The sequence below is a fragment of the Rhodococcus sp. C-2 genome, assembly GCF_027854095.1.
In the GTDB taxonomy this organism is placed as follows: Bacteria; Actinomycetota; Actinomycetes; order Mycobacteriales; family Mycobacteriaceae; genus Rhodococcus_F; species Rhodococcus_F qingshengii.
In genome coordinates this window covers 57,180-101,796 of sequence record NZ_JAQGFI010000005.1, presented here as the reverse complement: position 1 = coordinate 101,796, position 44,617 = coordinate 57,180, and the positions used below count along the sequence as shown (strand labels likewise).

Annotated in this window: 45 protein-coding genes (1 of these 45 running past the window's edge); 22 read left to right on the top strand and 23 right to left on the bottom strand. The window is 62.8% G+C overall.

Features of this window, described 5'->3' with window-relative positions; all coding sequences use genetic code 11:
* The 3 genes from PCS43_RS12070 to PCS43_RS12060 form a co-directional block, all read right to left on the bottom strand.
* Nucleotides 1-1,741, bottom strand: a 1,741-nt coding sequence (locus tag PCS43_RS12070) for an Ig-like domain-containing protein (RefSeq protein ID WP_270923037.1), incomplete at its 3' end; no start/stop codon positions are given.
* A gap of 657 nt (nucleotides 1,742-2,398) precedes the next feature.
* Nucleotides 2,399-3,652, bottom strand: a complete 1,254-nt coding sequence (serS, locus tag PCS43_RS12065; protein WP_007736032.1) for a serine--tRNA ligase — start codon at nucleotides 3,650-3,652, stop codon at nucleotides 2,399-2,401.
* 65 nt (nucleotides 3,653-3,717) lie between these two features.
* Entirely contained in the window at nucleotides 3,718-4,113 is a 396-nt protein-coding gene (locus PCS43_RS12060) for an ankyrin repeat domain-containing protein (protein ID WP_003945404.1), read from the bottom strand.
* A 70-nt stretch (nucleotides 4,114-4,183) separates the two neighbouring features.
* On the opposite strand from PCS43_RS12060, the gene PCS43_RS12055 reads away from it, so the two are divergent.
* The 6 genes from PCS43_RS12055 to PCS43_RS12030 all read left to right on the top strand — a co-directional run bounded on the left by PCS43_RS12055 (nucleotide 4,184) and on the right by PCS43_RS12030 (nucleotide 10,356).
* Complete coding sequence (locus PCS43_RS12055; protein WP_003945397.1) at nucleotides 4,184-5,290, top strand: septum formation family protein; 1,107 nt, start codon at nucleotides 4,184-4,186, stop codon at nucleotides 5,288-5,290.
* A gap of 3 nt (nucleotides 5,291-5,293) precedes the next feature.
* A complete protein-coding gene (locus tag PCS43_RS12050; RefSeq protein WP_007736028.1) occupies nucleotides 5,294-5,644 on the top strand; it encodes a metallopeptidase family protein in 351 nt (116 codons plus the stop codon).
* A 134-nt stretch (nucleotides 5,645-5,778) separates the two neighbouring features.
* A complete protein-coding gene (locus PCS43_RS12045; RefSeq protein WP_003945399.1) occupies nucleotides 5,779-6,078 on the top strand; it encodes a PE family protein in 300 nt (99 codons plus the stop codon).
* Between the two features lie 60 nt (nucleotides 6,079-6,138).
* Complete coding sequence (locus PCS43_RS12040; RefSeq protein ID WP_209910849.1) at nucleotides 6,139-7,395, top strand: PPE domain-containing protein; 1,257 nt, start codon at nucleotides 6,139-6,141, stop codon at nucleotides 7,393-7,395.
* Nucleotides 7,395-8,213, top strand: a complete 819-nt coding sequence (locus tag PCS43_RS12035) for an ESX secretion-associated protein EspG (protein ID WP_118604894.1) — start codon at nucleotides 7,395-7,397, stop codon at nucleotides 8,211-8,213. Before PCS43_RS12040 ends, PCS43_RS12035 begins: the two co-directional genes overlap by 1 nt.
* A gap of 40 nt (nucleotides 8,214-8,253) precedes the next feature.
* Nucleotides 8,254-10,356, top strand: a complete 2,103-nt coding sequence (locus PCS43_RS12030; protein ID WP_209910847.1) for an acyltransferase family protein — start codon at nucleotides 8,254-8,256, stop codon at nucleotides 10,354-10,356.
* 9 nt (nucleotides 10,357-10,365) lie between these two features.
* Here PCS43_RS12030 and PCS43_RS12025 read toward each other — a convergent pair whose 3' ends face one another.
* The 3 genes from PCS43_RS12025 to PCS43_RS12015 are packed head-to-tail and all read right to left on the bottom strand — an operon-like array spanning nucleotide 10,366 to nucleotide 12,615.
* A complete protein-coding gene (locus tag PCS43_RS12025; protein WP_007736019.1) occupies nucleotides 10,366-11,034 on the bottom strand; it encodes a histidine phosphatase family protein in 669 nt (222 codons plus the stop codon).
* On the bottom strand, nucleotides 11,031-11,945 hold the full coding sequence (pheA, locus tag PCS43_RS12020; RefSeq protein WP_065456352.1) for a prephenate dehydratase: 915 nt from the start codon (nucleotides 11,943-11,945) through the stop codon (nucleotides 11,031-11,033). Before pheA ends, PCS43_RS12025 begins: the two co-directional genes overlap by 4 nt.
* Nucleotides 11,946-11,976: 31 nt before the next feature.
* The gene (locus PCS43_RS12015; RefSeq protein ID WP_064073602.1) at nucleotides 11,977-12,615 is read right to left on the bottom strand and encodes a hypothetical protein; all 639 of its coding nucleotides are present in this window, start codon (nucleotides 12,613-12,615) and stop codon (nucleotides 11,977-11,979) included.
* Nucleotides 12,616-12,754: 139 nt separating this feature from the next.
* On the opposite strand from PCS43_RS12015, the gene PCS43_RS12010 reads away from it, so the two are divergent.
* The 5 genes from PCS43_RS12010 (at nucleotide 12,755) to PCS43_RS11990 (ending at nucleotide 16,915) form a co-directional block, all read left to right on the top strand.
* Nucleotides 12,755-13,534, top strand: a complete 780-nt coding sequence (locus PCS43_RS12010) for a DUF2470 domain-containing protein (RefSeq protein WP_007736014.1) — start codon at nucleotides 12,755-12,757, stop codon at nucleotides 13,532-13,534.
* 10 nt (nucleotides 13,535-13,544) lie between these two features.
* Nucleotides 13,545-14,366, top strand: a complete 822-nt coding sequence (locus PCS43_RS12005; RefSeq protein WP_030535834.1) for a CPBP family intramembrane glutamic endopeptidase — start codon at nucleotides 13,545-13,547, stop codon at nucleotides 14,364-14,366.
* Nucleotides 14,367-14,526: 160 nt separating this feature from the next.
* Nucleotides 14,527-15,762 carry an LCP family protein gene (locus PCS43_RS12000; protein WP_174519508.1) on the top strand — a complete coding sequence of 412 codons (1,236 nt, stop codon included), beginning with the start codon at nucleotides 14,527-14,529 and terminating at the stop codon, nucleotides 15,760-15,762.
* A gap of 99 nt (nucleotides 15,763-15,861) precedes the next feature.
* The gene (locus PCS43_RS11995) at nucleotides 15,862-16,332 is read left to right on the top strand and encodes a hypothetical protein (protein ID WP_075831784.1); all 471 of its coding nucleotides are present in this window, start codon (nucleotides 15,862-15,864) and stop codon (nucleotides 16,330-16,332) included.
* A 37-nt stretch (nucleotides 16,333-16,369) separates the two neighbouring features.
* Entirely contained in the window at nucleotides 16,370-16,915 is a 546-nt protein-coding gene (locus PCS43_RS11990; RefSeq protein ID WP_003944176.1) for a ferritin, read from the top strand.
* Between the two features lie 11 nt (nucleotides 16,916-16,926).
* Here PCS43_RS11990 and PCS43_RS11985 read toward each other — a convergent pair whose 3' ends face one another.
* On the bottom strand, nucleotides 16,927-17,868 hold the full coding sequence (locus tag PCS43_RS11985) for a cytochrome c oxidase assembly protein (protein WP_209910842.1): 942 nt from the start codon (nucleotides 17,866-17,868) through the stop codon (nucleotides 16,927-16,929).
* A 126-nt stretch (nucleotides 17,869-17,994) separates the two neighbouring features.
* Here PCS43_RS11985 and PCS43_RS11980 point away from each other — a divergent pair, with 126 nt between their 5' ends.
* Entirely contained in the window at nucleotides 17,995-18,639 is a 645-nt protein-coding gene (locus PCS43_RS11980) for a DsbA family protein (protein ID WP_209910839.1), read from the top strand.
* Here PCS43_RS11980 and PCS43_RS11975 read toward each other — a convergent pair whose 3' ends face one another.
* The 3 genes from PCS43_RS11975 to PCS43_RS11965 are packed head-to-tail and all read right to left on the bottom strand — an operon-like array spanning nucleotide 18,640 to nucleotide 20,601.
* Nucleotides 18,640-19,587 carry a M56 family metallopeptidase gene (locus PCS43_RS11975; protein WP_007736002.1) on the bottom strand — a complete coding sequence of 316 codons (948 nt, stop codon included), beginning with the start codon at nucleotides 19,585-19,587 and terminating at the stop codon, nucleotides 18,640-18,642. It abuts the gene before it with no gap.
* Nucleotides 19,584-19,943 (bottom strand): BlaI/MecI/CopY family transcriptional regulator, encoded by a 360-nt coding sequence (locus PCS43_RS11970; protein WP_063315268.1) that lies wholly within the window; start codon nucleotides 19,941-19,943, stop codon nucleotides 19,584-19,586. Before PCS43_RS11970 ends, PCS43_RS11975 begins: the two co-directional genes overlap by 4 nt.
* Before the next feature lie 28 nt (nucleotides 19,944-19,971).
* Nucleotides 19,972-20,601, bottom strand: coding sequence for a M23 family metallopeptidase (locus PCS43_RS11965; protein ID WP_209910836.1), 630 nt, complete (start codon nucleotides 20,599-20,601; stop codon nucleotides 19,972-19,974).
* A gap of 179 nt (nucleotides 20,602-20,780) precedes the next feature.
* Between PCS43_RS11965 and PCS43_RS11960 the strand changes: the two genes are divergently transcribed.
* Entirely contained in the window at nucleotides 20,781-21,707 is a 927-nt protein-coding gene (locus PCS43_RS11960; protein ID WP_007735998.1) for a cation diffusion facilitator family transporter, read from the top strand.
* Between the two features lie 154 nt (nucleotides 21,708-21,861).
* Entirely contained in the window at nucleotides 21,862-22,407 is a 546-nt protein-coding gene (locus PCS43_RS11955; RefSeq protein WP_030535839.1) for a ferritin, read from the top strand.
* Here PCS43_RS11955 and PCS43_RS11950 read toward each other — a convergent pair.
* Genes PCS43_RS11950 through PCS43_RS11935 form a run of 4 tightly spaced genes read right to left on the bottom strand, consistent with a single transcriptional unit; the run spans nucleotide 22,404 to nucleotide 25,922 of the window.
* Nucleotides 22,404-23,222, bottom strand: coding sequence for an alpha/beta fold hydrolase (locus PCS43_RS11950; protein WP_003944129.1), 819 nt, complete (start codon nucleotides 23,220-23,222; stop codon nucleotides 22,404-22,406). The genes PCS43_RS11955 and PCS43_RS11950 overlap by 4 nt on opposite strands.
* Before the next feature lie 53 nt (nucleotides 23,223-23,275).
* Nucleotides 23,276-24,190 carry a DUF5926 family protein gene (locus tag PCS43_RS11945; RefSeq protein ID WP_003944127.1) on the bottom strand — a complete coding sequence of 305 codons (915 nt, stop codon included), beginning with the start codon at nucleotides 24,188-24,190 and terminating at the stop codon, nucleotides 23,276-23,278.
* 11 nt (nucleotides 24,191-24,201) lie between these two features.
* Nucleotides 24,202-24,966: a glycerophosphodiester phosphodiesterase gene (locus PCS43_RS11940; RefSeq protein ID WP_064442952.1), complete on the bottom strand. Its 765-nt coding sequence runs from the start codon at nucleotides 24,964-24,966 to the stop codon at nucleotides 24,202-24,204.
* On the bottom strand, nucleotides 24,963-25,922 hold the full coding sequence (locus PCS43_RS11935) for a DUF4328 domain-containing protein (RefSeq protein WP_209910832.1): 960 nt from the start codon (nucleotides 25,920-25,922) through the stop codon (nucleotides 24,963-24,965). Before PCS43_RS11935 ends, PCS43_RS11940 begins: the two co-directional genes overlap by 4 nt.
* Before the next feature lie 415 nt (nucleotides 25,923-26,337).
* Here PCS43_RS11935 and PCS43_RS11930 point away from each other — a divergent pair, with 415 nt between their 5' ends.
* A complete protein-coding gene (locus PCS43_RS11930) occupies nucleotides 26,338-28,113 on the top strand; it encodes a hypothetical protein (protein ID WP_209910829.1) in 1,776 nt (591 codons plus the stop codon).
* A 21-nt stretch (nucleotides 28,114-28,134) separates the two neighbouring features.
* Entirely contained in the window at nucleotides 28,135-29,064 is a 930-nt protein-coding gene (locus PCS43_RS11925; RefSeq protein WP_003944174.1) for an LLM class F420-dependent oxidoreductase, read from the top strand.
* A 15-nt stretch (nucleotides 29,065-29,079) separates the two neighbouring features.
* Here the strand turns inward: PCS43_RS11925 and PCS43_RS11920 are convergent, their stop codons facing one another.
* From PCS43_RS11920 to PCS43_RS11910, 3 genes are all read right to left on the bottom strand, one after another.
* Nucleotides 29,080-29,676: an Rv1733c family protein gene (locus PCS43_RS11920; RefSeq protein WP_223304488.1), complete on the bottom strand. Its 597-nt coding sequence runs from the start codon at nucleotides 29,674-29,676 to the stop codon at nucleotides 29,080-29,082.
* Between the two features lie 111 nt (nucleotides 29,677-29,787).
* A complete protein-coding gene (msrA, locus tag PCS43_RS11915) occupies nucleotides 29,788-30,501 on the bottom strand; it encodes a peptide-methionine (S)-S-oxide reductase MsrA (protein WP_020905733.1) in 714 nt (237 codons plus the stop codon).
* Nucleotides 30,440-31,618 (bottom strand): acyltransferase family protein, encoded by a 1,179-nt coding sequence (locus PCS43_RS11910; RefSeq protein WP_047272742.1) that lies wholly within the window; start codon nucleotides 31,616-31,618, stop codon nucleotides 30,440-30,442. Before PCS43_RS11910 ends, msrA begins: the two co-directional genes overlap by 62 nt.
* Nucleotides 31,619-31,878: 260 nt before the next feature.
* On the opposite strand from PCS43_RS11910, the gene PCS43_RS11905 reads away from it, so the two are divergent.
* Entirely contained in the window at nucleotides 31,879-32,502 is a 624-nt protein-coding gene (locus PCS43_RS11905; protein WP_003944189.1) for a superoxide dismutase, read from the top strand.
* Here the strand turns inward: PCS43_RS11905 and PCS43_RS11900 are convergent.
* The 4 genes from PCS43_RS11900 to PCS43_RS11885 form a co-directional block, all read right to left on the bottom strand.
* Nucleotides 32,499-33,848, bottom strand: coding sequence for a hypothetical protein (locus tag PCS43_RS11900; protein ID WP_064688003.1), 1,350 nt, complete (start codon nucleotides 33,846-33,848; stop codon nucleotides 32,499-32,501). The genes PCS43_RS11905 and PCS43_RS11900 overlap by 4 nt on opposite strands.
* Before the next feature lie 43 nt (nucleotides 33,849-33,891).
* Nucleotides 33,892-35,040, bottom strand: a complete 1,149-nt coding sequence (locus PCS43_RS11895; protein WP_042920602.1) for an AI-2E family transporter — start codon at nucleotides 35,038-35,040, stop codon at nucleotides 33,892-33,894.
* Nucleotides 35,030-35,602 carry an HdeD family acid-resistance protein gene (locus tag PCS43_RS11890; protein ID WP_003944155.1) on the bottom strand — a complete coding sequence of 191 codons (573 nt, stop codon included), beginning with the start codon at nucleotides 35,600-35,602 and terminating at the stop codon, nucleotides 35,030-35,032. Before PCS43_RS11890 ends, PCS43_RS11895 begins: the two co-directional genes overlap by 11 nt.
* A gap of 156 nt (nucleotides 35,603-35,758) precedes the next feature.
* The gene (locus PCS43_RS11885) at nucleotides 35,759-37,108 is read right to left on the bottom strand and encodes a DUF1254 domain-containing protein (protein WP_209910826.1); all 1,350 of its coding nucleotides are present in this window, start codon (nucleotides 37,106-37,108) and stop codon (nucleotides 35,759-35,761) included.
* 165 nt (nucleotides 37,109-37,273) lie between these two features.
* On the opposite strand from PCS43_RS11885, the gene PCS43_RS11880 reads away from it, so the two are divergent.
* A complete protein-coding gene (locus tag PCS43_RS11880; protein ID WP_003944138.1) occupies nucleotides 37,274-37,801 on the top strand; it encodes a hypothetical protein in 528 nt (175 codons plus the stop codon).
* Nucleotides 37,802-38,095: 294 nt separating this feature from the next.
* Nucleotides 38,096-38,809, top strand: coding sequence for a TMEM165/GDT1 family protein (locus PCS43_RS11875; protein WP_019746358.1), 714 nt, complete (start codon nucleotides 38,096-38,098; stop codon nucleotides 38,807-38,809).
* Between the two features lie 3 nt (nucleotides 38,810-38,812).
* Here the strand turns inward: PCS43_RS11875 and PCS43_RS11870 are convergent, their stop codons facing one another.
* Nucleotides 38,813-39,847, bottom strand: a complete 1,035-nt coding sequence (locus PCS43_RS11870) for an Lrp/AsnC family transcriptional regulator (protein ID WP_081557189.1) — start codon at nucleotides 39,845-39,847, stop codon at nucleotides 38,813-38,815.
* A 99-nt stretch (nucleotides 39,848-39,946) separates the two neighbouring features.
* On the opposite strand from PCS43_RS11870, the gene PCS43_RS11865 reads away from it, so the two are divergent.
* The 3 genes from PCS43_RS11865 to PCS43_RS11855 are packed head-to-tail and all read left to right on the top strand — an operon-like array spanning nucleotide 39,947 to nucleotide 43,916.
* Complete coding sequence (locus PCS43_RS11865; protein ID WP_209910822.1) at nucleotides 39,947-41,155, top strand: MFS transporter; 1,209 nt, start codon at nucleotides 39,947-39,949, stop codon at nucleotides 41,153-41,155.
* Nucleotides 41,156-41,168: 13 nt separating this feature from the next.
* Nucleotides 41,169-42,431 (top strand): amidohydrolase, encoded by a 1,263-nt coding sequence (locus tag PCS43_RS11860; protein WP_054188675.1) that lies wholly within the window; start codon nucleotides 41,169-41,171, stop codon nucleotides 42,429-42,431.
* A gap of 33 nt (nucleotides 42,432-42,464) precedes the next feature.
* On the top strand, nucleotides 42,465-43,916 hold the full coding sequence (locus tag PCS43_RS11855) for an amidase (RefSeq protein ID WP_118604921.1): 1,452 nt from the start codon (nucleotides 42,465-42,467) through the stop codon (nucleotides 43,914-43,916).
* A gap of 12 nt (nucleotides 43,917-43,928) precedes the next feature.
* Here PCS43_RS11855 and PCS43_RS11850 read toward each other — a convergent pair whose 3' ends face one another.
* Nucleotides 43,929-44,617, bottom strand: the 3' portion of a protein-coding gene (locus PCS43_RS11850) for an ABC transporter substrate-binding protein (protein WP_209910818.1). Its footprint extends 325 nt past the window's final position; only the last 689 of its 1,014 coding nucleotides appear in the window; its start codon lies off the right edge, out of view; it ends in the stop codon at nucleotides 43,929-43,931.

Sequence of the window (44,617 nt, the reverse complement as noted above, 5' to 3'; positions counted from 1 at the left end):
CACCCGTGACGGCAGTCGCCGGAACCGAGAGTGACGTCGTGGTCTCGACATCCACTGGAGCCGGATCAGAAACGGTCACCGTCTGAGCCGACGCCGACGAGCTGACGAACCCTGCACCAGCGGTGAAGTCGGCCGTAACACTTTGCGCACCAGCAGCATCGAACGCGTGCGACAGAGTCGCAACACCGCCAGTCACCGTGACCGGGGAGCCGATGGCCGTGCCGTTCGACTTGAACTGCACCGTACCGACAGCAGTATTCGGAGCCACGGTAGCGGTCAGATCAACCGCCGCACCCGTGATCGCCGTCGCCGGAACCGAGAGTGACGTCGTGGTCTCCACATCCACCGGAGCCGGATCCGACACGGTCACCGTCTGAGCAGGCGCCGACGAACTCACAAACCCTGCACCAGCGGTGAAATCAGCCGTAACACTCTGCGCACCAGCAGCATCGAACGCGTGCGACAGAGTCGCGGTTCCACCGGAAACCGTGACCGGCGAACCGATCACCGTGCCGTTCGACTTGAACTGCACCGTACCGACAGCATTGTTCGGAGCAACCGTCGCGGTCAGGTCAACCGCCGTACCCGTGACGGCAGTCGCCGGAACCGAGAGTGACGTCGTGGTCTCGACATCCACCGGAGCCGGATCAGAAACGGTCACCGTCTGAGCAGGCGCCGACGAACTCACAAAGCCAGCACCAGCGGTGAAGTCAGCCGTAACACTTTGTGCACCAGCAGCATCGAACGCATGACTCAATGTCGCAACACCGCCAGTCACCGTGACCGGAGTGCCGATCGCAGTGCCGTTCGACTTGAACTGCACCGTACCGACAGCAGTATTCGGAGCAACCGTCGCGGTCAGATCAACCGCCGCACCCGTGACGGCAGTCGCCGGAACCGACAACGACGTCGTCGTCTCCACATCCACCGGAGCCGGATCCGACACGGTCACCGTCTGAGCAGGCGCCGACGAACTCACAAACCCTGCACCAGCAGTGAAGTCAGCCGTAACACTCTGCGCACCAGCAGCATCGAACGCGTGCGACAGAGTCGCAACACCGCCACTCACCGTGACCGGGGAACCGATTGCAGTGCCGTTCGACTTGAACTGCACCGAACCCACAGCGTTGCTCGGAGCAACCGTCGCGGTCAGGTCAACCGCAGTACCCGTGATTGCCGTAGCCGGAACCGAGAGTGACGTCGTGGTCTCGACATCCACCGGAGCCGAAGCAATGCTGATCGTCGCGAGTGGACCTGCACCAGCGTTGAGAGCGCTACCCTTCGCATCTCGAGGCGTGCATCTGGTCGGAGCCCATTGCGTGCCGAGGAGACTCGCTTTCGCAAGCTGTGTATTGAAATTTTTGTCGTTGCCGTATGTAGCAGCGTCACCGGCAGTTCTGACCTTCGGCTGAATCACACCGGATGCGCCGGCGATCATCGTAATATCGATTGCAGGCATCCTGAACCAACTGTCACCGTTGGTGTTGGTGCTCCCGTCGAGGTTCTTTTTCGTCTTGGGTGCGCGGATCCCACCCTCACTGTTCGTGCTGGTACTGGGACTGTTTCCGATCACCTCGTTGTTACCCGAGATTCGGAGATATGGACCCGCCGCGTCAGGGCTTCCAGCCTCGTTGATGCGGATGACACTGGGAGCGACGTTCTCCAAGTTGAACGAGGTTCCGGGCACGATCGCCGCACTGATGAAGGTGGCATTTGCCGGGACATCGAAATCGTTCTTCAAGCGCGACAAATTGGTTGTTGTGGCGCCCGAATCCGAGTTCGGAAAAGACTGTCCATTGGATTGCATTCGGATAGTGAAGGTTTCACCCGGAGCAACTGATGTGGGGGCATCCACGGTGACAAAACTCGTAGTCACTTTGTCGACAGTGATGAGTGCTTTCGCCTGGCATGAGGTAGAGAAGTTGAATTGGCTTTGAACTGCTGAGGCTGGGGACCCGACCAGCAGCATTCCGGCGACCATGGCGGTTCCGGTTATGGGCACGGCGAATCGCCGCAACTGAGAGATTTGGGGCATGGGCACTTCCTTCGGAAGGGCAAACATGAGCAGTGGATTCGGACAAAACGTGTGCGCGCCGTCACAACATAACGAAAAAACTAGTACGTGTACTACTTTTGGCAAGACACTTGTCCAATTCACCCCGGACTCACCCTCGTATCACCAGACGCGAGATGGAAAAGCAGGGTATGGAAACTCGATTGAACGCAAAACTATCGCCAAAGCGGCCCATCGACAACGCTTTTGGTGGTCACCGCGCCAATCGGCGGGAAAAATTTGATATTTCGTCAGTTCAGAAAAAGTTCCAAACCTACCAGTACGAAAGTACGAAAAGGGCCGCGACGGAGTCCGTCGCGGCCCTGATTGTGTTGGTTCAGCGTGTCAGCGAAGCACATCCGTGCCGACAAACGGCACCAATGCCTCGGGCACTCGCACCGAGCCGTCGGCCTGCTGATGGTTCTCGAGAATCGACACGATCCAGCGCGTCGTAGCCAAGGTGCCGTTGAGAGTGGCGGCCGTCTGCGGCTTGCCGTTCTCGTCGCGGTACCGAACTCCGAGGCGGCGGGCCTGGAACGTCGTGCAGTTGGACGTCGATGTCAGCTCGCGGTAGGTGCCCTGCGTCGGGACCCATGCCTCGCAGTCGAACTTACGCGCAGCCGAAGAACCGAGGTCTCCGCCGGCGACGTCGATCACGCGGTACGGAACGTCGATGGCCGCCAACATGTCTCGCTCCCACCCTAGGAGACGCTGGTGTTCGGCGTCGGCGTCCTCGGGACGGCAGTACGTGAACATCTCGACCTTGTCGAACTGATGGACACGGATGATGCCGCGGGTGTCCTTGCCGTAGCTTCCGGCCTCGCGGCGGAAGCACGAGGACCAACCGGCGTAGCGCTTCGGGCCTTCGTTCAGTTCGAGGATCTCGCCCGAGTGGTAGCCGGCCATGGGTACCTCGGAAGTTCCGACGAGGTACAGGTCGTCATCCTGCAAGTGGTAGATCTCGTCCGAGTGAGCACCGAGGAAGCCGGTACCGGCCATGATTTCCGGGCGTACGAGCACCGGCGGAATCATCATCGTGAATCCGTTGGCGATCGCCTTCTGCGCAGCCAACTGCAGCAGTCCGAGCTGGAGCATGGCCCCGTAGCCGGTCATGAAGTAGAAGCGCGAACCCGAAACCTTGGCGCCGCGTTCCATGTCGATCAGGCCGAGCGACTCGCCCAGCTCGAGGTGATCCTTCGGCTCGAAGTCGAACTTCGGAATCTCACCGACGTGTTCGAGAACGATGTAATCGTCCTCGCCGCCGGCCGGCGCACCTTCTTGTACGACGTTGGAAATCGCGCGGTGTGCGGCGTCGAGCGCGGCCTGCGCCTCGTGCTGCGCGGCCTCGGCTTCCTTGACCTTGGCTGCCAGTTCCTTGGAACCTTCGAGCAGTGCGGGACGCTCCTCCGGAGATGCCTGTCCGACCTTCTTGCCGAAGGCCTTCTGCTCTGCACGGAGGTTGTCTCCGGTCAGAACGGCAGCGCGTCGGGACGCGTCGGCTTCGAGCAGAGCGTCGACCAGTCCTGGATCTTCTCCACGGGTGCGCTGCGACTCGCGGACGATTTCGGGGTTCTCACGGAGAAACTTGAGGTCAATCACGACTTCGAACTTTACCCACTCACTGCAGCTCTCCGACGGTCACGTCCACGTCGGAGAGGGGGAGATCACGATTCGAGCAGACTCAGGTAGTCCTCGCGTCCGAACATCCGAGCCGCGTCGACCGCCGTCGGGTGTCCACCTTTCGGGTCGGCTCCCCCGCTCACCAGCGCTTTCACCACCGCATCCTCACCCTTGAAGACGGCTCCGGCGAGTGGAGTCTGGTTCTTGTCGTTGGGTCGGTTGACGTCGGCACCGCGCTCGATCAGGGCAACGACGGCGTCAGCGTGACCGTGGTACGCCGCCAACATGACGAGCGTGTCGCCACTCTCGTTGGTCAGATTGACGGGAACTCCGGCATCGACGTACGACGCCAGCCCGGCTGCGTCACCGGTTCGCGCCATGTCGAAGAGCCGGCCCGCCAGCTCGACAGCCTCGGGATCGAGTGGGGTGTTTTCGCTCATGACTACAAAATACTCACAGACGCGATTGTGAGTTTTGTAGTGAAGGTTCGATATCGCCACGGCAACAGGCATGATGGAATCGATGTCCGAAGACAAGATCGAGAAGTCGCCAGATCCGGCCGATCCCCAGGGGACGCCGGCGAAGAAAACTGTCTCCGCGAGTCGCACCCGTCGGGTCCTGGCTGCTGTGGCGGTAGGTGCGGTGGTCGCCGCGATCGCAACGATCGCGATTTCCGGTGGATTGAACAAGGACGACTCGTCCTCGGTCAGTGTCAGTGGCGGCGGTCCCGCAGCGACGGGATCGACTCGCGACGACGCCTTCACCGCGGCTGCGGCCGGCGACTGCCTCAACTGGACGCCTGCGACCGAGTCGGGCGGAGACCGCACGGACATGTCGAAGGTTCAGTGCGGAACTGAACACCGCTTCGAGGTAGCCGGACCACTCGACCTCTCGGTGTTCCCGGGCGCCGAGTTCGGCCCCGGTTCCCGGTACCCGGGCGCCCTTCGATTCGCCGAACTACGCGACGAGCACTGCACACCCATCGTCATGTCCTACCTCGATTCGAAGTTCGATCCCAAGGGCAAGTTCAGCGTCGGCTTGATGTTCCCGAGCGAATCGGGTTGGGCTTCGGGCGAGCGCGCACTGCGTTGCGGGTTGCAGTTCTCGACCACGACCGGCGAGCTACAACCGTTCGTTGGCCGCGTGGCGGACCAGGACCAGTCGAACGTGTGGGACGTCGGCACTTGCATCGGCATCAACCAGAACCTCCCGACCGATCCGGTCGATTGCGCGAAACCGCATGCATACGAGGTTATCTCGGTGATAGACCTCGGCACTCAATTCCCGGGCGCAATGCCGTCGGTCGAAGATCAGGACCGCTATCTCGAGGGCGTCTGCACTCAGGCGTCCAACGAGTACCTTGGTTCCGCAGACGCGCTTCGCGACAAGACGCTGACACTGTTCTGGGACAACATTTCACTGGAAAGCTGGTTGGCCGGCAGCCGCCGAGTCAATTGTTCGATCGGCAAAGAGGTCGAAACCGGCGGGTTTGCCGCGATCACCGGAAGCGCCAAGGGCGACATCCTGATCAACGGCGCCGCTCCGGTCCCGCCACCCGCTGCACCGGAAGGTCGGTCGTTGCCGACGCCGTTGCCCGGCGCAGCTCCGCCGTCGTAAGCCATGACGGTAACTATGACGCCCGACCGGTTCGAGGAACTGGTCGGCGAGGCGCTCGATCTGATTCCGCCCGAACTTGCCAAGGCAATCGACAATGTCGTGGTGCTTGTCGAAGCACGTGACGAGGAAGAGCCGGGGCTGCTCGGTTTGTATCAGGGCGTCGCTCTGACCGAGCGGGATTCTCATTACGGTGGGTACCTGCCGGACACGGTCACTATTTTCCGCGATTCGATACTCGACATCTGCGCATCCGAGGACGAGGTTGTTCACGAGGTTGCCGTGACCGTCATCCACGAGATCGCGCACTATTTCGGCATCGAAGAAGACAGATTGCACGAACTCGGCTGGGGCTGAGGGCAAAGTCGTCCGATTTCGGGGGGAACCAAAAGCGGGCGGTAGGCATCAAAGTATGTGCGGGGGGATATCGACGGCTGTGCGCACGGCCTCCCGACCACTTATCCGCCCTGGTCAGGAAGGAGTTCGGCACTATGCACGTCGACCCTCAAGCCCTAGTTGCCGCCGCAATGGAACTCGAGTCTGCGGCGACGCGATTGCGCGGAATCGTCTCTACTGCGCAGCCGACGCTACGCGTTCTCCCAGCCGGATCCGAGGAAGTGTCCGGTAGCGCGGCAAATTACTTCAACACCATCTCGGGCAGCCTTGCCTCGTCCACCGATCGGGCAATCGAGGAGCTCACCGCGGCTGCGGCAGCTCTGCGCAAGAATGCAGCTGCCTACGAGCTCGAAGACCAGCTCACCAAGTCCAGCCTGGCAGCCGCACCGATCTGATCGACAGAAATCGAACTCGGTAACTCGGCAACACAGTCACACTTCCTGGGGGGAAGAACAATGGTCGGCATCACCGGCGTCATCTGGTATCCACGGGGCGCAGCACCCAACTCCGCAGCACTGGTCGCCGGAGCCGGGCCGGTCCCTCTCGGCGTGGCGGCCGGAGCCTGGTCCACCGTGTCGTCCGGACTGACCGACACCGCTGCGTCCATCTCTCGCGTGATGGCGGATCTTCGCACCGGGTGGTCCGGTGAAGCAGCGGATGCCGCATTGAGCAAGTTCGCGCCGTTTCAGGAATGGGCTGCTGCTGCCGCGTTGCTCGCGGGAGAAACTGCAGGTAAGGCCCAGGTGCAGTCCGGTTCGTACACGGTTGCCACCCTCGCCATGCCGTCCCTGGCCGAGATTGCAGCAGTTCAAGCGGCCAAGGTCGCCGCGTACTCCATCGGCGGTGCCCTGGTCGGCGGTGCCGCCGCCGCCGAGGCTGCCGAAGAAGCTCTCAAAATTCGAGCGGCGGTGACAATGGAAACGTACGACGTCGCAACGGCCCATCTGGCCGTGCAGCAGAACTTCGACTCACCACCGTCCATCGCGGAACCCACAGCTGGGGCATCCGCTTCGGCCGAAAGCCCAGGCAGCGCCGCACGACAGTCCGTCGTGCAAGCGGCATCCACGCTCGCTGACGCAATCGCGGATCCCGTGCGCGCCGCCACCGCTGCTGTCGCATCCGTAGTTTCCAACCCGGTATTTGCCGCCGCTGCCTCACAGGCCGGTGCCATCTCCGGTGGAGTTGCCACCGCAGCCAGCGCCACCACCACCGCAGTCACAGGCGCCACCACTGCCGCATCAGCTCTCGCGACGGCAGGAGCAGGACTCACCGGACTGGGCGGCGCAAGACTCGGCGGCGCAAGACTCGGCGCTTCCACACCATCACTGTTCGGCACCCCGTCGGCAAGCCGGGCACCGGCACAGGTCAGCGCAGCATCCGCGACTACCGGAACCGGAGCAATCGCGGGCTCGTCGTCGAGCAGCAGCAGCACCGGCCGGCACGCTCTTCCTGATCCCTCCACCGGCCAGAGCGCCACACGCCAGAACCCCGTGACCTCGCCGGTTCAGGGCACCGCGGATACCGTCAAGGTGGATCCGGCCCGAACCGCAGGCGGATCTGCGCCGATCGCCGGCGGCCGACATGCGGCCCAATCTGAAGACGAGACCGAGCACGACACACCCGATTACCTGAAGCACTTCGAGCACTTCGCCGACGGCCGAACAGTCATCCCGTCCGTGATCGGTGGCGCACTCGAAACTACAGAGCATTGATGGTGGACCTCGGCACCTCACCTGAGGGGTGGAATTTACCTGTCGTCGTCCTGTCACAGGACGAAATCGACTATGTACGTGAGCGACTCGGACTCGATGCGCTTCCGGTAGTTCTCGGTGGCGCGACGGTTCACGGCAGTGCGAGCGCTCACCGTACGGCGATGCAGTCCGCGGCAGATTCACTCTCCGAGCGCGATCTCCTCCCCGGCGGGGAGATCCATCACGACCTCAGTGCCCGCCTGCGCGTCCTGACCCACCCCAAATGGGAGTTGGCGCTGCGTCGGCATGTCGGCGGAAGCATTTCACGCCTCTGCGTCGCGCAGGGCGAATTCCTTTGTGTCGAAGCGACTTCAACTGATTCTTCGTTCGCATTGCGCAGCGTCACCGCCGAACCGACTGCACCCGTTGTCACCGCGCTCGGCAGCGCCGAAGCAATGCCGATTGCCGTGATCAACGCACCGACCGAGATGCTCAGCCTGGCATTCGGCGCCGGCCCGGATGCAGGCAGCGTAACCTCGGCCTTGATCAACGCCGGAATACCCGAGGACGACGCGCGCCAACTGGGTAGCGCAATCGTCACATGCACCGCCTTCGCCGAATTGGTCGGAATACCACACAGTTTGGGAGCGACGACGCTCATGACCGGCGCAGTGACTGTGTACGACACCTTGTCGGGTCGGCTGGTCGGTTCGACCACTCGGGCCGCCGACGGCACCGAATGGACGTCCATCAGTTCCGGAACATCCCATCGCCTCCGACAAGCCGTGAACGCTCTGGTAACTGAACTCGAGGAATCGGCGCCGGAGACTTCCGGGTAACCTCGGGGCGTCCCTTCAACGCCCGGAGCCTTACTTCAGCATGCAGTTCTCGCGTCAACCGTCGTCACCGGGCGAACAAGGCTCGGTCGCCACGATCGACCGGCCGAACGATGAACGGGCAACAACACCGCACCGACAAGACCTGAACGGACTGCGTGGCCTCGCCATCGGTTTGGTGGTCGTGTTCCACGTGTGGTTCGGACGGGTATCGGGCGGGGTGGACGTCTTCCTGGTTCTGTCCGGATACTTCTTCGTCGGCTCACTGGTTCGACGCGCCGAAGCCGGAAGTTCGCTCAACCCGGTCCCGGCACTGCGGCGGGTGTTTCTGCGGCTGTTCCCCCTGATCGCGGTGGTCAGCATTTTGACCGCACTGGGGACCGCGTTGCTGCTGCCACGCACACGCTGGGCCGATCTGGGCGATCAACTGATCGCGGTGCTCGGGTTCTTCCAGAACTGGCAGCTCGCCAGCACCGCAAGCGACTACCTGGCCGCCGACGGCTCGGTCACTCCCCTGCAGCACCTGTGGTCGATGGCCGTACAAGGTCAGTTCTATCTCCTGGCCATCGCACTGGTCTCCGTGATCGCTTATGTGGCTTCACGCGTGAATCCCAACTATTTCCGCCCGTCACTCGCGGTCACCCTTCTGGTTCTGACCGCAGGATCTTTTCTCTACGCACTCGCCAAATCTTCACGTCACCAAGCCTGGGCGTACTACGACTCCGGTGCCAGGTTGTGGGAATTGGCACTCGGTGGTCTGCTGGCCGTTCTGATGACCAGCACACGCAGTCGGCAGATCGCATCCCTGCCGTTCTCGGTCAGAGCGACGATCGGCTGGGCGGGTCTTTCGTCGATCCTGTTGTGCGGCATAGTGCTCGACGGCGCCCAGCAGTTCCCCGGCCCGTGGGCGCTGGTGCCGGTGCTGGCCACTCTTGCGCTGATCCTGTCCGGAGTCGGCGACGACACGCCTTGGACGTCGAAGACGCTTGCCCATCCGGCACTGACGTGGCTCGGCTCGTTCGCATTCGCGCTGTACCTGATTCACTGGCCGATTCTGGTGTTTGCACTCGTGATCACCGGACGCCCCGAAGCCGGCCTGCTCGGTGGGGCACTGATCATCGCCCTCTCCGTCGCGGGGGCGCTTGCACTCCGGCGCCTGGTCGAGGTTCCGGTGGAGCGCGGAGGCCGCTCGCGCCGGTACACCGTCCTGGTATGCGTCGTCACCGCTGCCGTGGTCCTCGCCGCTTCGGTCGCCTGGCAGTCGTACGCGAGCAGCCAGACGACGGGCCAGCGGGCGGTCGACACCCTCGACCTCCCGACCCATCCCGGCGCACTCGCGCTCACCGACGGTGCCGAAGTACCCAAGGCGTCGATGGTTCCCTCGATCTTCGATGCGCCACTGGACCTTCCGGCCAGTACGCTCGACGGCTGTATCGCCGATTTTCTCGAGCGGGACGTCGTCCACTGCACCTACGGCGACGCCGACGCCGACAGAACCATCGCGCTCGCGGGTGGTTCGCACTCCGAGCACTGGCTCACTGCGCTCGACGAACTCGGCAAGAGTCACGGGTTCCGCGTCGACACGTATCTGAAGATGGGCTGCCCGCTCACCATCGACTCCATGCAGACGTTGTCGGACAACGACTATCCGGATTGCGTCGACTGGTCGCGTGGAGTGCTGACCGAGTTGGCCGACGCCTCACCCGATTTCGTGTTCACGACGGCAACCAGGCCGAGTTCCGACGGCCCTGGCGACGTGACGCCCGAGTCTTACGTACACGTGTGGGAGGAACTGGGGCGCGACGGTATCGACGTGCTCGCCATCCGCGATACCCCGTGGTTGCACCACGACGGCGTCGCCTACCGCGCGATCGACTGTCTGGCGACAACCACGTCACCCGATCACTGCGCGATGCCACGGTCCGAAATGCTCAGCGACGTCAATCCGGCGCCGTCGGCGATCGGCGATCTGACCAACGTCCGTCTACTCGACCTCAGCGACGGCGTCTGCGGACCGGAGTTGTGCCGCGTCGTGGAGGGAAATGTATTGGTGTATCACGATTCCCACCACCTGACAGCCAGCTACGTGAGCACTCTGTCCGCTGAACTCGGGCGCCAACTGAGCGTCCAGACCGGTTGGTGGTGAAGCCGGCCGTCAGCCCATCACGTCGTCGGCACCGGGGATGAGTCGATGCTCGAACGGCGGGTTGACGGTTCCCCAGCGCAGGCACTCCCAACCGCCGTCGACCGAAGGCAACAGTTCGACGGTCTCGGTGTTGGCCAAGTGGTTGTTGGCTGCGAACAGACCGGGGACACCGGCAAGCTGGGCTGCGACAAGACGGATCGCTGCACCATGACTGACCACGACGATGTCGCCGCCGTCTCGTGAGCCTTCGAGAAATTCTTCGCGCAACGAATTGACGACGGGGACGTATCGCTCCAGGACGTCGTATCCCGTTTCACCACCGGGGATGCGAGCGCCGAGGTTGCCGGTGTGCCAGTGATGGAACGTCTCCATGAACAGTCGGTGCGCGGCCTCGTCGGTACGATCTTCGAGGTCACCGGCCTGCACCTCGTGCAATCCGTCCCGCACGTCCAGAGAGACACCGGCGGCCTGCTCCACGAAACCTGCTGTCTGCCGGGCACGCAAAGCCAACGACGATACGAGTGCCAGCGGCGGCGCCGAAGCCAGGCCGATGCCCAACGTCTCGGCCTGCGCCAACCCTTCCGGCGTGAGCTTTGCTCCTGGCAGGGCGGTGTCGAGACGTTTGGCGACATTCGCCTCCGTCTGACCGTGCCGAACGAGGATGAGCCTTCCGGTCATCGTTCTCCCCCTCCATGCTTGAGTTCGTCGATCCACCGAATCGCTTCGTCGTCCGAAGGAGGTTGTGGCCCGGTCGAATTCGCTGTCGCCCACGACCCCAGGAAGCGGACTCCGGATTTACGATGCAGCGCACGCATCGCCTCGGCCACCAGCGAGTCCTCGACGTGTCCGACGCAGTCCACGAAGAACCGGTACGTGCCCAATTCCGTTCGCATCGGCCGTGATTCGATCCGAGTCAGATCGATACCGCGAGCGGCGAATTCGGAGAGTGCACGCACCAGGGAGCCGGGAGCGTTGTCGAGGTGAAGCACCAGCGCGGTGCGATCGGCACCGGTCCGCGCCGGAACCGGGGCCGGCTTGGTGACCAACACGAAACGTGTGCGGGCGCCGCCTACATCGGCGACGTTGTCCGCCAGGCTCTCGAGTCCGAGCATCTGACCGGCCAAAGCCGTGGACACACCGGCGTCGACGGTTCCGGCCTGCACATCCAGGGCCGCACCGGCGTTGGACGAGGCCAACACCACCTCGGCCTGGGGCAGGTTCTCGGCGATCCATCCGCGGACCTGCGCGCCCGCATGCGGGTACGCGCCGATCGTTCGGACCTGATCGGCGGTGGTCCCGGCCCGAACCAGGATGGAGAAACTCACGTCCAGATCGGTTTCGGCGACGATCTGCAGCGGCGAACCGAGAGCGAGTGAATCGAGCGTCGGAGCTACGCCGCCTTCCACCGAGTTCTCGAAGGGAACCACGGCTCCGTCCACGGAACCGTCGCGAACCATGTCGAGAGTCGCCGGCGGACTGCCGGCCGGTACTCGCTCGACGGTTTCGCCGAACGCGCCCTCAGCCTCCAACTGGGCGAGAGCTATCTCCGTGAAGGTTCCCGACGGACCGAAATACGCGATTCTTGGCACGCCTAAAAGATTACGCACCGACCCACGCCGGTCACTGCAAACCCGCGGCACGCAAAGCCGTTTCCACTGCAGGCAGATCCGCGACCTCGATCGTGAGCAGCACCTCACGCATGGCCGACGCGGCTTCGGGGATCAGCGTGGCAAGTTTTTCCGGCTTCGGATCGACCATCGCGGCGCGCACGTCGTCGCCGCGCAGTGCAGCGACGGTGCCACACAGCAGGGCGATCACCTCGTCGCCGTCGGCCGCGCGGGCTACGAAACCGACGGACTCGTGCGCGAGTACCGCCAGGAAATCAGCCACTTCGGTGGGCGTAAGACCGGCGGCGAGTCCGGGGATCCGGCCACCTTCGCACAGACGCAGCGCCGCTTCAGCGGGTGTCAGATCCTCTTCGCCGCCGTCGACATACACAGCGAGCGGAGCGGGCAGGCGCAGCGCGATCGCGTCGTCGATCTGGTCGGTGGTGACGTCGACGTCGAAACGGACGGCCTCGTACGACGCTTCCGTGTCCGCACGCAGTTCTTCCGGATCGATATCGAGACGGACGACAACCCGGCCTGCTGCTTCGCCACCGATCAGAACCGACGCCGGAACAACCGGGAGAAAGAGTGCTTCGAGGAGTCCGCGCGAGTTTCTCGGGGCGGGCAGCCCGAGTGAGAGAGGAATGGCCACAGACAAACCGTAACCCCGGCGCAGGCGGCGGATTCCACGCGAGTTGCGCAAAAGTCTTGCGATTCACACCGAAGCGCCTTAGGTTAGGGTTACCTCATCATCCGATGGAGTTCGAGAGAACACCCGCCAAGGGGGCAGCATGGCAACGAAGACCAGCACCGGCCCGTCCACCGCCGAACGCGTCCGCAGCGCCTGTGTGCGCGCACAAGACGCAGTTCTCGCCATCGAAGGCAGCGATCCCACCGCCACGTCGGTGCATCACCTGCGTTCGAACGGTGACGTCGTCGTTGCAGTCCCACATGCCTCCGCAGCTGCGGCTCTGGCCTGGAACTCCGGCGGCGGCGGCCTGCCTGCCGTCCTCGAGATCACCGATCACGCACCACTGCGGCTGCGTGAGCCCGTGCGCTCCCTCGTGTGGCTTCGCGGCTCGTTGCACGCCGTGCCCGACTACGAGGCACGCGTTCTCGCCGACGACGTCGCATCCGAACATCCACACCCGGGACTCCTCGACATCGGCCACACCTCGGTCCTCCTTCGCTTGAGCCTGGCCTCGGCTGTAGTCGCTGATTCAACGGGGGCAGAACCCGTCGCCGTGGACGAACTGCTGAACGCCAGCCCCGATCCCTTCTGGGAAATGGAGACCGCATGGCTGCAGCATCTCGACGAAGACCACCGCGACCTCGTGGACCTGCTCGTACGCAAGCTTCCCCCGTACATGCGCACCGGACGCGTTCGCCCACTCGGCATCGACCGCTACGGACTTCGCCTGCGGGTCGAGGATCACACCGGTGACCGCGACGTGTGGATGCCGTTCGCCAACCCCGTCGACGACGCTCCCGCGCTGAGCCGCGCCATCCGCATGCTGGTCGGGTGCCCTTTCCTCAACGGCCTCCGATCAGGCGGCGCATCAAACGGCTAGCGTTGCGCGGGTGAATGCCCGCGAAACCGTCCGCACGTGGTTACGGCCGCCGACTCCCGTCCCGGCCGGCCCGGAACTCGATCCGACCGCCAGACGCGGAGTCTGGATCGAGATCACGATCGTCCTGCTGGTCACCTTCGGACTCAGCGGATTGTCCGGGATCCTCTCGCTCGCCGAATCCCTGGCGACGCCGGTTGCGCTCTCGGATCAGACGGTTGCACTCAACCCGTCACGGGCCGCCATCGACTGGATCGACCTGGCGCGCCAATTGCTGGGCGTCGCAAAGCTTCTCGCGTGGGCAGCGCTGGGACTCTATCTACTGTGGCGTTCGGGGATCGGTCCACGTGCTGCGGGACTGACCCCCAAGCCTCGATTCGGGCGCGACATAGCACCGGGATTCGGCCTCGCCGCTGTGATCGGTCTCCCCGGTCTGCTGTTCTATCTCGTGGCTCAGGCACTGAGCATCAACCTCACCGTCCAGGCCAGTGCGCTCGACGATCACTGGTGGCGGGTGCCGATCCTCGTACTGTCCGCGATCGCGAACTCCGGTGCCGAAGAGGTGCTGGTCGTCGCCTACCTGATCACTCGCCTCCGAACGCTGGGTTGGAGCGAGAACAAATCACTGCTCGCGTCGTCACTCCTGCGCGGCAGTTACCACCTCTATCAGGGATTCGGTGGCGGCGTCGGAAACGTGATCATGGGGCTCGTGTTCGGCCGGTACTGGCAGCGCACCGGGAAACTCTGGCCGCTGGTCATCGCCCACGCTCTCATCGACATGGTGGCGTTCATCGGTTACGCCCTCCTGCGCGATCACGTCTCCTGGCTGCCGTGACCGGTACCGTGAACTGGTGACCGGCGACTCCGAATATCCTCAGCGCCCTCCGCGGCGCCAGCCGCCAGGGCCACCTCCGCGTGGACCGATGCCTCCGAGGCAGAACCCTCCACGCCAGAATCCACCCCGTCAGGGCCCACCCCCGCAGCGGCGTCCACCAATGCCGCCGGAAGGGCCGACGGTCATTCGCCGCGACGGACGCCCGCAGCAGCAGAATCCGGCCAATCAGGCCTGGTCACAGGTCCCACCACAAGCGCCGCAGCAGCCCAGGCGTGAGGACTGGGCGCCGACCCAGCGCCCGCAACCGTTTCAGGACGACCCGCGCAGGCAGGGGCCGCCGCGTCAGGATCCGCAGCGCCAGGCGAAGTACGCGCCCGCACCGCCGCGCCGAACCCCGCCGAACGCCCCGCCGCGCCCTCCAGAACCTCCGAAGCAGCGACGCCCCCGCAAGCGTCGTAGCTGGGGTAGACGTATCGGCATCACGTTGTTGGTCTTACTGCTCGCGCTGGCCGGCGCGATCTATTACGTCGACAGTTCGCTCAATCGAATCGACGCGCTGCCCGACTACGCGGGACGCGTCGCCGATACTCCGGGCACGAACTGGCTGATCGTCGGGTCCGACAGTCGTGAGGGGCTCACCCCCGAGCAGGAGCAAGCCCTTGCGACGGGCGGCGACACCGGTCCCAAGCGCACTGACACGGTCATCTTGGTCCACGTCCCCAAAAGTGGGAAGACGACCATGGTCAGCATCCCCCGCGATTCGTACGTTCCCATCCCCGGCTACGGCTCCGACAAGATCAACGCCGCCTTCGCCTTCGGTGGCGCTCCATTGCTGGTGCAGACCGTCGAAGAGGCAACGGGGCTTCGCATCGACCACTACGCCGAGATCGGATTCAGCGGGTTCGCCGGCATCGTCGACGCCGTCGGTGGCGTCAACGTGTGCCTGGCACAGCCGATCGACGATCCGCTGGCCGGGATCAACCTCCCCGCCGGATGCCAGGACTTGAAGGGTTCGGACGCACTCGGGTTCGTGCGAACTCGCGCGACGGCGCTCGCCGACCTCGACCGCATGAACAACCAGCGCCAGTTCATGTCGGCGTTGCTGTCGAAGGCGACGAGTCCGACCACGTTCCTCAATCCGTTCCGGTTGTGGCCACTCGTCTCCGATACCGCCAAATCTCTACAGGTCGACGAAGGCGATCACATCTGGAATCTGGCCTCACTCGCCTGGGCGCTTCGCGGCGGGATGACCACCACGACGGTTCCGGTCGCCGGTTTCGAGGACGTGGACGGTTCGGGCAACGTGTTGTTGTGGGACAAGGCGCGCGCTTCGCAGTTCTTCGACGCCCTGGCCAACGATCAGCAGATTCCACAGGATCTGATCACCACGGGGTAATCGCCCTGAGTTCCGGTAGTACCGCGGGAGGACAAGCCCGGCGAACAAATCGCTTTCCGGCAGGACGCGGAATCGGCGGCCGAAAAATACCGTGAAGGTATGAACACAACACACCACCGATTCCGCACTCTCGCCGTCGTTGCCGCCGCCGTCGGAGCTGCTGCACTCGTGACGTCCTGCTCCGGAACCTTCGAGAAGTTCGACGACTCCAAGGCGTACAAGAAAACCGAAACCTTCTCTTTTGCACAAGCATCCAACGGAATCGACACACTGCCGAGTTGGGTTCCCGCCGGCGCAACGGGTATCGACGAGGTCATCCGCACCACCGGCAACGAACGCATCCTGCGAATGACTGCGAACATCGCGGAGATAGATCACAACAGCTGCATCGCACGACCCACCGTCGAAACTCGTCCCGCATCGTTGTCCGCACAGTGGTGGCCGACGGGGGTCGAGAAGGGCAGTTCTTTTCAGTGCGGCGATTGGTACGTCGGCGAAAAGGACTCGTTCGTCTACGGGTACCGACCGGAAACTGTGGGCTTCGTCATCGATCAGCTCGACAAGAAGTAGCTCCCTCTCAGCGGCGACGACCCAGTAACCTGTTGGGATGACACAGGCGAAGAACTCGAGCGAATTCACCACTCTGCTGCGTCAGCAGATCCGTAACGAGTTCACTGCATCGCAGCAGTACATCGCGGTAGCGGTGTACTTCGATGCACACGATCTTCCGCAGATGGCCGCGCGCTTCTACAGCCAGGCCACCGAGGAGCGCGGTCACGCGATGATGATGATCCAGTACCTGCTCGACAACGACCTCGACGTGGACGTTCCGGGCATCGACGACGTCGTGACGAAGTTCGACAGTGTCCGGGCTCCGGTCGAGTTGGCACTCGAGCAGGAGAAGACGGTCACGGAGCAGATCACGCAGCTGGCACGCACCGCGCGCGATACCGGCGACTACCTGGGCGAGCAGTTCATGCAGTGGTTCCTCAAGGAACAGGTCGAGGAAGTGGCAAGCATGACAACACTTCTCACCATCGTCGACCGCGCCGGCGACAACCTGTTCCACCTCGAAACGTTTGTCGCACGCGAGATGAACACCCCGGCCGCTGCCGACGCAATGGCTCCGACGCCCGCCGGCGGCGGCGTCTGAGGGCCACCGGCCTACCGAGTCTCAGGCCGCTCGGCGGCGTTCAGTGATCTGAGGAAATTGTTGTACGCCTCAAGATCACTGTCGCCGTCGATCTCGGCGCGGCGGTCCAGGTCGGCATTCATCCGTTTGTCGTCGCGGTTCCAGCGCATCGCGAAGATCACGACCACCACCAGAGCGACGGGCTCTCCGTACGACCACGCGAGGGCGCCCGCCAGCTGCTGATCCTGCATCACGTCCACGCCCCACTCCGGAGGCGGATCCACGAACGTGGTCAGCAGCGGCTTTGTCGCCATCATGAGTACGACGCCGATGAACACGTGCAGCGGCATCTCCACGAACAGGTCGAAACACCGGCCGAGGTAGCTCTGTCGCACCGGCAGTGGGCCGGTGGCGAGCACCGGCATGATGAAGAGCAGACCGCTGGCGAGAAAGAAGATCTCGAGAAAGACGTGTCCAGCCGGTAACGCCGAGACGGTGTCGAAGATCGGCGACAGGTAGATCCCGTAGTAGCTGAACAGAAATACCGGGATCGTGAACCCGGGGTGCAGCATCCACCGCGCCGGCGGGCTGCGCAATGCCGAGAGGGCAAGCGCGAGAATGCCTTTTCCTATTCCTCGGTGCGGCGTCGAACGTAGTAGCAGCAGTCCCGGCGAGCCCAGTACCCAGAGCGGCGGGATCGCCATCGAGAGCGTCAGGTGTTGGAACATCCAGATGCTGAAGAGTTCGTAGCCGTAGCTCTCGACCTTCAGTCCGGTCACCGCGATCAGCAGCAGGCACCCACCGAGGAAACACGCTGTCCGATACCACGGCCATGGTCGCCCACTCGCGCGAACTCGCTGAGCGCCAGTCCAATACCAGAGTGCAAGAACAACTCCCAGGGCAGGAAGAAGCGGGAGGGATGAGGTATCCCACTCCAGCATCTGCCCGATCGACGGCGGCGGCGCGTCATTCACGAACGCTTCACCGGCGGGTCCTCCTTCGTCTCCATGCGGGTACCGTCGACTCTACACCTAACTACTATGTTGGATAGTATTTAGGAATTCGACGGAAGGTACAGGTGCACAGCAGTGTCCAGAAGCATGAAGATATCCGCCGCCCTGATCGCGGTGTTCGCGGTAGCACTGATCACGTTCATCACCGTCGATCCGATTCGGGCAGACAACGAGAACGCCGATCGGGCAGCACAATCCACCGCCGTCCTCACCGACGACGCGTACCGATTGACCTCGGCCGCCGACGGCAAGGTGAACCTGGTCGAGTTCCTCGACTTCGAATGCGAAGCCTGCCTCACACTGTACCCGACGATGGAGCGGATCAGAGCGGAGTACGAGGATCGAATCACGTTCGGCATCAGATACTTTCCGATTCCGAGTCACACCAACAGCACTCTCGCGGCGCAGGTCGTCGAATCCGCATCTCGCCAGGGCAAATTCGTCGAGATGTACAAGCAAATGTACGAGACGCAGTCGCAATGGGGTGAATCCGCCGAATCACAGGAGGCGCTGTTCCGTTCCTACGCACAAGATCTCGGACTTGACATGGCCCGATTCGAATCCGACCTCGGCAGCCGCGGCGTCCGCGAGCGGGTCGAGCGCGACTTCGAAGAAGGCCGACGCCTCGGCGTCCAAGGTACTCCGACGCTGTTCCTCAACGACGTGAAGCTGGACCAGATGCCGAGCTACGAGCAGTTGAAAGCCCAGATCGATTCGGCCTTGGGAGAATGATCAGGTCAGAACAGCGCAGATCCCCGCGGAGACGGCCACCGTCACGGCTGCGGCAACGGCCGTCGTGACAGCGGCCGGCACACAGGCCGCCACCGCGCAGGTCAGTCGCCGAGGCGACGCCACGTCGCCGTCGACCAGGGAACTCAATCGCACCGCGGTCGCGCTGCCGCGATCGCTCAAGCTCCAGTCCGGCTGAGGAAGCGGCGATTTCGACACCACGGCAAGGGCGGAACGCACCGCAGCCGGGCTGGTGACGCGAGCGGCGTGTCTGTCCGCCGACAGTTCGACGATCGCGCCGACGGCAGCGGGTGCCGCCGCGAACAACGGCACTCGCGGAAGAACAGCGGCCAAGACTTCGCACGCACCGACAATTCGGTGATGACCGCCGCTCAGGTGTGCACGCTCGTGCGCGAGGACAGCATCCCGCTCGCCTCCACTGAGAGCGGATGACAAGCCTTGCGTCGCAACAACAAATCCAGGCTTTCCGGCGACGCTGTACGCCATAGGCAGCGGATGATCCAGCCACAACACGTCGGACTCCGAGTTGTCGCGGCGCGCGACGATCGAGAGAACATCACGATGGAAATCTCGGACCCTCGCGTGCTCACGTGCCTGCTTGCGGCCGGCCAGCACGATCCGAACGGCGATCACACCCACCACAGCAACGGCTGTGCCGGTGATCAGTTCACCCACCCATGAACTCGTGCCGTGCGCGAAGGCGCTGAAACACCGAGCGATACCGTCGACCAGCCCCTCGACCGGCGCGTGGCTCGGCCACACCAGAACCAAGACCGCGGAGAGAGCGAGATACAGAGCCGACGCCATGCTGCCGAGCCACGCCGCGAGCAGCACCGCCGGTGACAACGCCGAGGAAACGGCTCGCAACACTCTCGGAACCAGGAATCCCACGAGCATCGCACCGAGAAACATCGGCAACGCCAATGTCATTGCACACCTTCCCCGGAAAGACCCCGGCGCAGGGCCTCGTTCTCGGCATCTGTCATGGTCTTGGCGAAGTGCAACAGCACGGCAGCGGAATCGGAACTGCTGTCCAACAATTCGCGCAGCGCTCTGGATGTGGCCTCTTCACGGCTGCGACTCGGCCGATAGAAGTAGGCGCGACTCTTCTTCTCACGACTCACCCAGCCCTTGTCGAAGAGATGCGTCACGACGGTCAGGATCGTGGTGTACGCAAGTTGTCGACGCTCACCCAGGATCTCGACCAGATCCTTGACCGAGAGCGCGTCGTCGGACTGCCAGAGCACATCCATGACCTCGGCTTCGAGTCCGCCCAGCCCCTGCATTGCTCCTCCATCGCGTCGTGACAGAACTTCAGTCGCCCGTGGTCTTCTCCCCGAACGACACGCCCCGGGAATTCAGGTACACGAGCGGATCGGTCTTCTGTCCGTCAGATTGCCACACCTCGTAGTGCAGGTGTGGTCCTGTCGATTGTCCACGATTGCCCACGGTCGCGATCAACTCACCCGCCCGCACCTTCTGACCCGCAACCACGAGCGCCTCGTTGATGTGTCCGTAGACGCCGACGGTCCCGTCGTCCTGCTGGAGGCGGACCCAGAGCCCGAATCCCGCGGCGGGACCGGATTCGAGCACCACACCGTCGGTCGCCGACACGATGGGCGTTCCGATCGCGTTCGCGATGTCGAGACCGTAGTGGGTGGTTCCCCACCGTGGACCGAAGTTGGACGTCATCGTCCCGCTGACGGGGGCCATCACCTGTGGCTTTTCGGCCTCGTACGCCAGCGCCGCTCGCTCGGATTCGAGCTGTCGCGTCTTGCCGAGTTGTTCGGCTATTCCGGCAAGATCCGTCGACCGGACAAGGTCGAGGATCTCCGGCGCCGACACCGCAGATGCATCCTCGACTACAACCGACGGCGGCGACGCGTGCCCGATGGAAGTGCCGGACGCGAGGATTGCACCCGTCGCCACGGAAACCGCGGCCATGCGCCCACCGGGTCTGATCGGCTCGGATTTTCGATGTCTTCCCACTTCTCGGTCCTCGCGTCGATGACAAATGAAGGTCTACGCCGCCACCTTACAACTATGTTGCATAGTTTTTAAGACATGCACTATTGCGCATATATGCATATGTGTCTAGGCTGGCGTCGACGAAAGGACCTTCGATGTCACACGGACACGGGCACGGAATCTCCCCCGCCGAGGCTGCGACCAGCAACAGCGGCAAGCATGTCAACAAACTGTGGATCGCCGCCGGCCTCGGGTTGGTGACCTTCGTGCTGCAGGTGACGGTCGGCCTCTTCACCTCGTCACTGGCCCTGCTCTCGGACTCGGCGCACGTGTTCACAGACATCTTCGGCATCTTCATGGCGCTCGCCGCGATCCTCGTCGCACAGCGTGCCGCCCGGCGCCCCGACCGTACTTTCGGCATGTACCGCACGGAAGTGTTTGCGGCACTGGCCAATGCGATCCTGCTCTTCGCAGTCGCCGGGTGGGTGCTTTACGAGGCCGCCAGCCGCTTCACGGATCCGCCCGAGGTTCCCGGCCTTCCCGTCGCGACAGTCGCCGTCGTCGGTCTGGCGATGAACGTCATCGCCTTCCTCATGCTGCGCAGCGGCGCGAAGGAAAGCATCAACATCCGCGGCGCCTACCTCGAAGTCATGGCGGACATGGTCGGGTCCATCGGCGTCCTGGTCAGCGGCTTGGTCACGCTCGCGTTCGGTTGGCGCTACGCCGACCCCGTCATCGGCGTCGCGATCGGCCTCTTCGTCTTGCCACGTGCCTTCAACCTGGGCCGCCACGCCGTTCGCATCCTCCTCCAGCAGGCTCCCGACCGCATCGACGTCACCTCGATCATCGAGAAGATCAACGCTCTGCCGGGAGTCGTCGACGCGCACGATCTGCACGTCTGGACACTCACCTCGGGGATGGAAGTTGCTTCCGTTCACGTCACCGCGGTCAGTGACGCCGATCCCACAACGGTGCTCGCAGCAACCCGAACCTTGCTTGCCGAGGTATTCGAACTGGGGCACGCCACCGTACAGGTGGAACTACAGGGAAGCGACGGTAAATGCGCGGAACTCGCCTGGTGAAATGGACATTCCTAAATGAAACATTCGAATTCACCGGGCTCGATAACCTCACCGAATTCGAAGAAAAATTAGGTCTTCTTTAGTTTGGGAACGCTTACCACAATAAGGTCATACTGGGATGACAGGGCCTCTGACCTGCACTATCTTGGAATTCATGACTTCTGGGGAGACTCACATGACCAAATTCCACGCACTACTCCGAGACCAGATTCGCAACGAGTTCAACGCTTCGCATCAGTACATCGCGACAGCGGTTTACTTCGACAATGCGGATCTGCCACAGCTGGCAAAGCACTTCTACAAGCAGGCTGTGGAAGAGCGTAACCACGCCATGATGATCGTTCAGTATTTCCTCGATCGCGACATCAATGTCGAACTCACCGGCGTCGACGCCGCGAAGGCCGACTTCAAGGATGCCCGCGAGCCCATCGCTCTCGCGCTGACGCAGGAGAAGACGGTCACCGAGCAAATCGTCCAGCTCGCGAGCACTGCCCGCGAAGAAGGCGACTACCTCGGCGAGCAGTTCATGCAGTGGTTCCTCAAGGAGCAGGTCGAGGAAGTTGCAAGCATGACAACACTTCTCACCATCGCGGACCGCGCAGGCGCCAACCTGTTCGACCTCGAAGACTTCGTGTCCCGCGAGATGAGCACCGTCGGTGACACCACCGGTGCACCGAGCGCAGCCGGCGGAACCATCTAGCCTGCAGCACTCACGGATTTTGCCCTCGAGCCGAACGGTTCGCTTCCTGCCAGCAGGATCGAACTGATCAGCTCGGGGGCATCTGTCATCGGTACGTGCCCCAGGCCGGGCAGAACCATCAACTTTGCCTGCGGGAACGGCTTTTTCACGCGCTGCGCCTGATACACGGGCAGGATGAGATCGCGTCGACCCCACGCAACCGTCACCGGCACAGTGGGATCCACGATGGGCGGCAGCACGAAGTCCATCTCGAGACCGAGATCGACGAGTTCGTTCGACACGAGCGAACGGCAGTCGGCCAACGCCGCTGCATAACCGACATGACTCGGATGAGCGAAGAACGCGGCGAGCGCCGGATAGCGAATCAGCTTGTACCGCAATGCGCGTGGCAATCCGTCACCCATGAGCTTGGCCGTGCCGCGCAGTGCACGGAACGTGTTGATCGCTCGCACCTGATCGAGGTGATTGACAAAGAACCCGGCCGGCGAAAGAGCTGTCGCCGACGCGACATCTCCGCGCGCTGCCAGCGAGAGGGCAATCCAGCCGCCGAGGGAGTTTCCCGCGACGTGGGCACGCTCCCCCGCCGGCGTCACTTCCTTGACGAACTCACTGACATCGTCGATCAGCTGTCCCATGACGTCCGGACCGAGTTCGGGCAGCAGCGACTCTCCGTGACCCGGCAGGTCGACGGTGACGACGCGGCGGTACGGCGTCAGCTGGTCCAAAAGCGAATCCCACGCCTGCCGTCGATGGACGATGCCATGGACGAGCACAAGCGTGGGACCACTACCGGAGATGTCATGCGACAAGGTCATGTCACCAACATTAACCGTAACTTCGCGTAACGCCTATAGTTCGGGCGAAAAAATCAGCGCAGCGTGACCTGACGACCACGAAGTCCGTCGCGCGAGCGAAGCTCGGCCGAGGTCAGCGGAGCATCGACGGCCAGAGCCTCGGCAAGACGCTCACCGAGCTCGACGGTTGCCGCTACCCACTCGTTTGCATGCTTTTCGCGGTCGAGGTCGAAGACGGGAACCAACAGGCCGTGGGTGCGGAACGAGCCTGCGTAGCGCGAGCCCTCACCCAGATGCAGTCCACCGGTCGCGTGCACGCGCGCCAGCGCGAGCATCAGGTCGTCTTCGCTCTCGGGACGAACCCAACGCAGGTGCGCCTTCTCGCCGGCGTCGACCCACCACGCGGCAACGAGGCCGTCGCCTTCGAGGCGTGCAGAGGGCATGATCGCCGAGTTGGCGTGCTGCACGGTGGCGGCAACCTCGGGATCGGTTTCGACGCCCTCGGGGATCCACCAGTTGAAGTTCTGGTGCACGGTGATGTCGAGCAGTGCCGAGGGATCGACGACAGCGGTGACAGCGGGGGTCTCGGAATCGGGGTTCGCGGCAGAAAGCGCGTCGCCGGGGGCCGCGTCCTTGATCCAGTTCACCGAAGCGGCGAGGTCTGCGCCGAGGTCGGCCGAGTGCGCCTGAACCTGGACACCGACAAATCCGGTGGCCGTCTCGCCCTCGTCACGGACGAGTGCGGCAACAGCGCCGGGGAGGACCGTTGCCAACGTGACGGGACGGTCGGAGCCGATGACCGGCAACGGAGCCGTGGCGGACGGAACGAATTCACGCAGCGCGACCAGATCGCACTCGGCGGCAAGGCCCTCGAACGGGCGGCTGACTACGCCGGCAGCGGCTTCACGCTCTGCTTGGCGTGCCGCCAGCTTCTCTGCGCGTGCGCTGCCCTGCTTCGGTCCACTGTTTCTTTTGCTCTTCTTGGCCACGAGGGCAAAATCTACACGCTGCCCAGCCATTGCTTCGTGCGCCCGGGATGGTTGGTGGCAACCCAACTGACCCCGAGCTCACGACACAGGTCCACATCCGCCTTGTCGTCGACGGTCCAGCAGTACGTCGCGCGACCCGCAGCGGCGGCCCGATCGACCAGATCGGGATGTTCGCGCAGCGCCTTGATCGACGGCCCGATCGCCGTAGCGCCCACAGCCGTCGACGCACCGCCGCCGAGGTACCGCGACGCGTCACCGAGCAGGACCGTCGGCAGCAGCGGTGCCGAACGACGCACTCGCCAGACCGCACTCGCCGAGAAAGACATGACCACTGCCCGCGAGTGATCGGCCGACGGCGGCGACGCGATCCCGAAGCGGTGCAGTTCCGCCAGGAGTTTGGCTTCGACCAATCCGCCGAACCTCACGGGGTGCTTGGTCTCGATGAACAGCTTCACCGGGCGCGCAAAATCCAGAGCGAGGGTGATGAGATCGGAGAGAGTCAGCAGTTCGGCCGGTTCGCTCGTCGACCCGTAGTCCAGAGCGTTCAGCGAATCGAGCGTCATCTCGCTGACGATCCCCGTCCCGCTGGAGGTGCGGTCGACCTTGCGGTCGTGAACGCAGACCAGGTGTCCGTCGCGGGTGAGCCGGACGTCGCATTCGAGCCCGTCCGCACCCTCCGCGAGGGCCAGTTCGTAGGCGGCGAGGGTGTGCTCCGGCCGCGCAGCCGACGCACCTCGGTGCGCAACGACGAGTGGACCTCGACGATCTGGGCTCACAGGGCAGCGGTCTCCTTCTCTTCCAGCACCGTCTTCTCTTCCAGCACCGAGCGCGGCACTGGCACCCACCGGGTTTCCGATTCCGGTTCACCGCGCCAGCTCTTGCGCTCGATCCGGCGGATCACGACGAGTGTCAACGCCGCGGTGACGGCAGCGATCAGTGCGATGAAAGCGTTCAGCAGAACCCCGTCGGCCATTGCCTGAATCCCCGGGCGTGATCGCCAGTACGCGTTGACCACCAGCAGCAGAGCGCTGAATCCCCAGAAGCCCCACCAGATCTTGACCAGCAGGGTTCCGCGCGGATCGCGGCGGACCAACTCGAAGAGATAAACGGCCGGCATCACCAGGTTGAGGATCGGCACAGCGCAGCCGACGACAACTTCCGACGCTGTGCGTGGATCGGATTCCCGGGCACCTGCGAAGTGTTCACGACGCCGACGAAGCAGCCAGCACACAGCGGCGATTGCCGCGAAGACCGAGATCAGCAGTCCACCCAACTGAGTGAAGTACACGGCGGCGTCGGAGACCGTGAGCAGCGGCTGCGGGATCAGCCTGGTGCGGTTGCGGACCAGGATCGCGTATCTGCCCAGTTCGGCGAAAACCGCCAGTCCGTAGAGGATCGTTGCGAGCGTCAGCAACGGCCCGACTCGGTCGGCCATCCGGTCCGCTCGCGAGGGCGGCACCGGTGAGGTGTCGACGACGTCCCGGAGTCCCCACTGCGGGACAGCGTCGTAGCGCGGAGTGGAGAAGCTACGACGCACTGGTGCGTCCCCCACGCCGCGGGGGTCGGACGGGGAGCGCGCGATCCAGCGGAAGCCACGGCGGTTGGGCGGTTGGTAGATCTCGGTGCGGGTGGGGATCAGCAGGACGCCGCTGCAGCGCGGGCACCACTGCGTCGGGCCGCCGACGACAGGCCAGCGTGCGGCGCACCGGGCGCAGACCTGAACGACACTCACAACTTCGATTCTGTCACGCCGTATCGGTAACGGCAGCAAATGGATTCACTCCCGATTTGTGATCGAACCTCCACCGCGTTCACCTGCATTGTTCGAATAATGTGACCTCCGCCACTTAAAAACTCGAGTTATCCACAGTTTCCACAGGTTCATCCACAGTTCTGGATGAATGAATCGGGCTTTATCCACAGGTCACGGGCAAGACCCTGAGAATTTGCTGACAGGTGTTAGCGAACGATGCACAGGCTCGAGGATGAATTTGACACCGCAGGTCAGTGAACTTTCGGGCGTCGACGTCATTTATCCCGGCAAAGTTCACAATCCATTCAGAAATTGCTCCCGAAAAGACAGAAAAGACCGGTATCCCCTTTTTATGAGAAGTCGGTTTTTGACACACCTGGAAGCATGACCGTCGATGACTTCTCCACAGCCCGAGCCAACTCTGACGTTCACCCCGAGACGGGTCACGCAGCTCGCGTTCGTGTTGATCGGATGTCAGCTCGTCATTCGCGTCTGGGTTGCCGCGAGCAATTACTTCTACTGGGACGACCTCATCCTGATGGGCCGCGGAGGACGCTTCCCACTCTTCTCGAGCGAACTCCTGCTCTACGACCACGACGGTCACTTCATGCCCGCGGCCTTCTTCTTCACCGGGTTGATCGCCCGTATCGCGCCGTACAACTGGGCGCTGTCGGCGGCACTGCTCGTCATCGGTCAGGCCGCCGCGTCGTTGGCGCTTCTGCGCACTCTTCGGTTGGTCCTCGGCCGGCGACCGGCACTGTTGATTCCGTTGATCCTGTATCTGTTCGTCCCGCTGACACTTCCGGCGTTCTCGTGGTGGGCAGCCGCGCTCAATGCTTTGCCGCTCCAGATCGCGCTGGCCTGGGCATGCGGCGACGCGATCAAGCTGTACCGCACCGGGCAGGTGCGCTACGTGTTCTCGGGCACCGCGGTTTTTGTCGTCTCCTTGCTGTTCTTCGAGAAAGCAGTGCTCGTTCCGTTCGTCGCACTCGCTTTTCTGGTGCTGTACTTGCGCACACAAGGTGAAGGAACGCCGATACGAAGTGCGGTCACGAAGTGCCGACTCCTGTGGACGGCCTCTGCCGCCGTGCTCGCGTTCTGGATTCCGGTGTATCTGACAACTGTCGAATCTCCGATCACCGGATACGGCCGTTCGATGTCCACCGAACTGCTGCATCACGGAACGTCTTTGGGGATGCTTCCCACTCTTCTCGGCGGCCCCTGGCGCTGGGAGCGGTGGATCCCCAGCCCCGCCTGGGCCGATCCGCCGACGCTTTTGGTGGTCGCAGCCTGGGCCGCGCTGCTGACGACGGCCGTGATGACAGTGCGTGCCCGACGCGGCGCTGCCTGGATCTGGGTCGCCGCGGCGCTGTACTTCCTGGCCTCAGTGGTGGCGATGACCGCTACCCGATCCGACGCCGACACCACGTACGAGTTGGCGCAGACCTTGCGTTACTTCACGGATTCGGCGACGGTGTTCGCCCTCGCCGCCGCTTTGATTCTCGCTGCGCCTCGGCGACGTCCGGCCCGTATACCCGTCGCAGTCGCCGCCGGCCTGTCAGTGCTCTTCGTGATCAGTTCGCTCGTCTCGACCGTCACGTTCGTCGACATCTGGCGCGAGAACCCGACCCGCGACTACCTCGCGAACGCGCGAATGTCGTTGTCACAGAATCAGGATGCTCCACTGCTCGAGCAACCCGTCGCGATCGAAGTGCTCCTTCCCGTCGCCTTTCCGAACAATTTGGCAAGCAACGTTCTCGCGCCGCTGCCTGATCGCCCCGAATTCTCTTCCAGCACTCCGATTCTGCGCACCATCGACGACAGCGGTCAGATCGTCGATGCCGAAGTGACCTGGACGAGAAGGATTCCCGAAGGAACGGCGCCGAACTGCGGCACCCGTGCCGAAGGCCCGACCGAGCTCCCCCTCGACGGCCCCCTGGCCGGCTGGGAATGGACGGTTCAGCTCAATTACCTCGCCAGCGCCGACGGAACGATCGATGTTGCGTTGGAGTCCGGCGACGCAGTATCCGTACCCGTCACCCAAGGTTTGCACTCGGTGTTCGTGCGCCTGGTCGGCCACGGAAACAGCATGAAGATCACGCCGACAACACCGGGACCGACCCTGTGTTTCGGCGCCGGACAAGTCGGTGCCGTCGTCCCGACCAAGTGAAATAGTGGCAGAGTGGAAGTCATGGAGCTGCGTATATTCACCGAACCCCAGCAGGGCGCTACCTACGAACAACTACTGACTGTTGCCCAGACCGCCGAAAAACTCGGCTACGGCGCATTTTTCCGCTCGGACCACTATCTCGCCATGAATTCCGACGGTCTTCCCGGACCCACCGACGCATGGATCACGCTCGCCGGAATCGCCCGCGAAACGTCCACCATCCGCCTCGGCACTCTGGTGACGTCGGCTACGTTCCGTCACGCCGGACCGCTGGCCATCTCGGTCGCACAGGTCGATCAGATGAGTGGTGGCCGCGTAGACCTCGGCATCGGTGCCGGCTGGTACGAGGAAGAGCACCAGGCGTACGGCATCCCGTTCCCGGCGCTCAAGGATCGCTTCGAACTGCTCGAGGAAACTCTCGACGTCGTGACCGGTCTGTGGCGTACGACGGTCGGCGACACGTTCGACTACGACGGTAAGCACGTGCAGATCAAGAACTCTCCCGCGCTTCCCAAACCGCACCAGGTCGACGGTCCGCCGATCCTGATCGGTGGCACGGGCAAGAAGAAGACTCCAGCGCTCGCCGCTCGGTTCGCAAACGAGTTCAACATCCCGTTCAAGTCCCTCGAGGAAACGAAGGACATCTTTGCGCGGGTTCGTCAGGCTTGCGTCGAGCACGAGCGCGATCCGAACGAATTGGTGTACTCCAACGCTCTCGTCCTGTGCTGCGGCCGCGACGAGGCGGAGATCAAGAAGCGCGCCGAGGCTATCGGACGCGACGTCGACGAGCTACGTGAGAACGGTCTGGCCGGAACACCTTCGGAGCTGGTCGACAAGATCGGCACTTTCGCCGACGCCGGTTCACAGCGCGTGTATCTGCAGACTCTCGATCTCGCCGATCTGGATCATCTCGAACTCGTCGCAAGCGAGGTCATGCCCCAACTGCAGTAAAGAATGGGCCGGGATCTACAGCGCGTTCGCGTCGAGGAACGCGCGTAGGTCTCGGTCCCACTGGGCCGAGCGGGAACGGTCGAGAAAGACGCGCACCAGCATGAAAGCGATGACCAGCAGCGACATCACGCTGAACCAGGTGAAAACCCCGGTCACCACGGCTGCGACGTCGGCAGCACTCTGAGTGATCGGAGCTACGGTCTTGTCGCCCTGATCATTGACGTAGATGGGGACCTCGGTGCCGGCGGGCGTCGCCGAGTCGACAGTGACATCACCCGTGTGAACCTGGCCGTTCCAGTTCCACTGCGCGCTGGCCATTTCGGTGGTCGGCGCAATGTAATCGGCTGTCGAGGCGGTGGTCTGCGTCGAATCTGCAGTCGTCGTCGCCGAAATACTGTGTAATTCGGCGGATTGTTTGGCGATCAGTGCGTTCTGGCTCGAAGCAGTCGCAGCCCCTGCCCATACCGCGAGAGGCAGCAGAAGAATCGCGAAAATGATCAGACCGAAGGACATGAACCCTTCGATCCGATCACTGCGGCGAACCATCGGATCGTGGCCTACATGAATGGTGCGTCGGAGCAGCGACGCAGTTCCTCGCGTACTACCTGACATTGTGAGCTCAGTTCTCTCGACGACACACTCTTACATCGAGATTCCCTTTGTTTCGATCTAGTTGCAAGTGTTAACGAGCTGAATCACATGTGTCCTCCAACACCTGTCCAGTTATTCGCTCGGCGGAAGGATGTCCGTCTGCGCCGGAACCTGATCCTGACGGAGCAATCCGACCGGGCAACTGACGCCCGTGGCATGCACCGGGCAGTAACCGCCGGGATTCTTCGCCAGATACTGCTGGTGGTAATCCTCCGCGTAGAAGAAGTCGCGCAGCGGACCGATTTCGGTAGTGATCGCTCCATATCCGGCTTCGGCAAGCCGTTCACCGAAAGCGACAGCCGACGCATGAGCGATTTCTTCCTGCTCCGCGGACGTCGTGAAGATCGCCGAACGGTACTGCGAGCCCTGGTCGTTACCCTGACGCATCCCCTGCGTCGGATCGTGGTTCTCCCAGAAGTGCGCCAGGATCTGCTCGTAGGAGATCACTGCGGGATCGAAGACCACCAGCACGACTTCGGTGTGACCCGTACGTCCGGAGCACGTCTCTTCGTACGTCGGGTTGGGCGTGAAGCCGCCCGCATAACCCGCAGCGGTCGTGTACACGCCGGGAAGCTGCCAGAACTCCTTCTCGGCGCCCCAGAAACAACCCATCCCTACGACGACGGTCTGCAGTTCGGCCGGAAACGGCGGCGTCAACGGATGCCCGTTGACGTAGTGCGCGGTCGGAACCGGCATTTTCTGCTCTCGGCCCGGGAGTGCGTCCTCAGGCGCGATCAGCGTGGATTTTGCGGACGCTCGTCCCAGAATGTCGTCGTACCAGCTCATGCTTCGATGCTACGCGCGAGCGACTGTTTCGCCACGCCGTGATCGCGCGGGCGCCGGGCAACTCCACCCACCGGTAGCCGATTTCTGCTACCGCGGCCGTGGCCAGAAGGAAGAGCGCAAACGCCAGGGTCGGTCCGACGTACAAAACAGTGTTCTCGACGACGCGGTACAGGATCAGGGTGTGCACGAGATAGATGACGTAACTACGCGTCGAGAGCCACTTCACGACCGGCCAGCGCGTCGGGACGCCGTCGTAGCGGCCGATGAGAACTACCGCTGCGGCGACTACCGAAATGGTCCACAGATAGTGCTCACCGGCCCAGTAGACGCGGAACTGGGTCGCCACGATGATGACGTGCATCTGGACGAGGACGGCCGCGATCAGCCAGCGGCCGGGAGCGAGCTTCGCCCACGCGAGGTACATGATCTGGCCGAGGAAGACGGCCGGCAGCGTCGCGGCGATCTTGGACAGCATCGGCACGGTGTACGGCAGCGGCGCGTAGACGTTGTAGAGCAGCACCAGCGAGCACAGCGCACCACCGGCGAGCGGCATGACGATCGGTCGCAGCCGCAGTATCGGGCGAGCCGCTACACATGCGAGATAAAAGAGGAATTGAACGGTGAGTGTCCAGGTCACTCCCAGAACTGCTACCTCGGGCTTGAGAAAGAATCCGCCGAGAAAAAAGCTCATCAACGCTTCGGTATCGGAAATACCTTCCTGACCGCTGAACATTCCGTTGATTCCGAGGCGGACCAGAAGAATGGCAATCGCGGTCGCCACCCAGAATGCGGGCAGCAGTCGACTGAATCGGTTGGTCAAGAACTTTCCGGGGCCGTCGCGAATCGCGGATCGCGTCACCAGAGCACCGGTAAGCATCATGAATACTGCGACGCCGACAAAAGAGAGGTGCTGGTTGAGTTCGGCAGGCTCGATCAAAACGCCGTAGACGACGTCGATCACCCACCAACCCGAGCCGAGATCGTCGATGACGTAGAAAGAGATGTGGGAGTAGATCACGGCGGCAACCGCCAGGGCTCGCAGCAGGTCAGCGCCCGGAAGATTCACCCGAGGCGCGGCCGCCTCTGGTGATTCCGGGAGGAAAACTGGTGCGGGCATCGCGCAAGTTTAAGGTTCCGTTCACCTTTACGACGAATTTGCGCATATTAGCTTACCCTTAGATCGGGGCAAGTTCGGTTTCCCAAACTTTATTCTTTGGTGATTACTACCTGAGCCGGACTGTTGCGGACGGTGTACGAATGTTATTGGGTGGAAACCCGAAGAATGATTTGCACATACGCGAGTGACGTCACGCCGTGACCGGTGATCGACGCACTCTAAAGCACCAGGGCTCACCAGCCCGCAAAGAAGGGACCCTCGTGTCTGTTTACACGCTGCCGGAACTCCCCTACGACTACGCAGCCCTCGAGCCGCACATCTCGGGCAAGATCATGGAGCTGCACCACGACAAGCACCACGCGGCTTACGTTGCCGGTGCCAACGCTGCACTCGAGAAGCTGGCCGAGGCTCGTGAGAACGACACCATCGCAGCGCAGGCCAACCTGCTCGAGAAGAACCTGGCGTTCCACCTCGGTGGCCACACCAACCACACCGTTTTCTGGAACAACCTCAGCGCTGACGGTGGCGACAAGCCCGAAGGTGAACTCGCCGCAGCGATCGACGACAACTTCGGTTCGTTCGATCTCTTCCGCGCTCACTTCTCCGCGAACGCCAACGCCATCCAGGGCTCCGGCTGGTCCATCCTCGCGTGGGACTCGATCGGACAGCGTCTGATCATCGTCCAGCTCTACGATCAGCAGGGCAACATCTCCATCGGCCTCACGCCGCTGCTGCTCCTCGACATGTGGGAGCACGCTTTCTACCTCGACTACCAGAACGTCAAGGGCGACTACGTCAAGGCATTCTGGAACATCGTCAACTGGAACGACGTTTCGGCTCGCTTCGACCGTGCACGTACCCAGACCGCAGGTCTGATCGTCTAGTCACGCTCTTCTTGCGAACGGCGGCGCCTCACCAGGGGCGCCGCCGTTCGTGTCAGCAGAGCACCACCGAGCAGGACCGTCGTGGCTCCGAAGACCAATGCCAGTGTGCGAGTTCCGGAGTCACCGCTGCTCGCGGTGGTCTGATTCACGGCCACCGGATCCGACAGCACCGAGGTCAGCTGAACCTGCTGCGGGGTGGTCATCGCGGGAATACCGGATTTTGCGCCGTCGAGGCCCGTGACCAGTGACTTGGCGATTCCTTGCAGCGTCGTGAATCCCTGGGTGATCTGATCGGTCACGTCACCGAGCATCTGCGGCGCCTGATCAGCGATGGGAATGAGGCCGTCGTTCAATTGTCCGGCAGCACTGCTCAGTTGATCGCTCGCGCCTTGCAGCTGCCCGACAGCGGTGCGGACTAAATCACCGAGCTCCGTATCGGGCCCGACCGAGCCACCCAACAGCGCCGGAACGGTGCCCAATTGCGCATTCAGCGCACCGAGATCCGAACTCACACCGGCCAGTTGCGCTGTCACGTCAGGCGGGATAGGAAGGCCGTTCAGCGCAGTCTGCAGCGCGTCGATTCGTGTCTTCAGTTCCGCGGTCGAGGACGACGCCTCCCCAAGCGTCAGGCCCAGTGAGTCCGCGCGCGTGGCCAGCTCTTCCGCCGACCCCGACGCCTGATCGACAACACCGGACACCTGATCCGCGACGCTCATCAGCTCCAACGCCCCGGACCGTGCGGTCTCGAGGTACGGCAGCAGAGTGCCTGCGCCTGCTTTCACCTGATCGATGGACTTTCCGGCCTCGTTGGTTCCGGCGACCAGAATCTGTGCGGTGGTGAGGTTTTGATCGATCGAGCGTCTGGCGGCCGACGTCTGAGCCAGCAGGCCCTTGATGCCGTCCGCGCCGACCTGCGCCGACACGGCCCGAGTCAACTCGGCCGACTTCTCCGAATCCGAGCCCTTCACCTCGAGGTCGACGCTCGCCTGCCGTGGATCCATGCCGAACATCGACGCGACGGTTTCGCTGAAGTCCTCCGGCACGGTCAACGTCGCGAAGTAGTTCCCGCCGGGGTTGTCGACCACCTGGAAGTCGAAGTCTTCGTTCTTGCCCAACGTGTCCACCAGCGTGTCGCCGGCCCGAAGTTCCTTGCCGTCGAGCGTGGTTCCCGCGTCGGCGTTCACGATCGCGACGGTGTTCGAGGTGTCGGCACCGCCCGCAAAGATCACGAACCCGATCCCCGCCACCGCAGCCGCGACGATCGCGGCCACACCACCGACTGCCAGCCGTCGCCCGAGTCGTGACGGCCGGCGATGGGAGTTTTCTGTGGTGTTCTCGGCGCTCATGGGCGAGACGATAAAGCAACAACTTGTAGAAACACTGAGAGCCCTAGTCTGCGGGCGTGGCCGGCTTCTCAGACTCCTCGGGTTCCTCCTTCGGCATGTCCCGAGGCCCACTGATCAGGATGTCGGCCCAGCGCGTGGCTGGGTCGATGTCGAGCAGGACGGCCTTCACCAACAACGAGAGCGGGATCGCCAGCAGCGCTCCGAGCGCCCCGAGAACCCACGACCAGAAGACAAGTGAGAGGAACGTCATCGTCACCGACAGTCCGACGGCGTCGCCGACGAACTTGGGTTGGATGATGGACTGGATCACGAAGTTGATGACGGAGTAGACGACGATCACCCACAGCATCAGCCACGGCCCGCCCTGCAACAGTCCCAGGAGCGCCGGTGGAATCACGCCGATGACGAACCCGATGTTGGGGATGTAGTTGGTGATGAAGGACAGCAACGCCCACAGGACGGGCAGCTGAATGCCCATGAGCCACAGCGCGCCACCGTCGAGTACCGCCACGATGAGACCGAAGACCGTCGAGACCACCAGGTATTTGCGAGTTCCGGCGGCAAAGGTGGAGAGCGCGTAGGAGATTTCGGGACGTTGCTCGGACAACACATGCAACCGCGAGCGGATGCTCATGCCGTCGAAGGCCATGAACAACAACAACGCGAGAATGAACACCAGATCCGACAGGATGCCGAGCAGGCCCTCCAGCCCGCTTTCGAGTACGCCCACAACCTTCGTGAGATCGACACTGCTGAGCGTGCTTTGGATCTGTTCGGTGCTCACTCCGAAGTCGGCCAACTTGTCGCGGCCCTCGTTGAGGAGGTTGGTCATTTCCTCGGAGTACTGCGGCAGGATCGTCGCCAACTGAGCCGTCGACACGATCAACGACGCCGCCAACCCGAGCAGGATCAAGTACACGGTGACCAGTGAGCCGAGCATCCCGACCCACTTGGGCCACCCTCGGCGCTGTGACCAATCCTGAATGGGCTGAACGGCAATCGTCAGCACCAGGGCCAGGAATACCGGTCCGAGGATGCCGCCGAACACCTTCATTCCGCCGACGGCGACCACGGTGGCGGCAATACCGAGCAGGACGATCAAACCGCGCGGGATCGACCAGTTCTCACTACCGGACAGCGTGGGGATCGGAGTGGGAGCCTCGACGGCCGGCTTTCCCTTCTTAGAGAACACCGGCTTCCTTTGCCCGGCTCCTGATCTGGAATGCTCCCACGATCATGAAGAGGCCGAACAGGATTGCGTACCAACCCAACAACCAGATGAGGCTGATGATGCCTTCGCCGGGCGCGATGAGAAGAATGATGCCGAAGATGACAGCAAGCACCGATGCGGCGAGCAACCATCCCCAACTGGATCCGGGCAGCGCCTTCATCTTGAAGGCGCCGACAATTCCGAAGATTCCGAACATGATGGCGTAGAAGGCAATTATGTACAGCAGCACCAGCGCAGTGATGCCCGGCCAGACCAGCGCGACGATGCCGGCTCCGACCGAGACGACGCCCGTGAACACCCACCAACCCCACGAGCTCAGATGCTCGCGGTCCCGGATGGCGCGAACTATCGTGATCAAACCGTCGGCGATGGAGTAGATACCGAACAGGAAAACCAAGGCCACCACGGTAATTCCCGGCCACACGAGCGCGATTATTCCGAAGATCACGCCGAAGATTCCGCGGATCAGGATCATCCACCAGATCTCTTTGCCGTACTGCACGAACGGATTCTGCGTGACCATCAGTAGCCTCCGAAACAAGCGGGTGTCTCTGACCGATTCAACAGCTCTTCAAACAGGGCAGTACCGACAGATCGTATGACTCTTGTGACCTTTCCGCCCATCGAAACGCGCGGCTGATACCGAGTTGTGCTCTTCGGGTACGAAGCGAGGGGACTTTCAGCCTGCTTCTCGAATACTTGCTTCTCGAATACCGGGCGCAGTCCACGATCCCGACAGCACTGCAGCCTTCGGCCAGTACAGGCGCAGAAAGACGTTGAAGTCGCCGGACGGAGCCGGCAGCCAGTTCCGCTCCTTCTCACCACCAGGGGATTCGTGCTGAAGATAGATGTCGAGGGAACCGTCGTCGGCAAACACCAGATCGCTTCGATCGCCAATCGCGTATCGGTCGATCGGGTTGTCCACGAAGAACTGCCGCTCGTTCATCATCGTGAGCGACCAGAAGCCCTCGACCGGTGGCAGCTCGTCCTTCTCGAAGTGCAGGACGTACTTCTTCGCCCCGGTCAGCGGCTTCCCGTCGACGTCCGTCGTGGCATGCGGGTACACGGCATCAGCATCGAGATTGGCCCCGAAACCGAGCCAGACGATCAGAGCCCGCTGAGCGTAATGGGTTCCGTAGTGCCCCAAGCCGCGGTGCATCGTCCAGCCGTTCTTCGGACTGCCCTCGGCCTCTTCGGCGATCTCGCTCAGCACGTCCATACCGGTTCGCGCAGCTCGATCGAGGGCATCACGTACCTCCTGCGGACGCGACTTCCAGGGCAAGGAGGAGCCGATTCCTATGTCGGACAGTTGTTTCATCATCTCGGTGTCCTCCGGACGCGGAGGATTGTCGTCGAGAAGTGCGTCGAGTCTGGTGAAGAATGCCTCGCCGTCCATGGCGGCCACCTGGTCCACCGGCGGCGTCCGCGTGTCGACGGCAGGGTTCACCGGCATTTCACCGGGCGTGTAGTCCTGCGGGTCACCCGTCCACTCCGACAGAGGAGTGAGTCGCGTCCGGTCCTGCAGGCTGTGCACTTCTGCCAGGTCCGTTCCCCCCGACGTCGCGTAGCGGGCGACTATCCAGTTCATCGCCGTCGGAGACCGCAGCAGCGTCAAACCCTTGGGCACGTTGCCTTTCCAATTCGGCCCGGCCACCAGGTACGGTCCCCCGGTCCGCCCGACTGTCCGAGATCCCGGAACCGTGAACACGTCGCTCCACGCGTCGAGGATGGGGACCAGCCAGTACCGGGTGCCGAAGTCCGGCAGTGAGAGCACCTGCGGTTCCGTCGACACGTCCAGCCACCCCGACGAGTAGAGAGTGTCCGCGTTGGGCGAGACGACATCGGTGAAGGTCGCATCGGGCGTCGTACGCGCGTAGGCGAACTGGTTGAGCGGGGCTTTCATCGCCACCGGCGTAGGCACCGCCGTCATGACGTCCCGCGATACCGCAGCAATCAACAGGGGATATCCGAAGATCCACGCCTGCGTTGCCAGGTCTTCCAGCCGAGAACGGTTCTTCGACAGAGTCATGCCTGCGCATACCACCGCCCTCACCAGCGCAAACCTGGCTGGCACTCTCCCTCTCTTGTGTGCCAGTACCGAATGGGTGCATATTTCGATTACCCAACGAGGTGTGCCGGACCGACGCATGCGCGTCTGCCCGAGATTTGCCCCAGCACCGAGGGAGGAACAGAAATGAACAGAAACGAAGCAATAGGCATTTCTCCGTTCCAAGCCGCTGGGTCTTTGCAGGGGTTCGTCATTTCCGGTCGTTGGCCGGACACCACCCAGGAGTGGGCGCAGCTTCTCGCATTGGCTGTCCGCGTGGCCTCGATGCCAGGTTTGTTGCCGACCACGACGGTCTTCGGGGTCCGTGAAGACGTTCCCGAAGATCCGCAGCCGGGCACCGTCGGTCTGGTGGTTGCCGAAGGTCCGGTACTCGGCGATTTCGCCTTGACACCCGGCCGTTTCTCCGACCATCAGCCACCGGCGCTGATCATGCTGCACCCACCGTCGGAAACCACGCCCAGCCTGCCGGAATGCGAGGGCAGCGCGTCGGGGTGCGTACTGCTGCCAGGCCTTCCCTATCTGGGTTTGGAGCATCGTGCGGCGTGGGTCGAGGCTGAGCCGGACGGCACAGTCGTCTCCATGATCAGTCGTGTCGGCATCGATCCGATCAGCGATCCCGACACCGCTGTTTTGGCCATGCTCCTCGCCTCGTGACGGCCCCGGTAAGCGATAAGTTCGGACTCCCAAACTTGCTGTGCGCTTTGCCAATTCGTTTCAGGCGCGCTAACGTGGGCAGCAACGAAGGGGAGTAGCCCCCAATCGCCCGTGTCGACATACTGGTTCGACGCGCTCCGCCTGGTGCGGATCGCGAAGCACCCGGCCTGGCGAACCGAAGGTCCTGTGGCCTCGGTGGGCGAGACCTTCGGCCGGACAAGCGCACCCACTGCGCCTGCCCAGGCCGGAGGCTCGCATTTTTCCTCCGACCTACACCGACCGGAGGAGTAAATCTTGCTTGCCGCAATACTTTTGAGTTTCGGCGTCATTTTTGTCGCAGAACTCGGTGACAAGTCCCAACTGATGGCAATGACGTTTGCCTTGCGCTATCGCTGGTGGGTCGTCCTCGGCGGAATCACCGTCGCCACCACCCTTGTTCACCTCGTCTCGGTCGCCGTCGGCCACTACCTGGGCGTCGCCCTCCCCACCGCGGCGATTTCCATCGTCGGCGGTATCGCTTTCCTGATCTTCGGCCTCTGGACCTTGCGCGGTGACGATCTCACCGACGACGAGCAGAACAAGGCCGGTCGCGTCACGCGATCCGCCTTCATCGCCGTCGCCTCGGCCTTCTTCCTGGCAGAACTCGGCGACAAGACCATGCTCGCCACCATCACCCTTGCCACCGACAACGACTGGATCGGCGTCTGGATCGGGTCGACGGTAGGCATGGTGGCGGCCGACGCTCTCGCCATCATCGTCGGCTCGGTGCTGGGCAAGCACCTTCCGGACGGATTCATCAAGATCGGCGCCGCGGTGCTGTTCTTCGTCTTCGGTGTCTGGCTGCTGCTCGAGGGCATCTTCCCCGACTCGTCGGCCGGCATCATCGGCGGTGGCGTTGTCCTGGCAGTGTCCGTACTGGGTGCGCTGGCACGGATGATCTGGAAGCGCTCCCGTGCGACCGACTCCGATACACACCTCGTCGACGACAATCGGACGCCGATCGACTGACGCTCAACGAATAACGTCGCCGGCGCCCCAAATTGCGACCGGGACATGACCTTCCGCCACTCCGCTCGGTCCGAGTAGCTGCCCGAACCGCTTCATCGGGTACAGCGAGACACGTCGATCGAGGATCCGCACACTACCGATTCGGCGGAGTCGATCCTCGACGACAAGACTCTGCGCGAGGCTGCTCAGCCACACGCTGATCAACATGTTCGCTGTTCCGGTAGTCGCCACCAACAATCTGATCTCCGGCCAACTCGACACAAGATTGCCGAGTTCGTCGGTGGAACCGTCCACAGCGACATCGAAGATCACTTCGAACGGTGAACCGACAGCCTGTTGCGAGACATCGCAGCGGAAAATCAACTGTCGCGATGCAGTCAGCTGGGCCAAGCGCCGTCGAATCGCAGTCTCGTTCGTTCCACAAATCGCGGCGAGACGCGCATAGCTGGCACGTCCGTCACGGCCGAGCGCCTCCAACAGGGCACCGTCGGACTCGCGGAACTCTGTCGGATCTGCCGGCACCGCAGCGCCCTTTGTCGATGCCGTTGCCAGCTGAGCCCGACCCGCTTGCCCCAGAGCGCCCGGCTCCCAGCTGAACCCGTCCCGGTACACCTTCACCCCGACCCGGCTTCTGATCGACAGAATTCCAGGATCGGCGGCAAGGTGCTCACACACCAGGGCGTCCAGACTCTTGTGGTCGGCGGCCACGACTCCGACGAAATACTCGTACTCGCCTTCCGTCCTGGCCAACAGATAGGCACAGGAGAGTTGACGTAACAGCTCCCCCACGTCGGCAACGGAATCCTGTGTGGTCCTGATCAGGAGATAGCCGAATATGTGGGTTCGACCGATTGCGACCGCGTTGACCCACGAATGACCGTTCGAGACGAGGCGACGCCACCGGCGGGCGATCGTCGTCGAATCCCTGTCGAGCACTGACGACAACTGCGTCCACGACGCGCGGGGGTTGAGCTGAAGTGCATTGATGATCTCCAGATCAGATTCCGCGATCACGAATGTGTCGGATTCCGGCTTCATCGGGCCAGTATTGCCGGATTACTGCATTCTGGTCGGTGATCCCTGCCTGTTTGCCAAAGATGTGTGAATCACTTCACAGGTTCACCACTTGGAGGCCCAGTGCTTCGCTCCACCAAAGTCACGGTCGCGTTGCTGTTCGTCGCGTACGCGATCGACTACATAGATCGGCTGGCGATCAACCTCGCTCTCCCCTTGCTCGGTGAGGAGTTCGATCTCGACTACTCCCAGCGTGGATTGATCATCTCCACGTTCTTCATTGCATACACGCTGGCCCAACTGCCTGGTGGACTGCTCGCCGATCGATACGGCGCAGTCCGGATGGCTCTGATCGGGTTGGTGGCGTGGAGTGTCTTCACCGGCCTCACTGCCCTTGCCTGGTCGTTCGGGACGCTTCTGGTTGTTCGCTTTCTCTTCGGTCTCGCGCAGGGCGTGTTTCCGGCAGCTGCAGTAAAGCTCGTTGCCGAGCCGAGCATCCCGGAGCAACGTGCCACTGCCACAGGATGGATGAACAGTTCAAACGCCGTCGGTACGCTTCTTGCCATCGTTGTTGCAGCAGCACTTCTCCCGTTGATCGGCTGGCGTGGAATGTTTCTGGCCGTCGCGGCGCTCGGCGTACTCTCGCTCGTCAGCATCAAGTTGTGGCTCCCGCCGGCACTTCCGGCGGAGAACGACCACGGTCCGGATTCCTCCTGGGACAACATGCGCACCGTACTTCGCTCCCGCGCGATGTGGCTCTTCGCCTTGATGTTCTTCGGATACGACTTCGTGATCTGGGGGATGTCGTCGTGGGTTCCGTCCTACCTCCATGACGAACGTGGAATCGCCCTCTCGAGCGCAAGCCTCCTTCTGATTCCGGCTACCGTGGTGGCCGCCGTGACCACCGTCATCGGCGGGCGAATCTCCGATCGACTGGCAGGCAACAGTCGTGTCGTCGTGGTGCCGTCCATGCTCGCGTGCATCGTGATGCTCGTTTCGATTCCTTTCGTCTCCAACACGGCCTTGTTCGTCGTTCTCGTCACCCTCGGATCTGCCGCTGCCTCTTTCGCTTTCATGCCGTGTTTTGCACTTCCGCTTCGTAGCCTGCCTTCGTCGGTGGTCGGAGCAGCCTCGTCGATGATCATTTTCGGCGGCATGGTCGCCGGAATAGTCGCACCGCTTGTATTCGGATTCATCGTGGACCATCTCTCCTGGTCAGCGGCGTTCGTATCGCTCGCACTCGGGCCCGTCGTGGCGATCGTCGCGGTCATGGCAGCACCACAAACCCGAGAAAAGATGCTGAACCTGGTGCAACTGAAAACCGCCAACTGAAAGAAGATCAACCATGAATCAACTGCTTTCGAATCTCGAGTTCGGAGACCCGTCGCGGTTGCGAACCGTCGAGCCGCACTGGTTCGAGCTCTACCGGGACCTACACGCACACCCCGAGTTGTCCGGCGACGAAACTCGCACCGCCGCAATTGTTGCCGAGGAACTTCGGCGAATCGGCGGCTGGGACGTCACGGTCGGTGTCGGCGGTACGGGTGTCGTCGGTGTTCTCGAAGGGAGCAGCGGTCCGGTGATCCTGCTACGCGCCGACATGGACGCGTTGCCGGTGGCAGAAGACACCGGTCTGTCCTACGCCTCCAGAACTGATGGAGTCATGCATGCGTGTGGCCACGATGTCCACGTAACCGCGCTGCTTGCCACGTGCGCAGCACTTTCCGCGGATCCGACATCGATCACCGGGACTGTTGTCGCGGTCTTCCAGCCTGCCGAGGAGACCGGCTCCGGCGCTCGTGCGATGGTCGACGACGGAATCTTCGACCGCTTCCCACGACCGGACCTCTGCCTGGGACAGCACGTGGGCCCGACTCCGGCGGGGATGTTGGTCAGCAAACCCGACATCTTGATGGCAGCATCCGACACGATACGAGTGGTCTTTCACGGCCGTGGTGGACATGCGTCATCGCCGTACGCATGCATCGACCCTTTGTTGATGGCAGCGTCTTTCGCGCTGCGCATTCAAAGTCTGGTGGCTCATGAAGCGGCAACCCCGACAGCACCTGTGCTCACGGTGGGAGCCTTGCACGCCGGCACGGCTGCGAACATCATCGCCGATGAAGCCGAACTACTGCTCAGCCTGAGGACTTTCAGCGCAACGTCACGAGAAAACATGCTCGAATCGGTGCGCCGGATAGCCCGCGCAGAAGCGGACGGAGCCGGCGCCGTCGAGACGCCGGACGTTCATGCGTACAACGGCTTTCCGGCCACGGTCAACACTCCGGACGCCACGTCCACAGTGATGTCCGACCTGCGACAGGCCGGCTTGGGAATGCACACTCTGTCACAACCACTTTCAGGTAGCGAGGACTTCGGAATCTTCGGCACCGCCGCCCAATGCCCCTCCGTGTTCTGGCATTTCGGCGGAACGGCACTGCAGAGTTTCGACGGAACCGCCCTTGCCGCGCTCGCCGAGGGACGGATACCACCCGGCACGCCGTCCAATCATTCACCGCGCTTCGCCCCCGATCCCGCCGCTGCCCTACCCGAAGGTGTCACGGCCATGACCGCAGCTGCACTGGGAGCCCTTGCGCGGAGCGCGTGATTCTCACACAGACTTACCCAGGGAGATAACGTCATGTCAGACGAACTGCACTACCTCAGCGCCACCGAAGCCATTGCTCACTTTCGCGCGCGAGAATTGTCTCCGGTCGAACTGCTACAGGCAATCATCGACCGGACACAGAATTTCGAACCTCACATCAATGCCTTCACCGAAGAGATGTTCGACGAGGCCCTCGCCGGCGCACGGGAAGCCGAGAGCCGATACCTCGGCCACGGACCCGAACCTCGACCGTTGGAGGGAATTCCGGTAGCTGCCAAGGAAAAACATGCCATTGCGGGAAAGTCTCTGACCGAAGGTTCGCTGGCGGGACGCGGCAACATCGCCCGCGAGAACGCACCGGTGATCGACCGAGTTCTGGCAGCAGGCGGCCTGATTCACGCACGCACGACGACACCGGAATTCTGCGTCGCGGCGTTCACACACTCTCCGTTGTGGGGCGTGACCCGCAATCCCTGGAACCTCGATTACAGTCCCGGCGGCTCCTCCGGCGGAGCCGGCGCCGCACTGGCCGCCGGAACTACTACTCTGGCAACAGCATCCGACATCGGCGGGTCGACACGAGGCCCGGCAGGCTTTACCGGCACCGTCGGTCTCAAGGCCTCGTACGGGCGTATCGCCGGGGTCGCCCCGCTGTCCATGGATTCCTACCGTGGCGACGGTCCGATGGCCCGAACTGTTGACGACGCAATTCTCTTGGCCAACGTTCTGATCGGGCCGGACCCGCGTGACCATTCTTCCCTGAGGCCGGCGATCGCGCTGCCACACGAGTACCCGTCGGTCGAGGGAATGCGAATTGCCCTGTGCCTGCGGCTCGGTGACTTCCCCATCGAGCCTGACATCGAGGCGAACACCCGGGCTCTCGCACAGTCGTTGGTCGATGCCGGCGCGATCGTCGAGGAGATCGAGTTGCCGTGGACTCGTGATTCGATGGCAGCAGCGGTGAAAGTCCATTTCGGAACGATCATGGGTGCATCCGTGGCGGAAGTTGCTCGCGTCCACGGTGATCTTCTTGCCGACTACACGCTCGACAACGTCGCGATCACGTCGAAGGGCGCTGCGGAAATGTCATTTCTGGACGGCCTTCGCAAGGAAACCCAAATGCAACGAGAGCTCGCCGAGGCGATGGCTCCCTTCGATGCGCTGATCTGCCCGACTTCGGGCACCATCGCCTTCCCGGCAGGCGAGTCTTTGCTCGACGGCCTCACTGTGGCGGGTCAGCACGTGAACACCACCGCCGAAGCACTTCTCACATTGCCGTTCAACGTCGCCAATCGGTGCCCCGTATTGGCGGTGCCGAGTGGACACGCACACAACGGCGTTCCCACGGGCGTCCAGATCGTCGGCCATACGTACGACGAACCGACCGTGTTCCGGATCGGCAAAGCACTGGAGAAAATCCGCCCGTGGGCATACACCGACCAGCATCAACCGAAGCTGAATGTGGTGACGCCGGCGTCCTCTTGATTGCTGAGGAGATCAGAGCTTGGCTCTGATCTCCTCAGCGATCGGCTGGAACTGCTCGAGGAATGTCAGGGCCCAACCGAAGGACGCGACGCCCTCGTAGTCGAACGAGTACACCTGATCCTTCTTGACGGCGCGCAGACGCTGGAAGATGGTGTCGTTCGCCAACTTCTCGTTGATGGGGCCCTTGCCACTGTTGGTGATGATGACGTCGGCCTCGTCGAGTAGCTCCAACTGCTCCCTCGGGAACCACTCGTTGCTGCCGGCGGGAATTGCGAGCGAACGGTCGTTGAACTGGAACCCGGCCTCGCTGATGACCGTCGTCTGATACTTGGTCGGCGAGTACAGCGAGAAACCACTCTCCTCGAAGTACGTGGTGTAGACGACCTTAACCTTGCTCAGCACATCAGCGTTGTCGCTGCGGAACTTGGCGATCCGCGCCTCGTACCGATCTGCCAACTCTTGAACCTTCGCGCTCTGGTTCAGCGCGTCCGCGACTCCGAAGGCGCGCTCCTTCCATGCGTACTGCCCGTCTTCGGCAAAAACCGCGGTCGGTGCGATCGACCGGATCTGCTCGTAAAGATCCGGGTTGTTCTCCGACAGCAGGTTGGTCATCACGATCAGGTCGGGAGACAAAGCCGCTATCGCCTCGGCGTTGGGCTCGTACCAGCGTCCCACCTTCGGGAGAGACCGCAGAGCGGACG

Excerpts from the sequence above, each read along its gene's own strand:
- PCS43_RS11890 (WP_003944155.1), bottom strand. The coding sequence starts at position 35,602 with ATGGTCACGCAGAATCCGTTCGTGCAGTACGGCAAAGAGATCTGGTGG.
- PCS43_RS11900 (WP_064688003.1), bottom strand. The coding sequence starts at position 33,848 with ATGAGCGCCGAGAACACCACAGAAAACTCCCATCGCCGGCCGTCACGA.
- PCS43_RS11880 (WP_003944138.1), top strand. The coding sequence starts at position 37,274 with ATGAACAGAAACGAAGCAATAGGCATTTCTCCGTTCCAAGCCGCTGGG.
- PCS43_RS11950 (WP_003944129.1), bottom strand. The coding sequence starts at position 23,222 with ATGACCTTGTCGCATGACATCTCCGGTAGTGGTCCCACGCTTGTGCTC.
- PCS43_RS12045 (WP_003945399.1), top strand. The coding sequence starts at position 5,779 with ATGCACGTCGACCCTCAAGCCCTAGTTGCCGCCGCAATGGAACTCGAG.
- PCS43_RS12010 (WP_007736014.1), top strand. The coding sequence starts at position 12,755 with ATGGCAACGAAGACCAGCACCGGCCCGTCCACCGCCGAACGCGTCCGC.
- PCS43_RS11910 (WP_047272742.1), bottom strand. The coding sequence starts at position 31,618 with ATGCCCGCACCAGTTTTCCTCCCGGAATCACCAGAGGCGGCCGCGCCT.
- PCS43_RS11870 (WP_081557189.1), bottom strand. The coding sequence starts at position 39,847 with ATGAAGCCGGAATCCGACACATTCGTGATCGCGGAATCTGATCTGGAG.
- PCS43_RS12060 (WP_003945404.1), bottom strand. The coding sequence starts at position 4,113 with ATGAGCGAAAACACCCCACTCGATCCCGAGGCTGTCGAGCTGGCGGGC.
- PCS43_RS11930 (WP_209910829.1), top strand. The coding sequence starts at position 26,338 with ATGACTTCTCCACAGCCCGAGCCAACTCTGACGTTCACCCCGAGACGG.
- PCS43_RS11885 (WP_209910826.1), bottom strand. The coding sequence starts at position 37,108 with ATGACTCTGTCGAAGAACCGTTCTCGGCTGGAAGACCTGGCAACGCAG.
- PCS43_RS12040 (WP_209910849.1), top strand. The coding sequence starts at position 6,139 with ATGGTCGGCATCACCGGCGTCATCTGGTATCCACGGGGCGCAGCACCC.
- PCS43_RS11860 (WP_054188675.1), top strand. The coding sequence starts at position 41,169 with ATGAATCAACTGCTTTCGAATCTCGAGTTCGGAGACCCGTCGCGGTTG.
- PCS43_RS11925 (WP_003944174.1), top strand. The coding sequence starts at position 28,135 with ATGGAGCTGCGTATATTCACCGAACCCCAGCAGGGCGCTACCTACGAA.
- PCS43_RS11955 (WP_030535839.1), top strand. The coding sequence starts at position 21,862 with ATGACTTCTGGGGAGACTCACATGACCAAATTCCACGCACTACTCCGA.
- PCS43_RS11995 (WP_075831784.1), top strand. The coding sequence starts at position 15,862 with ATGAACACAACACACCACCGATTCCGCACTCTCGCCGTCGTTGCCGCC.
- PCS43_RS11920 (WP_223304488.1), bottom strand. The coding sequence starts at position 29,676 with ATGTCAGGTAGTACGCGAGGAACTGCGTCGCTGCTCCGACGCACCATT.
- PCS43_RS11980 (WP_209910839.1), top strand. The coding sequence starts at position 17,995 with ATGAAGATATCCGCCGCCCTGATCGCGGTGTTCGCGGTAGCACTGATC.
- msrA (WP_020905733.1), bottom strand. The coding sequence starts at position 30,501 with ATGAGCTGGTACGACGACATTCTGGGACGAGCGTCCGCAAAATCCACG.
- PCS43_RS11990 (WP_003944176.1), top strand. The coding sequence starts at position 16,370 with ATGACACAGGCGAAGAACTCGAGCGAATTCACCACTCTGCTGCGTCAG.
- PCS43_RS12050 (WP_007736028.1), top strand. The coding sequence starts at position 5,294 with ATGACGGTAACTATGACGCCCGACCGGTTCGAGGAACTGGTCGGCGAG.
- PCS43_RS12035 (WP_118604894.1), top strand. The coding sequence starts at position 7,395 with ATGGTGGACCTCGGCACCTCACCTGAGGGGTGGAATTTACCTGTCGTC.
- PCS43_RS12025 (WP_007736019.1), bottom strand. The coding sequence starts at position 11,034 with ATGACCGGAAGGCTCATCCTCGTTCGGCACGGTCAGACGGAGGCGAAT.
- PCS43_RS11960 (WP_007735998.1), top strand. The coding sequence starts at position 20,781 with ATGTCACACGGACACGGGCACGGAATCTCCCCCGCCGAGGCTGCGACC.
- PCS43_RS11970 (WP_063315268.1), bottom strand. The coding sequence starts at position 19,943 with ATGCAGGGGCTGGGCGGACTCGAAGCCGAGGTCATGGATGTGCTCTGG.
- PCS43_RS11965 (WP_209910836.1), bottom strand. The coding sequence starts at position 20,601 with ATGGCCGCGGTTTCCGTGGCGACGGGTGCAATCCTCGCGTCCGGCACT.
- PCS43_RS11855 (WP_118604921.1), top strand. The coding sequence starts at position 42,465 with ATGTCAGACGAACTGCACTACCTCAGCGCCACCGAAGCCATTGCTCAC.
- PCS43_RS12055 (WP_003945397.1), top strand. The coding sequence starts at position 4,184 with ATGATGGAATCGATGTCCGAAGACAAGATCGAGAAGTCGCCAGATCCG.
- PCS43_RS12000 (WP_174519508.1), top strand. The coding sequence starts at position 14,527 with ATGCCGCCGGAAGGGCCGACGGTCATTCGCCGCGACGGACGCCCGCAG.
- PCS43_RS11975 (WP_007736002.1), bottom strand. The coding sequence starts at position 19,587 with ATGACATTGGCGTTGCCGATGTTTCTCGGTGCGATGCTCGTGGGATTC.
- PCS43_RS12030 (WP_209910847.1), top strand. The coding sequence starts at position 8,254 with ATGCAGTTCTCGCGTCAACCGTCGTCACCGGGCGAACAAGGCTCGGTC.